Source organism: Streptomyces panaciradicis, assembly GCF_023516615.1.
Taxonomy (GTDB): domain Bacteria; phylum Actinomycetota; class Actinomycetes; order Streptomycetales; family Streptomycetaceae; genus Streptomyces; species Streptomyces panaciradicis.
The window spans coordinates 1-57,671 of sequence record NZ_JAMGBF010000096.1; the positions used below are offsets into that span (position 1 = coordinate 1).

Genomic DNA, 57,671 nt, shown 5'->3' on the forward strand with positions numbered 1-57,671 from the left:
CTGGCGGAGACGGCCCCGGCGGGCCTGGCCGCGGCGGGCATCGAACCAGCCTCGATGCCAGCAGCAGCCCAGTGGGAGGCCGTCAATGCAGATCCGGCCGCGGACACGAAATCGGGCAAAAGCGGTGTTTCCGTCAAGCCAGCGCCTGCTGCGGCCAAAGCCAACTTTCCCGGCAAGGAGCGCTCCACGCTGGTCAGCCACATCGCAGCACCACAACTTCTGCAGGCTTCTCGCCCCGGATTAAAGGTTGAGCCGCAGCTGGCGCCTCACCCTCAGGCGCGCGTTCGCGCTCAGGAGGCCGGTCAGTCCCCCGGCCGATACGTCCACGGCTCGCCTGTCACGAGCCAGCACACGACATCCCGCGAGCCCCTTAGCGCGAAGACGCCCGCAGAACATCACGACCTCACCCGGGTCCGGCTGACCGCGGGCAGCAGCGAACAACCCCCTTCTCCCACACCGCCAACGACCCCAGGGCCCGACGCAGTTGGCCCCGCGCGCGCAACGCACGCTCACGCATACCATTCTGGCCCTACCACCGGCACCCGCCATGCCGACCCCACCGACCGGAACGCCACCGACGCACCTGACTGCGATCCACTCCGTCCTGAGCAGCGATGCGACCAACCCAGCGCTTTACAGCGCCCCTATCCTTGCCCAGCTACAGCGGCCACCCGGGAACAGCTCGGCCATGCCGGCCCGGCGCGCGCTGCCCCAGGTTGGGCGGACGCCACACAGTCCCGGCAGACGCCACAAACCAGCGGCCTCGTCCACCGGACGCAAGACCGCTCAGCCGACGGAAGCCTGACCCTTCCCGACCGCTACTACCTCGCCTGAATGGACTACCAAAACCATCGCGGGACCGAACCCACCGGTCAGGAACTCTCCGCCCACCTCGCCACGCAAGGCCTGCTCGGCCGCAACCATCAACCCATTAGCCCCGCCAATCTACGACGGCACTTCCTACGCTGGCGCATCTACAACCTCTGGTCCAACCAACGCGTACATACCCGAGTGCCCTCCCCCCCGACATCGCCCGTGAATGCGCCCGCCAGGACATCACCGCGCAATACAACAAGCCCATCAGCACCGCCTGCATCGCGGCGCCAAACGCCGACTTCGAACGACGCTGGCAAGCCATCGAAGCGGTTCACAGACAGGAGAGCGGCCTGAGGCGGGCCACAAACCATCTGCCGCTCTCTTCAGCGCGCCCGCACCCACGGCCTCACTCATCTGCCCAGCAAGGCCAGGTAACGAGAAGCCGTGTTCACCCGCAGGGCAGACCGGTCGACTCGACAGAGCTCACCCAAACCTTCACTGCCGTCCTCCACATGGCCTGTCTGTGCCGCATGCGCTTGCACAACCTCCGCAACACCACCGCCATCCTGCGCCTGCGACAGGGCGTCGGACTCGTCGTCATCACGGAACTCCTTGGCCACGCCCACATAGGCCTCACCGCCAATACTTACAACCGGCTCCGCCTTCAACTCGACGCCACCACACCCTCAGTACGGCGCTCGGCAGTCCTGCTGGCCACGGGTCGGCCCCGCGAACGACGGCACAAGTCACCATGCGGAGTCAGTGTCCACTGACGTTGCCGTCAACTACTTCTCGTGCAAAAGCCCCCTCAGGCTGCACCTGACGGGGCTTCAACTTTGCAAGGACTCCGCATACTTACTGCTCACCCAGCCAGTTCCTGCAGCGACGTTCGGATGACACAAATACACCGAACAAAAACCCGTTGCAGATTGACCCGAATTCAAGATTCAGGGCGGCGAAAAAACTGGGCGGACCTCAATCACTTCACCCCTTCATCCGGATACTTTTCTGCTTGAACTTTGATGGATTCACCGCTATACACTTCACCTGGATCGATACGGCGCCCAGTTGACACGAGGACAGACTCAGGGAGCATGGTCGTTTCGTCTTCGATGAGGACGGCGTAGGTCTTTTCGTCGATCCCTTGACTCTTACCCAGAATCACCCCGTTGGCGCCGGCAACTCCAAGCTCCACGGTGTGGCTGGTTTCGAGAACGGTGACGATTTCATCGAAATCGAGCTCTCTCATTTGTGGGTCACCTCCCCAAAGGGATCTACATTTACGTGGCGATTATCGCGAGAGAGCCAACCGATCTTCTCGCGCCCTTGACGCGACAGCTGAACATCCCACTCGAAAGGGTGCCCCTCGGTGCGTGATGGGCCCACTGTCCACTCATTACCGAATCGGTCAATATATCCACCGTTGCGCCCTCGAGGCAATGGATTCGCGGGATTATAGTTCTTCGGGGGCACATATCGAATGCGACCCTGATTTGGCAGACCGAATTCATCTCCCGGACCCGCTGCACGCATTCTCGATTTAACGCTCCAACAGGTGCTGTTGTGAACGAGTACCGGAGTCTCACCGACCAGCACATAGTACGTGTGCAGTTCGTCGACCGTGAGGTTGTACGTCCGCGCGTGCTTCGTGAAGGACCGGTTGCCTGTGACGATGACGGTGCTTCCGTCGTCCGTGCGCAGGGCCATGCCCGGTTTGAGGTCGCCCGCTGGTGTCCAGTCATGCTCGGACGGGGACCAGAAGGGGTGTTCGTGGGTGGCTGTGAGCTTCTCGATGCCGTTCTTTGTGGCGATGGAGAGTTCGTTGAAGTACTTGTCGCCTTCGGTGCGGATGAGGCGGGTCACCTTGCGGGACTTCGTCTTCCCGGTTTTGGGGTCGGTCGCTTTGACCCGGTCGCCGAGTTTCACGTCCTCGATGTTCTTGGTCGAGCCGTCTGCCATAAGGACGTCGGTGCCCGCGAGGAAGCACTTACACCCGCCCGGCAACTTTAGGGCGCCACCCTCCAAGCCCCCGGGGCCTTCGGAGCCTCCGGTCATTGCGATCATGGCGACCGCGCCCAAGGGGGCGATTTTCCCTCCGCATCCGCTCTCGTGCCCAAGGCGCATGCAGGCGAGGAACTTGAGGTGAGTCAGGATATTTTGTGCGACTTCTTCGTTTTCGGCGGGTTCATTCAGGCAGCTGGGTCCTGCCTCCTGGCACCAGTTCGCGGCTTCCTGCCAGAACTTCTGTGCGTACTTTTCCTTGTACTTCCAGCCTCGGTCGACGAAGACGCCTGGGTAGATCTCGTAGTGCGTCTTGATGAAGGAGGGCGAGTAGACGTTTCCGGCGTTGACCGCCGCGATGTAGTTCGCCGTGTACCTCGGCGGCCCTGATGAGGGAGCCTGGGTGGGAGTCCTGTTCTCGTGGTTGGGAGTCGCGCGAGTAGGGCAGTCGATGTCCGCGCACAGCCCGGTGGGGTCGCTGTTGCTGACCGGACTGTTGCTGCTGTACGCGTATCCGTTCATCTGGAGCGGGTCCGCGAGGTCGACTACCGGATCTGCCGAGAGGAAGTGTCCGGAGTTCTGGTCGTACTCGCGGGCTCCGATGTGCGTCAGGCCGGTGCTGGCGTCGTCAATGCCCACGCCGAGGTAGCTGCGTTTGTTGGGCCATGCCGTCGGCTTTGTGCCCCGCACCTCTCCGTACGGCTTGAAGGCTCGGCGTGTGACGGTCTGGCCGGAGGCTACGTCCACCGAGGTGTTCGCCGTGCCGAGGTGGTCGGCGAGCAGCACGCTCAGCTTGTGACCGGTTGTCGCGCCGCTGGCCGTGGTGCGCACTACGGTCGGGGCGCCGGCCTGGGTGTACGTGCGGGACGCCGTCGTGATCGTGCCTGAGGCGTTGGTCGTCAGTTCGGTATCGCCCAGGTACAGCGTCGAGCCGGAAGAGGAGTTCTCCAACAGCCGGTTGCCGCCGGCGTCGTACACGTACGTGGTCTTCTTGCCGTCGTCCGTGATGGAGTCGAGCTTGTTCTCCGGTGTCCAGACCAGCCGCTGGGTGGTGCTGGCCAGGTCGCGGACCGTGGTGTTGCCCGTGGCGTCGTAGGTGTAGGCACTGCCCTTGCCGGACGGGGTGGAGCTGATGCCCGTCATCGTGTGGGGCTGCGTCGTGGTCGCCGGGGTGGTGCCGCTCGCGGCGACCGTCTTGCCGTAGCCATAGCGGAAAGTGACGTTCTTCGTGGCGTCGGCAGTGTCGTGCTCGGTCATCGTCGAGCGGTTGCCGAGCCAGTCGAAGGTGTACGACTGGCGGTAGGCCGACCCGCTGGTGGAGACGGTGGAGGTGTTCGGGGCCCCTGCGGCGAGGGCCGCGGTCAGTGAGGAGTCAGGGGTCGAGGTGTCCGTCGCCTCGTCCGGGGCGTCGGCGACCGGGCCGGAGGAGGGGGCGTAGGTGGTGGTGTGGCCCCACGTTGTGCCGTTTGCCGCCTTGCAGCCGGTGCCCTTGCCGTCCGGTGTGATGTTCGAGGTCCAGGCATGGACCAGCTCGCCCATCACGTCGTAGGTGAAGCACTGGGTGTCCCAGGTGTCGCCCGTTGCCGAGCTGAGCTGGCGGGCGTTGGACGTGATCGTGCCGGACGTGTCGTAGGAGTAGTAGCTGTCGGTGATGCGGTGCGGTCCGTCGGTCTCCCGGTCGGCCACCGTGCGCTGCACGCGGCCGGTGTGCGGGTCGACGAAGTTGGTCGTCCAGACGCGGTAGGGCTGGGCGGCGGAGACGGTGCGCAGGACCTCGCCGTAGGGCGAGTATGTCGCGTCGGCCGCGTACCAGGTCTTACCCGAGGTCGACTCCGGCAGGCCGTCGGCGGTGTAGCGGGTGACGACCTTTTCCTGCGCAAGGCCACCGACGGCCGGCAGCGTCACCGTCTGGGGCTTGCCCGTCGGTGTATAGGTGTAGGAGTAGGCGTACGTGCCGGACAGTCCCGTGGTCATGGAGTTGGCCGGGATGACCGTCTCGCTGCCGGTGACGTGGTACTCGGAGTCGTAGCCGGTGACCTTGTTGATGTAGTCGCCGTTGTCCGTATGCCGTTTGGAGCTGCTCTGTTGACCGATGCCGCCGGGGGCGTCGTCGTAGGCGAACTCCTTGACAGGCGTGGCCGTCGCTGAGCCCTGGCGTACCGCGGTGATCCGTCCGAGCAGGTCGTAGTCGGTGAAGGTCTCCTGTCCGAGTGCGTCCTTGACATGGTTGGGACGGTCGGCGGAGTCGTACCAGGTGTTGGTGGAGCCCGTGTCGGGGTCGGTGGTGGACGTCACCCGGCCGCGGGCGTCGTAGCTGTAGGTCCAGGCGTTGCCGGCGGGGTCGGTGACCTTGCTGCGGTTGCCGCGGGCGTCGTAGTCGTAGGTGGTGGTGCGGCCGGTGGTGGCGCCGTCCTTGGAGAAGTGCTTGATCGACGTGACACGGCCGAGGGCGTCGACGTACGTGCGCGTCCTGGGGGCCGTCGAGCCTGGCGGGTCGATGGTCGTGCTGACGTCGTCGTAGAAGGTGAACTGTGCGTACTGGTAGCCGCCGTCGTTGTAGACGGAGGCTCGGGCCTCGCGCTCCAGGCCGTCGTAGCGGTACTGGGTCCAACTCGGGATCAGCGACTTGGATCGGGGCTGGAAGAGCTCCGCGCTCGGCTCACCCTTGGCGAGGTAGCCGCTGGTCTTGCGCGCGATCACACCGTGGTCGTTGTAGTCGGTGTCCACGACGATCCGGCCGGGGCCGTGCGCCTCGGTCTGCTTCTGCACCTCGCGCATCAGACCGTCGTAGAGGGTGATCTCCCGGGCGTAGGTGCCGTCGTCCTCGAGCGAGTCGACGATCGCGGCCGCCGGGCGGTTCTCGTCGGCGGAGGCGATCGCCGGCTGGTAGCTGATGACGACGTTCGGCGACTTGCCGCCCGAGGAGCGGGAGGGCGACCAGCCCTTGACCAGTCGGCCGAGGGCGTCGTACTCGCTGCGGGTGACACGGCCGTTGGGGTCGGTCACGGACAGCGGGAGGCTGCGGCCCGGGTCGAAGGTGGTCGTGGTGGCCTGCCCCAGGGCGTTGATCACCTTGGTTGAGGTGACCGGGCCACCCGTCTCCGGGGTGTACTGCGTCTCGGTGGGGCCCTCACCGGGCTTCGTCACCGTGCGGACCCGGCCGAGACCGTCGTAGGTCATGCCGGTGACGACGGAGTACGAGGTGCCGGTGCCGTCGGTTTCGGCGACCGAGGTGGCCAGCCCCTTCGTCGGCGTCGCGCCGTAGGAGAGATTGTCGTAGGTGGTGCGGATCGCCGACTTGAGCTTGGTCGCCGGATCGGCGTTGGCGTAGGCGGCGCAGGACGTGCCGGTGGTCCGCTGCTCCTTGGGCAGGCCGATCAGCCAGGCCGTGGTGTTGTGGACGTAGGAGGTGACGGTGCACGTCTGGTCGGAAAGGGTCTCTGAGGAGCCGCTCGGGGTGACGACGGCCGTCTCCACCTGGATGGGCAGGCCGTAGGTGTCGTCGACGTCGGTGAGGGTGCGCACGGCCCGCCAGCTTGTGCCGATGGTCTGGATCTCGTCCGTGCGCTTGGTGCCCGTGCGGTGGGCGAGGATCGGGTCGTCGGCGGTGCCGTCCTCGTTCTCGCGGGGGCGGGAGGCGGTCTGCTTGGACCAGGGGTAGTTGAGGGTCCGCTTGAGGATCGCGCCGCCGGAGTCGACGTAGGTGATGCTCTCCGCGGTCATGCCGGCGTACTGCGGTGCATCGTCGGCAACCAGCGTGTATTCCTTTTTGGAGTCCTTGACCTCGCCGCCGATGCCCTGGAAGTAGCGCGTGAGGGACATGGACTGGGCCTGGGGGACGCCCGGATCAGAGCTGGTCTTGCTGCCCTTGGTGATGCGGACCTCTCGGTATCCGCGCCAGTCGCTATAGGTGCGCAGTGCGGGGCGCGTGAATTCGTCGTCGCTCTTGGTCCACGCCGCATCTGAGTAGGTGTACTTGCTGAGGATCGGCTGGCCGTGTGAAGTGACCTTGTCGGTCTCGGTGACGGAGTCGACGACGTATTTGTTGAACCACGCCTTTGCCGGGGTCTTCTCGTCGCCGTCCGGTGACCAACGCACCGGGTAGCAGGTGCCGTTGTTCTTGCCCTGGTCCTCGGCCGGCTCGCTCGTGCAGCCGCCCGTGTACTCGACCTCGATGTCGCCGCCGTACTCGGTGGAGACCACGCCAATGCGGGGGCGAGTGAAACCGGGCCGCTGGTCGTTCTTGCCGCGTGGCACGAGATTGGGCAGCTGGCGGTCTTTCAGGCGGTCTTTCAGCGGCGAGGTGGAGCCCACCGTGTAGCGGCCGAAGCTGATGCCGTCGTCGGACTGTGGCGTGCCCTTGGTGTCACCGGGGCCGTAGCCGGTGCGGGTGATGGAGTTGAGCCACAGGCCGGGGGCGGTGTCGTACCAGTCTTCCGGGAAGGACTGGTGGAGTGTGTACGTGTCGACCGGTCCGAGGCCGGTCTGCCCGGGGCGGGCGGCCTTGGTCGTCACCGTGTCCAGGCGCAGCTGGGTCCAGAAGGACGGGAAGGGCGGGCACAGCTTGGAGGTGGACTTGCAGTTGAGGTTTCCGGGGGTGTCCCACCAGGGCCGGTAGGCGCCCGGGTCGTCGGTCTTGGCGAAGTTCGCCGCGTCGCAGGCCGAGGCCGACTTCAGACAGCGCTGTTTGGCGCCGAACTCGATCGTCGCGGACGGCTTGGTGAGGCTGTCCGGGCGCATGCCGTACTCGATCGATGCCGGGTAGGCGGAACGGTCGTACTGCTCGGGCGACTTGAACTTCTTGCGGACGGCGTAGTAGTTCGTCTCCTGCTTCCAGTTGACGATCATGGTGTTGCCGTGGAGGTCGACGACCTTGTCCAGGCCCCAGCGCCAGGCCTGCTGCTTGCCAGAGCCGCAGCGCGAGTCGGCGAAGGCGTCGGCGTGGCACGGTTCGCCAGGGTGGTTGCCGAAAACGGGGGTGGTGGAGACCGAGTCCGTCTTCGCGTGACCGCCGCCCACATCGTTGAGGCCGTAGTAATACTGCGTGCCGTCGGTGGTCGTGACGACCCAATACTCGCCGTTGTTGTCGTCGTTGGTGGCTCCGATGCGGTGCTCGACCCTGGTGCCGTCGTCCTGCTGCGGGCGGTAGAGCTCGGTGTCCTTGTCCGGGTCGCTGCCGGAGGCGGCGTCCCGGATGAGTTCGGTGGTCTTGCCGCCGAGCGACATCACCGCGTTGTACGACACCCAGCACAGGTCGGACGTCTTGTCCTTCTTGGCGGTGTTGTTGGGGGCGCCGGCCTTGAGCGTCTTGCGGTCGTCCTGGCAGGAGCGGTAGCGGCGCTCGATGTGACCGGGGTCGTAGTCCCAGCCCTCGCCGATCCAGGAGGCCTGGGGTGAGGAGACGGCGGTACGGCCGTCCACGGTCTGCGAACTGTAGTTGAAGGAGATCTTGGGAGCGGGTCCGGCCGGCGCGGCCGGCACGGTCAGCGGGTACGACCAGGTGAAGGCGCCCGAGGATCCTCCCGCCTCCCACTTGCCGTCCGAGGCAAGCGGCGTCGCCTTGAAGGAGCCACCGCCACCGTTGCCGGAGTCGACCGCGCCGACAACTGCCGTACTACTGCCCGTCACTGCCGCGGGCGTGACCGAACCGGACGTGCGGTAGGCCGCCTGAACGATGCCGGAGCCGGTGGAGGGCGAGGAGGGCGCCGAGGCGGGGGTGACCGTGTCGCCGCCGGCCGGGTCGACGGTGGCGGTGAGGGAGGCGGACGTGGTGTCGTTCGTCGTCTCGAGGTCCTCGTAGGTCTGGCATGCCTCGTCGTCCGGCGTCGTCAGGTAGCAGTCGGGGAACTGCACCAAGTGCAGGCGGGAGGCCCAGTCCGCTCCGTAGAGACTCTCGAATTTGGTGTAGTCGAGCTTGACGGAGACCGGGACCGCGCCAGTGGCGGGTGCCTGCACGACCATGACGGCGCCGTCGACGCCCTGAGCCATGGAGGAGGTGCGTTCGGGGATCGTGACCTGCCACGTGCCCGTGGGGGGTGGCTGGTCGGTGGCCTGGCCCAGGCTGACCGGCAAGGTGCCGACCGGCTTCAGGGCGGTCTGCTCGGCCGTGGTCGTCGCTGCGGTGGTTCGCGCCGAGGCCGTTGTGGTCGTGCTCGAGTCGAAGGTAACCGAACCGGCCAGGTTGGAAGGAGGAGTCGTCGTGCCGGACGGCGCGGTGAGCAGGTCCTGGGGGACGTCGGCCTTCAGCGACTTGAGGTCCCGGCTGAACGTCTTGCCCGAGACGGGCAGTTCGGACTCGAGGTGCTCCAGCGTCAGTGTCTCGCGCCCGGTCTCCTCTTTCGAAGGGTCCGGAGGGATGGCGAATGCCTGCGCGGGCAGCAGCCCCACCAGCAGCGCCGCCGTTACGGCGGGTGCCGCGGTACGCCCGAGGCGGCGCGCGCGGGCACGCGAAAGTCGACCGAACACGACGAGGCCCCCCGGACCACTTGAAGCGGGACCGGTGACGGGCCACGCGTGAAGACATGTCAGACGACGAAGATTCTGTGATCGATCTGTGAGGGAACACCAGGCTCACATGTCCCAGTGTGATCATAATCACCGTACGTAGCGGCCCGTTACGCAATGAAGTCGCCCGAACGCGGCAGAAGCGTTTACCAGGGAACAACCACCCCTTTAGCTTCCATTGGGTCGAACATAAAGCTTTCCTGCCGAACTCCGTTTCTCCCAGGGGGGATTCACCCGGTTTCCACCTCCTCGCCAGGCAGGGATCAGCTCTCGCGACCCGCCTCACGCACGGCCGTGAGGGGCACACCGCCGACGTCGACATCGCCCCTGGCACCCCATAAGCCCAATCCTCACAGGGTGACGACAGCTTCCCCATAGGTCATCATCTCCCTCGCCCGGCCGCGTCCTGCTACGCGCCGGCTCCACGGGGGAAGGGGAACTCGTTCGATGACGCGCAACCGGTCCGGCTGGCCCGGCCGCCGAGTTGGCACCGCGCTGCTCGCCACTGCGGTCGCCACCACTGGCATCGTCTACGCCGGGTTCCGTCTGGACCACGACACCGCTCGGGACGGCAGCGACCAGGCCCACCGCGCCAAGACCGTCACCGAGGCATCCGCCCTCGGCAAGGCGGCCAGGACCGGCAAGAACGTCGAGGTGACGGCCGCACGCACTTCACACTCGACCACGTGGGCCCGGCCCGACGGGCTGATGATGAAACAGCTCTTCTCCTCCCCGGTCCGCGCCAAGGTCGGCGGCGCGTGGAAGAAGATCGACCCCAGTCTGCACCGCACCGCGCAGGGCTTTGAGCCGAAGGCCACCAATACGCGGATGGTGTTCTCCGCGGGCACGAAGGAACATGCCGGACAGCGGGCCGCCCGATCGACGGTGCGACGCGCGTCCCTGGTGAAGCAGGCCACCGCGGCCGACGCCGGAACCGAGACGCCTCTGGTCACGCTGTACGTCGGCGGCAGCGCCGAGTACGAGATACAGCTCACCTGGCCCGGTACCATCCCGACCCCGATCATCGACGGCAACCGGGCGCTGTATCCGGAGATCTTCCCCGGCGGGGATCTCGTGCTGACCGCCGACGACGACGGGTTCGGTCAGCTCGTCGTCCTGAAAAACCGTCAGGCGGCCGCCGACCCGCACGTGCGACAGCTGGTCTACGGCCTGCACTCCGCCCACCTCACCTTCCGCCTCGATCCCGCGTCCGGGATCGTCAGCGCGGAGAACGCCGATGACGAAGAGGTCGCGGTGTCGACGACGCCGTTGATGTGGGACAGCAGCGGAACACCGGCCGTCACGGACGGCCAGGTGGGAGCCACCGCCCAGCCGACCGCCGCCGAGTCGGCCAATCCCACCGACACCGTCTCCGATGCGCCGTCCGCCTCGCCCAGCGCCACCGAGGAAGAACCTCCGGACTCCGACGAGCAGGGAGACACCGACGTCGAAGTGCTGCCGTCGGCCAGCGACAGCTCGGCTCCGGCCACCTCGGAATCACCCCTGCCCTCGGTGCCGGCCGAACCGACTCCCGCCCCCTCCCAGACCGGATCCGCGGCGACGTTGAGCCTGGCGTCCCTCGACGGCCCCTCCCCCGACTCGCGCGGCGACATCGTCGACACCGACCTGTCGACCGGCAGTTGGACGCTCACACCCGACCAGGACTTCCTCGACGATCCGGCGACCACCTACCCGGTCTTCATCGACCCCTCGGTCAAGAAGCACATCCAGAACTGGACCACGGCCTACGACCGCTTCCCCCACGCGACGTTCTACAACGGCAAGGGCTTCAACAAGGGCGGCACCCACGAAGCCCGCGTCGGCTTCGAATCCGACACCTGGGGCACCTCACGCTCCTTCTTCAACATCACCTTCGACAAGGATCTGAAGGGCACGCAGATCACCAAGGCGAAGCTGCGCATGCTGGAGACGTACGCGTGGTCGTGCCAGGACCGTTCGATGAGCGTCCACCTCACCGGGGAGATCGACTCCCACACCAACTGGAAGAACGCCCCGAAGCTGCACGACGGCAACAAGCTGGCCACCAAGAGCTTCGCCCACGGCTACCGGTCCGGCTGCCACGACGACTTCGAGACCTTCGACGTCAAAAAGGGCGCTCAAAAAGCCGCCGACAAGGGTCAGGACACGATCACCTTCGGGATGCGTGCCCGGGATGAGGACGCCCAGTACGCGTGGAAGAAGTTCCAGGCCGACGGTGACTTCGCCCCGGTCCTCGAACTGGTCTACAACCGCAAGCCGTCGATCGTCTCCAACTCCCTCGACCTCGGCCCGGACGGCAAGTGCACCACCACCAAGCCGTATGTCCGTATGGGCTCAGGCGACCTCACCTTCACCGCCAAGGGCACCGACAAGGACAAGAACCTCGACTACTTCGACTTCGACCTGTGGGAGACGGGCAAATTCGACTCCACCGGTGACCTGCTGAAGACGACCGGCAAGGTCTCCGCCGGCGCTGACACCGATACCGCCCTCAGAACGACGAAGGCATTTGCCACCAGCTCCCTCAAGAGCGGTGCCACCTACTCCTGGCGGGTCAGGGCGGTAGACGACGCAGGATCGACCTCCGCCTGGTCTCCCAAGACACCCTGTCGCTTCGTGCTCGACACCACCGCACCCCGCCCGCCCAAGGTGAGCTCCACCGACTTCCCGAACGCGGACGGCAGCGAGAACGGCTTCGGCAGCGGCTCGGAGGACGCCATCTGGTCCACCAAGAAGTTCGGCACGCCGGGATCCTTCACGGTGCGCGCGGTCAACAGCGACGTGAAGCGCTACGAGTACGGGTTCAATTCCGCCACCTACACCGGCAGCGTCGCCCGCACGCCCGGCACCTCCACCAGCATCAGCGCCAGCATCTCCAACGCGAAGCCGCCGACGGCCGGACCCAACGTGCTCTACGTCCGCGCCGTCGACAGCGCGGACAACGTCTCCGAACCCACCAAGTACTTCTTCTACGTCAGCCCGCGCGATGAGGCCGACAAGCCCGGTGACTTCACCGGCGACCAGCTTCCCGACCTCATGGCCGTCACCGAGGCCGGCAACCTCGCCCTCTACCCGTCCCAGGCGGACAAGGACGACTTGTCCAAGGGCACCGGCGATCTGGACTACTCCATGGCCGGCGCCTACCGCGCCAACCCCGACAAGGACCCCAACGGCGACGACCTGCCGCCCTACGTGGCCGCCGCGAACGGCCACTTCAAGGGCGCACTGATCACCCACAACGGTGACATCTACGGCGGCGACGGCCTGCAGGACCTCGTCGTCCGCGTCGAGGGCAGGCTCTGGGTCTACCCCGGAGACGGCTACGGAGCCGTCAACGTCGACCGGCGCCGAGAGATCCTCCTGCCCGAGAACGCCCCCAGCCCGTCCTCGCTCACACAGATCGTGGCCGCCGGCGACATCACCGGCGACGGCCGCACCGACTTCCTCGCCACCGCCAAGAACGCAACCGGCACCGACGACGAACTGTGGGTCCTCAACGGCTACCACGGCGCGACCATCGACCAGGCCATCCGCCTGTCCGCCTCCGCCTGGAAGGACCGCGACATCGTCCTCGCCCAGGACGTATCCGGTGACGGAGTCGCCGACCTGGTCTATCGCACCGACGTCACCGGGCGCCTGCTGCTGCGCAAGGGCATAGCGGCCACTGCAGGCGGTGTCGACGTCAACTCGCTGGCGTCGGCCGCCAACTCCTCCGGCGGGGTGGACCTCACCTACGGCGCTTCGGGCTGGTACAGCAGCGACAAGCCGTTCCTGTACGGCACGCCCGACGTCAACAAGGACGGCATCCCCGACATCTGGTCCGTACGTGCGGACGGCTCCGTCCGCTTCCACACCGGCGGCAAAACCTCCGTCACCGACACCGGCACCGAAGCGGTCGCCCCCAACGACTACTGGCAAAAGCGGATCACCATCGGCTGACTGATCCGAAGCAGGGCTGATCTGCCTGCTGCCCCAAGACACCGGTCCTGGGGCAGCAGGCGTTCGTCTGAGCCGTCCTGGTCGCTTGACCAGCGTTTGCTCCACGTTGCTGTCAGCCGCTCTGGCACAGCAGCGTCAGGAGTCCGTCGCCCGCCCGGACGAGTTGCGCCGCAAGGCCGACGACGAACATGCCAACCTCGGTCAGGACCTTGGTACGTTCGTCGGGTCCGTAGACGGTGAACCACCCGGCTGGAGCATCGAAGGAGCGCACCTCGCTGTTGGGGCCAGTGCCGATCAGGCGGGATGGCTCTCCGTCGGGACGCTTGTCAGCCGCAGCCGAGGTGATTTAAGGCCCCGTTCAGGCGGTCATGAGTGCCTGACCGTGGTCTTTGCGGTGCCGGACGCACGCGGTGGTGTGCAGTGGGAGCGGCAGGTGGAGATGGCTGCATCGCTGGACAGGCCGAGCAACTGGTCTGCCGCCTCGACCGGGACGCCGCGTCCCACCAACTGCCGCCGAAACCGGTCGTCGGGTGCGGTGGTCCTTGTGATGGGGCGGCACCTCCGAGGGGTGAGACCCCTTCCCGCGAAGACCGGGCAGGGGCATGGGATGGGTACTGGCAGGGACGGGCACGGCACGGGGCACGGGCATGCGGGGTGTGATCCGTCCGGCCCGCTCGGACTGGGGCGCGGTCGGTGTGGGCCCGTCGGTGCGGGGGGGGCCACGAGTACCGGTCGCCGGGGGCGCCCCGCAGCCGCCAACGGTCATCGCGGAGCCGGCGCATGAAGGCTCCGGCGCGCCGAAGCGCCGGAGGCCATCAGCCCGACCGGAGTCCGCCAGCCCGGCAGCCAGGCGGCCCAGCGGGATCCCTCAGCCCGCCGCTCGGCTTGGCTGTCGGGGCCGAGGCAGGCCGCGGGGGATGCGCAGGGCGACCAGGAAGCCGACCACCGCCAGCGCGCCCATGCCGAGGGCCGCGAGGGTCAGCGCCTGGCCGCGGGCGCGTGCGTTGATGCGGACGAGTTCGTCGGCCGCGGCGCCCCTGACGCCCTGGGCCGCGACCTTCGCGCGCATGGCGTCGTCAGTCGCGGCGCTGATCTGGACCTGATGCTCGACGGTGCGCGTGACGAGGTGCTTCTGACCGGGAGTCAGGACATCGCTGTCGTCGGTCCCGGCCTCGAACGCGAGGAGCAGCGCGGTGGTCATGAACGCGCCGGCCAGGGCGACTCCGAACGAGCTTCCGAGGTACGTGGCGGTGCGGGAAAGGCCCGTCACGTCGCTCACCTCCTCCGCGGGGGCGGCCGACTGGACGAGGTCGGTCGCGGTCGTGGCCATGCCCCGGCCGAGCCCGACGAGGAGGAGACCCGGCGCGAGGGCCAGGCCCACCGCCGACACATCCTGCCGGTGCGGGTCGAACATGAAGGCGATGGCCACGCAGCCTGCAGTCATGAAGAGGAACGCCCCCGTCTGGGCCGTGCGGTGGGTCATCCGCCCGCTTCCGATGAGCCTGGCGGCCGTCGAGGCCGCCACCGTCAGCGCCACCGGCACCGCGATCAGCGTGATGCCGCTCCGCAGTGCGTCGAAGCCCGCGGTGGTCTGCAGGAAGACCGGAACCAGGAAGAGCAGACCGCTGGGCACCAGGATCTGCATGACCAGGGTCAGGGTGCCGACCCGGATCGTGCGGTCGTGCAGCACCGAGAGCCGTACCAGCGGGTCCCTGCCGCGCCTGATCAGCCGGTGTTCCCAGCCGGCGAACACGGCCAGCACCATCAGCCCCGCGCCGGCGAGCAGCGGGACGGGGGACACCTGGCCGCGGCTCAGCACCGTGGTACCGAGGACCTCGAAGTCCTGGCGGTCCTCGAACAGGCCGTACCGTCCCGCCATCAGGGTCGCGACCACGAGCAGCCCGAATCCGACGGCGGACAGGACCGCTCCGAGGATGTCGAAGCGCTGTTCGAGGTGCTGCCGGGGCTGCTCGGCTCCGGCCGTCCGCCGCATGAGCAGCACCACGGCCAGCGTGATGACGGTCGACAGCAGGAACGACACACGCCAGCTCAGGTAGTTGGTGAGCAGGCCGCCCACCACCGGGCCGGCCCCCGAGGCGATGCCCGCGGTCATGCCCAGCGACGACAGGACCTTCGTGCGGGTGGCTCCACTGAACGTCTCGGTCAGCAGCGCCACCAGCGCCGGCAGCATCAGCGCCACACCGACTCCCTGGAGCACGGACCAGCCGAGCAGCATGAACGGCAGGGTCGGGCCGACGGTGGTGATCAGCGCGCCGAGGGCGAAGATCTCGCCGCCGACGACGAAGGTCCGCCGGTACCCGTGGCGGGCGCCGAGCTTGCTTCCGGTGATCAGGCACGCGGCGACTACCAGGGCGTACAGGGAGATTACCGACTGCACGCCGGTCAGCGACGTGTCCAGGTCCCGGACGAGCTGCGACAACGCCACGTTCATGGCGGTCGAGGTGTAGTTGATCAGGAAGTTCTCGGCGGAGAGAAGGACGAACAGTGTTCTGGCCGCCGGTGGCGCTCCGTCCCCGGGCTGTCTCCCGCCGCGCCCCGCTCTGTTTCGCCGTTCCACGGTCCGGTGTCGCCCTCCGATCGTTGTGCTGAGCAGGCGCTGCCTTCGGGGCCGGATTCCACCGCCGTCCCGCGTCCGGTCCAGGGTGCACGCCCCACCCCCCTCAGCCCCGCGGGACGCGCCATCGGGGGCTGGCCGGGTCGCCCCGCGGTGCGCACCGAGCGCCTGGCCCGGTTCTCCCCGGTTGCCCGGACGCCTCACCCGAACGGCTTAACCACGGGCGTCACACCCACCGGCCGAAGGACATCATCGGAAGGGACGTCGAGGGCCCGGCGGCACGATCCCGGCGCCGCCGGAACACGGCCCCGGCACGGTGCCGTCTCACGGTGCCGCGAGATGGAACCGTCCGTGGCCGGGCCGAGGGGCGTCAGGGGGAAGACCACGGGCCCGGAGTCCCCGGCGGGCGAGACACGCGATGGGTACTCGCCCCGCCCGTTCCCGGTCCGCCTCGCCCGCACATGGCCGGAGAGGCCGGAGAGGACAAGGACGAGTGCGATACACCACGTTGGGCAGAACGGGCCCCGAGGTCGGCGTCATCGGCCTCGGGTGCATGGGCATGAGCTCGGGGATGAGCTTCGGCTACGACCGCAGGACCTCGCGGGACGACGCGACGTCGATCGCGGTGATCCACCGGGCACTCGCGTCGGGCGCGACCCTGATCGACACCGCGGACGTGTACGGCCCCTACACCAACGAGGAGATGGTGGGCAGGGCGCTGGCGGGCGACCGCCGCGGGCAGGCGGTGCTGGCGACGAAGGTCGGCCTGGCCCTCACCGCCCCCGAGGGCGGCTCCGGCACCTCCCCCGGCGCCGTCCCGGACGGCCGCCCCGAGCACGTGCGGGCGTCGATCGATGCCAGCCTGCGCCGGCTCGGCACCGATCACGTGGACCTGTACCAGCTCCACCGGGTGGACCCGCGGGTGCCGCTGGAGGAGACCTGGGGCGCGATGGCCGAGGTCGTCGCGGCGGGCAAGGCGCGCTGCGTCGGCCTCTGCGAGGTGAGCGTGGAACAGGTCGAGCGGGCGCGGAGGGTGCACCCGGTGGCCTCGGTGCAGTCCGAGCTGTCGCTGTGGACGCGGGACCCGCTGACCGCGATGGTGCCGTACTGCGAGGAGCAGGGCATCGCGTTCCTGCCCTTCGCGCCACTCGGGCGGGGCTTCCTCGCAGGGCGGTTCTCGTCCTTCGACGACCTGCCGGAGGACGATCTGCGGCGCCGGCTGCCGCGTTTCCAGCGCGAGGCGTTGCGCGCCAACCTGGCCATCGTCGGCCGGGTGCGGGAGATCGCCGAGCGCGCGGGGGCGACCCTGGCGCAGGTGGCGCTGGCCTGGCTGCTGGAGCAGGGCCGGCACGTGGTGCCCATTCCCGGCACCAGGGCCCCGGAGCACCTGGCCGACAACGCCGGGGCGGCGGACATCAAGCTCAGCGCGGCCGACCTCGCCGACCTCGACGCGCTGCCGGCCCCGGAGGGCGGCCGCTACTGAGCCGTCACTCCGCCCGCTTCCCGGAAGGGCGTCGCCCATGCTGAGAGTAGGAACCTTCCTGCCACCCGCCGCCCGTGACCGGAGGGCGGTGCCGCACCCGGAGGTCGGCAGGATCCCGCCTGACGACCACGCGCTGTTCATGAAGCTGCTGCGGGACCTCACCGACGTCGAGTTCGTCCACGACCTTGACATCCGCCGGTCCTTCGTCCGCGACGGCACGGTGTACTGCGGCGAGGTCCGCCTCAACGACCTCGACCTCTACCTCTGGCACGCCGAGGTGGACCGCGACCCCGGCGGCTACGCCCTGGAGGCCCTGCGCACCCTCGCCCTGGACGTACCGGTCGTCCCCGACCCGGCGCGTTTCGCGACCGGCCTCGACAAGTACCGGGCCCACCTGCGGCTGTCCCGGGCCGGCCTGCCCGTGCCGGACACGGTCCTGCTCGACCGGCGCGACCCGGCCGCCGCCGCGCCCGTCGTCGCGCAGTGGGGGCGTGCCCTGCTGAAACCCCGGCGCGGATCCTTCGGGCAGGGAGTCCTGCTGATCGAGGACTTCGCCACCCTGCGCGACCTGGCGGACTACCTGCAGCACACGCTCGCGGCGGCCACGGAGAGCACCTTCCTCCTGGAGCGCTTCTACCCCAACGACCCCGCGGACTGGGTCGGGACGACCTTCGTCAACGGCACGCTGATGTACGGCTACCGCAAGCGCGGCCACCGCTTCACCCGCCTGTCCGCCGACGCCTCGAAGGTGTACGACCCCGAGGGGATCGGCGGCGACGTCGACGCCTGCGAGGTCCCGCCCGAGCACGCCCGGCTCGCCCTGCGTGCTCAGCGGGCGCTGGATCTTCCGCTGGTCGGCTTCGACCTGATCCTGTCCGGGGGGCGGCCCGTCATCGTGGACGAGAACACCTACCCCGGCCTCTACCCGGAGCTCTTCGCCGCGGCCGGGCGCTCCCTGAGCCAGGAACTCCTCGCGCTGGTCCGCGACGCGATCAGCGATCGTTGCGGCGGGCGCGGCGGGCCCACGGACGCCGAAACGGGCCGTTAGCGGCGGCCCGAACGGGCGCGCCGTACACGGCACTAGCAGGGCGCGGGACCGGCTCGGTGGCGGTCCCGCGCCGCCACGAGTTGCTTGTCGGGCCGGGCCACGATGACGGAGGAGTGAGGGGCCCGCGCGGCGAGCCGGTGGACCTCGCTTTCCAGGCGGCCGGTGGGCGCATGCGCGCCATAGCCGTTGGCGCGGACGTAGCGGGCGAAGATCTCCAGGCCGTCGAGGAAGGCGGCACCAGGCGGGGCGGTGTCGGCCATGGAGTGGGTCGCGGCTCGGCGAGGCCGGCGACCTCGACGACTTCGCCCGCAAGGCGCAGTTCGTCAACTACGAGAACGCCCGCGCCATGTTCGAGGCGTGGAACGCGCACCTGTGGGACAACGCGAGCGGGCTGATGCTGTGGATGTCCCACCCGGCCTGGCACAGCACGGTCTGGCAGACCTACGACTGCGATACCGCGAGGCCGCCGCCCTGCGCGCCCTGAACGCGGCGAAGCAGGTCGGGCTGACCGGCTCGGTCACCCCGGTGTCGCGCGCCGGTGACCGCCGGGAGCTGACGGCGTTGATCCGCAACCAGGGGTCGGCGGTGGCCGCCATGGTCAGGCTGTCACTGCTTCGGGAGCCGGGCTGCCGCCGGGTGCTGCCGACGCTGTACGGCGACAACTATCCGTGGCTGCTGGCGGGCGAGTCCCGGACCGTCCGGGTGTCGTGGCCGGCCACGGCCGACTCGGGCCGCCCGGTGCTGACGGCACAGGCGTACAACGGCCCGGTCACCGTGCTGCGCTCCTGAACCCCGGCTCCCAGGTTCCGGCCTCCCGCGCCGGGACCTGGGAGCGGCTCAGGGTGCGTCCGGCGTCCGTGGCGCCGGACGGGCTACCAGCCGACGGCGACCAGGAGCCACTGCGGGTCGGCGTGCGAGACGAACGAGGACTGGCCGGCCACGTCGTCGTAGGGGAAGCCGTAGGCGAGGTGGTTGATGGCGTTGTCGTGCCAGAACTCGGCGTAGTAGTTGGCCGGTGCCGCCTTGTAGAACTGGGCCGGGTCGGACTGCTGGGAGGCCGGCAGCGTGGCGACGTGACGGTTGAGTGCGGCGCACATGTCCGGGTTGCCCGCCAGGGAGGCGGCGCAGCCGAAGATGTCGGAGGTGGCCGCGTTCACGCCCACCGACTGGGCGTAGGAGGTGAAGTAGTTGGCGTTGGCGCCGCCCGCGCGGAAGCTCGGGTCGCTGCCGGGCGCGATGATCCGGTAGGGGGCCTGGGTCTGGGCGAGCACCTTGAACTCGTTCGGCACGGCGTCGGTGAAGCGCTGGAAGGTGGTGGCGCGGTCCTCGGCGAAGGTCTGCCGGTTCTCGCCTACCTCCACGTCGTAACCGTCCTTGCTGTGCAGGCGCATGGCCAGCTTCAGGCCGAAGGCGTCGACACGGGTGGTGTTGCCGTTGAAGACGTTGTTGCCGACCGTGAACTCGATGAAGTCGTAGTAGGGGCTGGTGGGCGAGCCGAGGTGGAAGTACATGCGGCCCGCGGAGTTGGCGGGCATGTCGAGGTAGGGCTGCTCGGCGATGGAGTGGGTCTGGCCGTTGAAGCTCCAGTACACCTGGCTGTCGGGGTACTTGCCGTTGGTGCGGTTGAGGATCTTCACCTCGACGGCGTTGCTCGCCGGGGGATGTCGCCGGTGCTGCCCCAGAAGTCGTCCGGCGGGGTGGTGCCGCCGGGGCCGTAGACCTGGAACTCCCACAGGGAGTAGCCGTACGGGGTGCCGCGCGCGGTGCCGTACATGCGGACGTAGCGGCCGCTGCCGGAGACGGTGATGTTCTGGGTGCCGCCGGTTGCGGTCGTGGTGGAGTAGACGGTGGTCCAGGTGGTGGCGTCGGTGGAGGTCTGGATCTGGAAGGCGGTCGCGTACGCGGCCTCCCAGGTGAGGGCGACGCGGCTGAGCTGCTGGACGGATCCGAGGTCGACCCGTATCCATTGCGGGTCGGAGAACGCCGAGGACCAGCGGGTGCCGGTGTTGCCGTCGACGGCGGCGCTCGCGGGGAAGGTGCCGTTCTCGGTCGAGGAGGCGGTGGCGGGCCTGCCCTGGGACAGCAGCTGGTCGGCGGCGTGGGCGGGTGCGGGGGCCAGGACCGCGCAGAGGGCGGCGATCAGGGCGATGACCGGACCGAGGGCCGCGCGGGAGCGTGCGGTGACGATCGGGGATCTGTGGGTGGGTGCGCTGACGGAACTCTGCATGCGAGATCTCCTCAGGCCGGTGCGGCGTGCGTGGGGGTGGAGCAACAGCAGATGTGAGAGCGCTCTCTCCGGGTTGTAGTCCCAGCCGTGCCCGCCGTCAACAACTGAAGCCGAAATCCCATGGATCGGGCCCTGCCCCTACACCCCTTGACGCATCCGGTACGGACCTATCCGTGCCCTCACGCCGACTCGCGCACCACGAGTTCGGGCTCGAAGACGACCGAGGTCGCCTCGGTGCGGGCGCCGAGGATGTGCTCGTCGAGCAGCCGCGCCATCTCCGCCGCCATCTCCTCCACCGGCTGGCGCACGGTGGTCAGTCGGGGTCGGCTGGTGACGGCGACGGTGGAGTCGTCGAAGCCGACGACCGCCACGTCCTCCGGAACCCGGCGGCCGCGCTCGCGCAGCACCTGGCACGCGCCCTGGGCCATCAGGTCGTTGGCCGCGAACACGCCGTCCGTGTCGGGATGGCGCTCAAGGAGCTCGGACATGGCCGCGACGCCGCTGTCGAGGGTGAACCCGCCCTCGGTGACCGGGACGTACGGGTGACCGTGCCGCGCGAGCGCGTCACGGAAACCGGCCAGGCGTTCCTGACTCGCGGGCACGTCGAGGGGGCCGCAGATCGTGGCGAGCCGGCGGCAGCCGCGCCCGAGCAGGTGCTCGGCGGCGAGGCGGCCTCCGTCCCGGTGCGCGAGGTCGACGTAACTGAGCGGCACCGGACGCGAGGGCCGGGCGAAGAGCACCGCGGGCAACCGGGCTTCGGCGAGCAGGGCGGGCAACGGGTCCTCGGCGTGGGTCGAGACCACCAGGGCGCCGTCGGCGCGCCCCTGCCGCAGATACGTCAGCACCTCGTCACGGGCGTCGTCGGACTCGGCGAACATCAGCACCGGGTGCAGGGAACGGGGGCGCAGGAAACCGACGACGCCCCCGACCACCCGGCCGAAGAAGGGGTCGGCGAACACCCGCGCGGCGAAGGCGTTCTGGCCGGCGTCCGTGGTGTCCCCCGCGCCGGACACCACCAGGGCGACGGTCTCGGCCCGCCGGGTCACGAGGGAGCGGGCTGCCCGGTTGGGCGCGTACCCCGTCCGTTCGATGGCCCGGCGGACCAGGTCCCGTATCTCCGGATCGACGTTGCGGATGCCGTTGACCACCCGCGACACGGTCGCCCGGGAGACTCCGGCCTCCCGGGCGACGTCCTCCAGCGTCGGGGCCCGTCTGCGCATGCAGGCACCCTAACGGACTCGCCGATCACGCTGTAGAGCGCTCTCCGAGGGTGGGGTCGGCCCGGCCGGCAATCAGCCGTAGACGCCGAACTCGTACAGCGAGTAGCCCCAACCGGTGCCCCGCGCGGTGCCGTTGACGCGGACAATAGCGGCCCGTCCCGGTGACGTCGACGTCGTCGATGCCGCCGTTGCCGTCGGACACGGTACGCACCGTCTGCCAGTTCTGTCCGTCGTCGGAGGTCTGGATGGTGTACGCCTTCGCGTAGGACGCCTCCCAGTACAGCTGGACGTGCCGGAAGGTGGTGCGGGTGCCCAGGTCGACCTGGAGCCACTGGGGGTCGCTCCAGTCACTGGCCCAGCGGGTGGCGGGATTTCCGTCGACCGCGTTGGCCGCGGTGCAGGGACAGTCGCCGTAACTCGCCTGGAAGGAGGAGGCGGTGGCCGGTCTTCCGCGCGCCAGGTTCGTACCGGACGGCACGGGTGGGACGACGCGGACCGAGCGGGTCTCGACGCCGACGTTGCCCCGGCCGTCGGTGGCCTTGACGTACATCTTCCAGACGCCGGGGCGGTCGGGTGCGGTCACCCTGAGCCGGCCGCCGCCGAGGTCGGTGAAGGGCAGCGAGGCCAGGTTCTTGCTCTGGTCGATGTACATGCTGTTGTCGAGAACCTCGTAGGAGACCGGGTCTCCGTCGGGGTCGGTGGCCCTGACGTCCAGGACGAGGTCGTGCCCGGCCTGCACCTTGCCCGCGTCGCCCTCCACGCTCAGGTCGGAGATGACCGGCGGGGTGTTGTCGTGCGTGGTGTCGCCGCCGTAGGCCCTCTTCACGGCGTAGTACGACAGGCGTTTCTGGCCCGCCGGCAGCAGGTTGAACCAGATGCCGCCGAAGTCGTACTCGGTGCCGTAGTGGAACATCGTGGCGCCGAGCGCGACGCCCTTGTGTCCGGTGACGCAACTCCAGGCGCGGGTGTAGCCGTCGGCCTTGGCCCGGTCGGTGGGTTCGAGCGGGACGCCGTCGGCGTCGTCGGGGACCTCCCACTCGCCTGCCGGACCGGTCTCGGTGACGATGTAGGGCTTGGTGTAACCCCCTTGCTCCCAGGCGGACTTGATGTCGCAGACCGCGTTGTAGGAGTTCACGGCGTACAGGTCGAGGTCCGGCGCGTTCCTCTTGTAGTACGGCCATGCCCCCACCCAGGCGTCGGTGGACGTGACAGGGTGGTCGGGGTCGACGGCGTGGATCTTCTTGGCGATGTCGTTGACGAGCGCGGTGTAGGCGTCGCGCTGTCTCTCCAACTCGTCGCCGCTGTAGCAGTTCTGCAGTCCGAGGACGGACTCGTTGCCGACGTCCCACATGAGCACGCCGGGGTTGTCCTTGTAGGTCCGGACCCACTGGGGGAACTCGTCGAGCATATGGTTCTTGTACGCGGTGTCGGTCACGTAGTTCACGCAGCCGCCGCTGCCGGGGCCGCCGCCGGGCTGCAGCCAGAAGCCGGCGACGACCTTGATGCCGTGGGCGGCGGCGGAGTCGAACAGCGGCTTGCTGGTGGCGTCGGTGCCCCAGGTGCGGATGGTGTTGACGCCCATGGACTGCAGATCCGGCATGTACCTCTCGGCGTCGGCGACACTCGGGCCCCAGGTCAGGCCCTTGATCTGGTACGGCCGTCCGTCCACCGTCAGCTGCCAGGCACCCTGGCCGCCGGTGACCTTGACGACGCTGCCGGCGGCCTGCGCCTGGGCGGCGGGCAGCGCGACCAGGAAGCCGGCGGCCAGGGCTCCGGCGGTGAGGGGTGCCGCGGCGCGGCGGGTTCTGGAGCGTGTGCGGGTTCGTGGGGTCATCGCTGCTGCTCCTCAGGGCAGTTCGTAGTGCTCGTCGAGGGTCGCGCCCGCCTCCGGGTGGGTCTCGTCGTAGCCGCGCGCGTCGCACTGCAGCCCGCCGACGACGCAGTGGTCGACCAGCGCCTTGAGCGTGGGGGCGTCCCAGGCGTTGAAGAAGTCGTAGTGGAAGGTGTGGCCCGCGCCGCTGGCCAGGCGCACCTTGGACATGTCGCCGTTGACGGGGAAGGCCATCTTGAACTCGATCATCGGAAGGGCGACCGGGTGGTCGGCCGGGCAGATGTTGTCGTTCGTGCCGGGCTTGACCACGGGGTAGGCCATGTGGCTCTTGTGGTCGGGGGTGTCGAGGTACCTGCCGTCCCAGCAACTGGGCGCCTGGAAGCGGATGTTGAGCTGCACGTCGGCCCGGTTCGGGCAGGTCGCGGGGAACTCGGTGTTGAAGTAGCTGTCACCGCACTCCCAGCCCTCGACGAAGCCGGGGTGGTGGCGGAACTCGTCGGCGCTCTGCATCGGGCTGCCGACGACGAACCGCAGGCCCTTGGGGAAGGGCCGGACGCTGGTGTAGTCGGTGACGCCCGCCTTGTAGTAGATGACCTGCGGCCCCACCGGGAGGATCCGCTGGTCGCCGTTGTAGAGGGTGGGCATCCAGTAGCCGGAGCGGTCGCCGGGAGCCTTGCAGGTGGTGCCGCCGGCCTCCAGTGAGGCCGTCGTGCTGTAGGCGTCGGTCGTGGTGTTGCCCAGGAAGGTGTGGTCGTGGGACGTGCCGGGCTGCTGCGGGTAGACGATCGGGTCGTCGGGCCGGGTGTGCGTGACCGAGCAGTTGGCCTGGAACTCGTGGAAGTAGCGGTGCGGCGGGTCCTGCGTGGACGGCGTCACACCGGTGACCGGCGGGTTCGCGGGGATGTAGCCGTCGCCGTCCGGGTCCTCCGGCGAGGTGGCGGCGGACGCCGCCATCGCGTGCCCGGAGTGGGTGGCAGCGAACGCCCTGGAGGCGGAGCTGTGCGGCGCGGGCGGGCCGGCGCTGACGGCCACGCCTCCCAAGCCGAGCGAGGTCAGCAGGAGCGCGCCGGTGATCAGGGTGACGGACAGGCCTTTCGATCTCCGTGACATGGAGACCTCCTCCTGTGCTGTGGGGGTCGGGGAGCGCCGGATCGGATATGGGAGAGCGCTCTCCCGCCGAGGAGTGTTGAGGGCATGTCATCAAGATGTCAAGGGACTCGACCGAAGTGAATCCGGAAAGATTTCAACTTCCGAAGGCTTGCCGAGGGTTGTGACTCATCAGTTAAATCAAGACGTGAACTAAGCGTCGGGGCGCAGCCCTTGACGCCTCGATCCGCCTGCCGTCGGCGGCCTCACCTGTTCCTTTCCCACCACACCCGCAGGGACCTCCATGAGACTCAGATCCCTGGGCGTCGTGCTCGCCGCCATGGCGGCGCTGCTCGCCCTACCCGTGCCCCACCCGGCCGCAGCGGCCGAACTCCCCCTGTCCCAGGGCAGAACGGCGACCTCCTCCTCCGACGAGAACGCCGGCACACCGGCCGCCTACGCCGTCGACGGCGACACCGGCACCCGCTGGTCGTCGGCCGCGACCGACACCCAGTGGCTGCAGGTCGACCTGGGCGCCACGGCCACGATCTCGAAGGTCGTCCTCAACTGGGAGGCGGCCTACGGCAAGGACTACAAGATCCAGGCGTCCGCCGACGGCAGCACCTGGACCGACCTGACCTCCGTCACCGGCGGCGACGGAGGCAGCGACAGCCTCGACGTCTCCGGACAGGGACGCTACGTCCGGATGTACGGCATCCACCGGGCCACCCAATGGGGCTACTCCCTGTGGGAGTTCCAGGTCTTCGGCACCTCCGGCACCGGCACGTCCTCCTGCGACACCGCCAACGCCGCGAAGGGCCGGCCCGCTTCGGCCTCGTCCACGGAGAACGCCGGTACGCCGGCCTCCGCCGCCTTCGACGGCGACAACGGCACCCGCTGGTCCAGCCAGGCCTCCGACCCGCAGTGGGTGCAGGTCGACCTGGGCTCCGTCAAGTCCCTGTGCAAGGTCGACCTGACCTGGGAGGCCGCCTACGCCAAGGAGTTCCAGATCCAGGCCTCCACGGACGGCCAGAGCTGGACCACGCTCAAGAGCGTCACCGGCGCGAGCGGAGGCACGGCCTCTTACGACGTCAGCGGCTCCGGACGGTACGTACGCGTCAACGGCACCGTCCGCGCCACGGGTTACGGCTACTCCCTGTGGGAGGTGGCCGTCCACACCGGAACCGGCGGCACCACTCCCCCGGTCCAGGGCGGCGGCGACCTCGGACCGAACGTCATCGTCGTCGACCCCAACACCCCCAATCTGCAGCAGAAGTTCGACGACGTCTTCGCCAAGCAGGAGTCGGCCCAGTTCGGCAGCGGCCGCTACCAGTTCCTGCTCAAGCCCGGCACCTACAACGGCATCAACGCCCAACTCGGCTTCTACACCTCCATCTCGGGGCTCGGCCTCAACCCCGACGACACCCAGATCAACGGTGACATCACCGTCGACGCCGGCTGGTTCAACGGCAACGCCACGCAGAACTTCTGGCGTTCGGCGGAGAACCTCGCCATCACCCCGTCCAACGGCACCGACCGCTGGGCCGTCGCGCAGGCGGTCCCCTTCCGCCGCATCCACGTCAAGGGCGGCCTCAACCTGGCCCCGAACGGCTACGGTTGGGCCTCCGGCGGCTACATCGCCGACTCCAAGATCGACGGCACCGTCGGGCCGTACTCCCAGCAGCAGTGGTACACCCGCGACAGCTCCGTCGGCGGCTGGACCAACGGCGTGTGGAACATGACGTTCACCGGCGTCCAGGGCGCCCCGGCGACCAACTTCGACTCGGGCCCGTACACCACCCTGGACACGACACCCGTCTCCCGCGAGAAGCCGTTCCTCTACCTCGACGGCAGCACCTACAAGGTGTTCGTGCCCGCCAAGCGCACCAACGCGCGCGGAGTGTCCTGGCCGGCGAACGCGGGCACCTCCCTCCCGCTGGACCAGTTCTACGTCGTCAAGCCGGGCGCCACCGCCGCCACCATCAACCAGGCGCTCGCTCAAGGCCTCAACCTGCTGTTCACGCCGGGTGTCTACCACCTCGACCAGACCATCGACGTCACCCGCGCCGACACCGTGGTCCTCGGACTGGGCCTGGCGACGCTCGTGCCGGACAACGGCATCGACGCCCTGCACGTGGCCGACGTCGACGGCGTGCGCCTCGCCGGCTTCCTCATCGACGCCGGCTCCGTCAACTCCGACACGCTGCTGCGGATCGGGCAGCCCGGTGCGAGCGCCGACCACTCGGCCGACCCGACCACCATGCAGGACGTGTTCGTCCGCATCGGCGGCGCCGGCCCCGGTCTCGCCACCAACTCCGTCGTCGTCAACAGCGACGACGTCGTCATCGACCACACCTGGCTGTGGCGCGCCGACCACGGCAGCGGCGTCGGCTGGGACACCAACCGCGCCGACTACGGCCTGCGCGTCAACGGCGACGACGTCCTCGCCACCGGGCTGTTCGTGGAGCACTTCAACAAGTACGACGTCCTGTGGAGCGGCGAACGCGGCCGCACCATCTTCTTCCAGAACGAGAAGGCCTACGACGCCCCGAACGCCGCCGCCATCACCCACGACGGCATCGTCGGCTACGCGGCCTACAAGGTCGCCGACACCGTGACCCAGCACGAGGCGTGGGGCCTGGGCAGCTACTGCAACTACACCGCCGATCCGTCGATCGTCCAGGCACACGGCTTCCAGGTCCCGGTCACCGCCGGGGTGAAGCTGCACGACGTGCTGGTGATCTCCCTCGGCGGCAAGGGCCAGTACGCGCACGTCGTCAACAACACCGGCTCCCCGACCTCGGGGACGGACACCGTGCCGTCCAAGCTGACGTCGTTCCCGTGACCGGCGGCCCGAACGGCACCTCGCACCGCTGACCGACTCCCGGCCCCCGACTTGCCGTCGGGGGCCGGGAGTTGCCACGGGCGCGGGTGCAGGGCAGAGTCACCACCCGTGGCCATCTGTTTCGAGCTCGTGGTGAACTTCGGCGACGACGCCGAGGCGGCGCAGGCCGCCGCCCGCATCGACCCCCATCCCTGGGCGCTGCGCGCGGGCACCCACCGCATCCCCCTCCACCGGCCGCTGCTGACGAAGGCGGGCTCCTACTTCGAACTCTCGATCCTGCCCGTGGCCGTCAGCTTGGGGTGCGGTCTGGACGGCAGCCTGCCCAGATTCCAGCTCACCGCGGCGGAGCTGACCGAACTGGGGCACCAACTCTACGAACTCCTCGCGCAGTTCCGCGGGTATGTCGCCGCCAAGGTCGGCTGGGACCCGGAACCACTCGTGGACACCGCCGAGCTCAGAAGCGAGTGGTCGGACGAACTGAACGACGGCAGCCTCCACGGGCTCGTGCTCTGCGAGAAGCTGCACGCCGAACTCGCCCCGAGCGCCGCCTACGAGACGTTCCGGCCCGGATACCGGTGGATTCCGTACCGCGGGGAGGAACCGAGCGACCTCACGGCCGACTGACTGCCCGCTGTCAACGTGCCGCCGACGGGCCCGTGCATCCGATCAGTCGGTGCTGCGCGGACCGGCGGCCGGCGTCGAAAGCGGGCATCCCGTCGGTCACCGGCGTCTCGACGGCACCGACTCAGCCCCGGCTGCCCTGCGCTTTCGGCTGAGCACCACGAAGAGCACAAGACCCGCGGCGGCCAGAACGAGTCCGGCGGCCAGGAAAGGGACAGGGGCGTACTCGTCCGTGCAGGACTGCCCGCCGGCCACGGCACGGCAGACGTTCCCCGGACCGTCCCGGTTGAGACAGGCGAGGAGGAAGAGCGGCACGGCCAAACCGGCCAACAGGCCGGCCACCGCGTTCCTCGGCCCCTTCCACAGCAGGAATCCCGCTGCCACCACGGCCAGCAGCACCAGCGGCACCCCCACCGTCAGAAGGGCGGCCAGCCCGACACCCGCGCACGCGCCCGACACCAGCCAGCCCGCGAACCAGCCCCAGCCGACCGGACCTCCCCGGTCCCCCGCGACGGCTTCCTGACGCACCATGCTGCCCATCCCCCCTGAGGCCGCGACATCCGACACCGAGCGGTCCACATCGTCTCCCAGCATCGCAGGTACCCGGCCACGGCGTCCGGCTGCGGCAACGGTCGCGGAGGTGGCGGTGATCGACTCACCGACCGGCGCCTGTCCGGCCACGGCGGACGAGGCGGGACCGTGCTGACCCAGGACGCTCACTGTGCGATGCTCGACACGTGACGTCACGGGAACAGCCGCCCAGGCGGGGGGCGTCGTCCGACTCCTCGGCCTTGGCGAAGGTGGTCGCGCGGCAGCGGGCCGAGATCGTCGATCTGCAGCGGGTCGCCGCGCTGATGCCGGTGCTGGAACGCGCCAAGGGCGCGGTGATGGTGCAGGAGGGCTGTTCCGCGCAGGAGGCGTACGAAACGCTCCTCGAGCGCAGTGCCGCGGAAGGCCGGACTCTCGTCGAGGAATGCTGGCTGACGCTCGGGGCCATCCGCCCGGCCCGCCGACGTCGCCGGCGCCGCCGCGAGACCGGCCGCGGCGGCTCGGTGTTCTCGTCCGATCAGTACCTGGTGCCGGCGGAGCCGCACCCGCCGGCTGCCGCCCCGGGCACCGACCGCGAGGCGACGGTGCTGCTGGGCAGGCTGGGACTGGGCCTGGCGAGCGTGCAGGACCGCCATGATCTCGCCCGCTGCCTGCTGGAGCACCTCTCCCACGGCGTCGAGGTCGGCGCCGTACTGATCTACGTCGGAACCGACGACGGCGTACGGCTGACGGGGCACGCGGGCATCGACGGCGTGGAGGCCGTCCGATGGCACCGGCTCACCGTCGGCGGCCGGCCCCCCGCCCGCGACCCGCTGCGCAGCCACCGGCCGCTGTGGTCGGAGGGCCCCGAGGCGCCCGAGGCGTACGCGGTGCCCGAGGAGACCCTCTCCCGATGGCCTTCCCGCGCCTGGCTGCCCGTGGACACGGGCGGCGAGGTCGACGAGGTCGTCACCGTGCTGCGCAGCACCGACCGGGCCTTCACACCCGCCGAGCGGGAGCTGCTGGTGAGCGCGGTGCAGCTGTGCGCCGGGCGGATGGCGACCCTCGATGCGGGCGTGCCCCGGCGCAAGCCGTCCGTGGAGAGCGTGCAGCAGATCTTCGACACCCTGCCGGGATCGGTGATCCTGCTCGCCCCGCTGTCCGCGCCCGACGGCACCGTGGAGGACTTCCGCATCGAGGCCGCGGCGCCCGACTCGGTGGACGTCGCCGGTCGCGCCGGCCGCCAGTTGATCGGACTGCGGGTGCTGGAGTGCTACCCGACGTTCGCCGGCACGCAGATGTGGAAGGGCTACCTGGACGTTCTGGCCACGGGCCGGCCGTTCGCCGGCGAGCCGTTCACCTACGAGGAGGTGGTGGCCGGCATCCCGCAGCACTCCGTCTTCTCCCTGCGGGTGGCCCGGCTCGGAGAGCACCTCGTCGTCTCCTGGATCCGGCACGACGTCGCGGCCCGGCAGGAGCAGCGCCTCGCCTCCCTGCAGCGCCTGGGCAACCTCGGCTGGGCCGACTGGAACCTCGTCACCGACACCATCAGCTGGTCACCGCATGTGTTCACGATCTTCGACCGGGACCAGAGCCTCGGCCCCATGCGGCTGGAGCAACTGCCCGAGTGCGTCCTGCCGGAGGACCTGCCCGAACTCACCGCGGCCGCCCAGCGGCTGCTGAGTGACGGCACCGCCATCGACCAGCCCTTCCGCATCACGACCCGCGCCGGAGTACGGCACCTGCGCATCGTCGCCGAAGCGATCGTCGACGCCGACGGCACACCGCTGGAGGTCCACGGCTTCTTCCAGGACCTCTCCGGCCAGCGCGACGCCGAACTCGCCCTGCTCAGCAGCGAGCGCGCCGTGTCCACCCAGCGCGGCCTGCTCCAGGCCGAGCGCAAGGTGGCCGCCCGCCTGCAGCAGGCCCTGCTGCCCCTGCCCACCGGTCCCGTCACGCTCGCCGGGCTGTGGACCAACGCCTTCTACCACCCCGCGGAACGGGGCATCAGCGTCGGCGGCGACTGGTACAGCGCCATCGAACTCCCTGACGGCGACGCGCTCTTCGTGATCGGCGACGTCATGGGGCACGGCATCAACGCCGTGGCGACCATGGCGCAACTGCGCTTCACGGCCAAGGGCATGATCATCACCGGGTCCAGTCTGACGGACGCGCTCACGCGGCTGAACGCCCTGCTGATGCACATCCACTCACCCGGCGAGCGCCACACCACCGCGACCATGATCGTGGCGCGCTACCACCCCGCCGACCGCACACTCACCTGGGCCCAGGCGGGACATCTGCCTCCCGTCCTGGTCCGCGACGGCAAGGCCCATGCCGTCGAACGCCCCACCGGCATCCTGCTGGGCGCCACCGCGGCCCCGCGGTTCACCGAAGCCACCCTCCGGCTGCGGGAGGGCGATCATCTGCTGCTGTTCACCGACGGACTGATCGAGCACCCCGGCCAGGACCTGTTGGCGGGCCTGGACGCCCTGGCCACCGCATCGGCGACCGCACTGACCACCCGCCCCGACAGCCTGAGCCGCCTGCACGCCGCCCTGGCCCGCCCCGACCACCGAGACGACGTCTGCGCCCTCCACATCAGCCTGCCGCCGGCCTCACCGGAGGGTTGATCACCGGCGCCGGTTCCGGTCCCAGCGACCTCAGGCGGACTGGCGCTGGGCTCGCCGCCGGACCAGTTCCTCCACCGCTGTGGGCAGCGTCGTCTCGAAGTCGATCAGCTTCGCCCAGGTCGGTGTGATGACGATGCGGACCATGCCGTCGTAGAGCGAGCGCACCTCCGCCTCCCACTCCACCCGCTGCTCGGGGGTCATCCGGTAGCTGCCGTTCATCTGCAGGTACTCCTCCGGGATGCCGTCGACGACGTCCAGTTCGGCACGGCCGCGCAGGAGCAGGATCTTGGGCGGGTGCTCCTCGGTGTCGATCGTCAGCGCGACCTGCGGGTTGCGGCGCAACGAGGGCAGCTTCGGCGCGTTCTTCGTGGTGCACAGAACGATCTGCGCGCCGTTCCAGGTGAACGCGATCGGGATGTTGCGGGGCGTGCCGTCCTTGGCGACGTACGCCAGCCGGGTCACGTCGCGAGCCAGCAGTTCCTGACCGGCCGGACGGCTCAGGATCTCGGTGATCTCCCGCTGCTCCATGGTCCACACTCCCGTGGTCGGTGCCTGCGAGCCGCCGTCCGGCCGCTCGCACCCCTGGGACGGAGCAGGCGGGACGTTCTCGACATCCACGGCGCCCATATAAGGGGGACTGTGCGCAGATTCGGTGTGGTGCACATGCATCGGTCAGGAGTTGAGAGACTGGCCGGCATGGACATCGCTCGCAGGAACAACGTCACCGTCACGGGCAACCCGCACGGGCGGACGGTCGTACTGGCCCACGGGTTCGGGTGCGACCAGAACATGTGGCGGTCGACGGTTCCCGCGCTGGCCCCGGAGTACCGGGTCGTGCTGTTCGACTACGTCGGATCGGGCCGTTCGGAGCTGTCCGCCTTCTCCCCGGACCGGTACGCCTCCTTGCAGGGCTACGCCCAGGACGTCATGGAGGTGTGTGACGCGCTCGACCTGCGTGATGCCGTGTTCGTCGGGCACTCGGTCAGTGCGATGATCGGCGTACTGGCCGCCGACATGGCTCCCGAGCGGATCGGCGCACTCGTGATGGTCGCCCCGTCCCCGCGCTACATCGACGACGACGGCTACCGAGGCGGGTTCAGTGCGCAGGACATCGAGGAATTGCTGGGATCGCTGGAGTCGAACTATCTCGGCTGGTCGGCGGCGATGGCTCCGGTGATCATGGGCAATCCGGAGCGCCCCGAGCTCGGCGCGGAGCTGGAGAACAGCTTCTGCGCCACGGACCCGGACATCGCGCGTGTCTTCGCCCGCACCACGTTCCTGTCCGACTCCCGGGACGATCTGAAGACGGTGCGGGTGCCCACACTGGTGCTGGAGAGCGCCCAGGACGCCATCGCCCCCCGTGAGGTCGGCGCCTTCGTCCACGCGGCGATCCCCGGCTCGACGCTGGTCACGCTCGACGCCATCGGGCACTGCCCGCACCTCTCGGCGCCCGAGGCCACCAACCAAGCGCTCCTGGAGTTTCTGGCGGCCCTGCGATGATGTGCCGCTCCGGACAGCAGCCGGACCAGCCCGATTCCTGCGACCACCAGCACTCCGGCGGCGAAGCGACGGCGACCGCGGCCTTCGCGGCACTGCTGGAGGACAGCGCCGAGGAACTGTACGAGTCCGCGCCCTGCGGCTATCTGTCCACGCTGATGGACGGCACCGTCGCGAAGATCAACGCGACGCTGCTGGACTGGCTCGGCCTGGCGCGCGAGGCGGTGGTGGGCCGGATGCGGTTCAGCGACCTGCTGACCGTGGGCGGCAGGCTCTACCACGAGACGCACTTCGCGCCGCTGCTGCAGATGCAGGGCTCGATCAACGGCATCGCCCTGGACCTCCGGCACGCCGACGGCGACCGGATACCGGTCCTCGCGTCCTCGGTGGTCAAGTACGGCAGCATGGGCAAGCCCCTGCTGATCCGCACCACCCTCTTCGACGCCAGGGACCGCCGCGCCTACGAGGAGGAGTTGCTGCGCCGCCGTGCGGTGGCCGAGGAGGCCCGCAGGCAGGCGGAGGCCGACCGCGCCCGGCTGCAGGACGCCCTCGCCGTGCTCCAGCGGTCGCTGCTGCCCGACACCCTCCCGGTCGTCCCGGGACTGGACACGGCCGCCTACTACCACACCGCCTCGCCCGACGAACTCGGCGGCGACTTCTACGACATCTTCCCCGTGGACGGCAAACGCTTCGCCTTCTTCCTGGGCGACGTGTGCGGCAAGGGCCCGCAGGCCGCCGCGCTCACCTCGCTGACCCGCTACACCCTGCGGGCCGCCGCCCTGCACGAGCCCGACCCCCGGTCCACCCTGACCACGCTCAACAAGGTGCTGCACGAGCGCTACGCCGCCGGCGGCGACCCGCGCTACTGCACCGCGATCTTCGGCATCCTCGAGATCGACGAGACCACGGACCAGGTCTTCGTGCAGCTGGCCTCCGGCGGCCATCCCCCCGTGCTGATCCTGCGCGCCGACGGCACCGCCGAGTACCTTCCGACCCCGGGCGGTCTCCTCATCGGCGTCCTTCCCGAGGCCCGCTTCACCGCGGCCACCACCACGCTCTCCCCCGGCGACACCCTCCTGCTCTACACCGACGGCCTGACCGAAGCCCGTACCGGCACGGACCGCTCCAGCCTCTACGGCGAGGACGCCCTGCTCGACTTCGGCACCCGGCACGCCGGAGCCCCCGCACACGACCTCGTCCAGGCCCTGACCGCGTTGCTCGACGGTTTCGGCGACGGACTGGACGACGACACCGCCCTGCTCGCCCTCGGCGTACCCGCGCGCCCCGCCGCCCGCCCGACGACAAGAAGCCGCCCATGACCCCGCTGAAGATCACCGTCCGAGACGCCTCCACCGGTCCCGTCTGGGAGATCAACGGGGCTCTCGACTACACCACCGCCCCGGAGCTGCGCGAACAGCTCACCACTCTCACGATCCGGCCGGGCCAGCGTCTCGTCCTGGACCTGGCCGGCATGGACTTCTGCGACTCCAGCGGCATCACGGCCCTCATCACCGCGCACAACCACGCCCAGGCCGCGCAGGCCGACCTCGCACTCGCCGCGGTCCCGGCGAACACGGTCCGCGTCCTGCGGATGGTCGGCCTCGACCAGGTCATCCCCCTCTATCCCGACACCGACGCCGCCACCCGCCCATGACCGGCGGATGACCGCCGATGCCCTGTGCCGCCGCGGGTTTCCGCGGCGGCACGGCGCTTTGATGGCGGCCCCTGAGCCCCGGGCTCCCGGTCGCCGCGCTGTCCGGTATTCGCCGTCCTCCGCGCCTTGATCGCATCGGGCACCTTTTCGCATGCCTTGAGTTCCGCGTCATGGGTACGCAGTCGTGGCGCAGCCTCATCGGGCGCGAGGAGAAGGGAGCGACATCGTGCCGGACCGCGTTCGACCTGTGCCGTCCGGGCGGTTCACTCCGCTGACACGCGCCCGGTGTGCGAGTCAGCGAGCCGTGAGACGTTGACAGCCCTAGGCCCGATGTCGGCGGATTCGGGCATGTTTCGCCCGTCGAGGCGCACCCGCCAGTCCTGAGTGATCCCCCCACGTGGTCGGCCACGGTGACCGTGGCCGGTGAAGAGCAGAGGAATCGGTACATCGATGAATCAGCCCAACCCCCTCAAGCGGGCAGCAGAGAAAGTCACCGAAGCCGTCCAGGGCGGTGACTCCGGACCGGAGGACGGCATCCCGGGGAAGCCGGGTGCCGAGTCCCCGTCGGTCGCCGAGCCGGCCGAGCCCCGCGAGCCGCTGCCGCCGAAGCCGGACCAGAGCGGCCCGGAGACCATGTCCCCGACGGGGCAGCCGACCGGTGACGCCCAGGCGCGCATGGCCCAGTCCGGGGCCTATCTGACCGACGCCCAGGGCACCCGGCTGTACGACACCGACCACTCCCTCAAGGCCGGGCCGCGCGGGCCGGTCCTGCTGCAGGACCACCACCTGCGCGAGAAGGTCATGCACTTCGACCACGAGCGCATCCCGGAGCGCGTGGTCCACGCCCGCGGCGCGGCCGCGCACGGCATCTTCCGCGGCTACGGCACTGCGGCCTCGGTGACGAAGGCGGCGTTCCTCGCCAAGGACGTGGAGACACCGGTCTTCGTACGGTTCTCCACGGTCCTGGGCTCGCGGGGCTCGGCCGACACCGTGCGGGACACGCGGGGTTTCGCGACCAAGTTCTACACCGACGAGGGCGTCTTCGACCTGGTCGGCAACAACATGCCCGTCTTCTTCATCCAGGACGCGATCAAGTTCCCGGACGTCATCCACGCGGGCAAGCCGCATCCGGACCGGGAGATCCCGCAGGCCCAGAGCGCGCACGACACCTTCTGGGACTTCGTCACCCTGCACACCGAGGCCACCCATCACACGCTGTGGAACATGTCCGACCGGGGCATCCCGCGGTCGTACCGGATGATGGAGGGCTTCGGCGTCCACACCTTCCGGCTGGTCGCGGCCGACGGCTCGACGACGCTGGTGAAGTTCCACTGGAAGCCGAAGCTGGGCGTGCACTCCCTGGTCTGGGAGGAGGCGCAGATCGCGGGCGGCGTCGATCCGGACTTCCACCGCCGCGACCTCGCCGACGCCATCGAGGCGGGCGCCTACCCGGAGTGGGAACTGGGCATCCAGACCTTCCCCGACACCCCGGAGCAGACCTTCGAGGGCATCGACCTGCTGGACCCGACGAACCTCGTACCGGAGGAGCTCGCCCCCGTGCAGCCGATCGGGCTGCTGACGCTCAACCGGAACCCGTCGAACTACTTCGCCGAGACCGAGCAGGTCGCCTTCCACGTCGGCCATCTCGTCCCGGGCATCGACATCACCGACGACCCGCTGCTCGCCGGGCGCCTGTTCTCCTACCTGGACACGCAGATCACCCGGCTGGGCGGCCCCAACTTCCCGCAGCTGCCCATCAACCGCCCGCACTCCCCCGTCAACGACATGCTGCGCGACGGCATGCACCAGACGGCGGTGCACCGGGGCGTGGCGCCGTACCGGCCCAACTCCCTCGACGGGGGCTGCCCGTTCACGGCGGGAGCGGACGCGGGCGCGTACATCGAGGCCCCGGTGCGCGTGCCGGAGGCGACGAAGGTGCGCGAGGCCCCCGAGTCGTTCGCCGACCACTTCAGCCAGCCCCGCCGGTTCTGGCTGAGCATGAGCCCGGTGGAGCGCGAGCACATCATCGCCGCGTACACCTTCGAACTCGGCAAGTGCTACGAGCAGGCCGTCAAGGAGCGTGCGCTCCAGGTCCTGGCCAACATCGACCCCGAGCTGTGCGAGGGCGTCGCGGAGGGCCTCGGCCTGCCGGCGCCGAAGGCGAGCCTGCCGCTGGTGGAGGTCGAGCCGAGCCCGGCGCTCTCCCAGGTGGGTCACACCTGGCCGGGGGACGGCCGCATCGTCGGCATCGTGACCGGTCCGGACGGGGATCTGGACGCCGTACAGGCCCTGCGCGAGGCGATCCTGGAGGCCGGCATGGTCCCGCTGGTCGTCGCGCCCAAGGGCGGCGTCCTGGGCTCGGGCGACGCGGCGGTGACGGTGCAGCGGACGTACGCCACCGCGCGGTCCGTCGAGTTCGACGCCCTGCTGGTGGCCGGACCGCCCGGAGTCGGCGGCGACGCGTTCGGCGCTCGCGACGTGAAGGCCCGGCCTTCGGGCGCGGCGGTCGCCGCGGCCGATCCCCGGGTCGGTGTGCTGCTGTCGGAGGCGTTCCGGCACGGCAAGGCGATCGGTGCCTGGGCCGGCGGCGAGAACGCCCTCGACGCGGCCGGCGTTCCCGGTGACGCGCCGGGTGTCGTGGTCGCCGGCAGCGGGAGGGCCGCGCTGGAGCAGGTGCGGGAGCTCATGGGCGCCCACCGGGTGTGGGAACGCTTCGTGGCCGCCTGACCGGTGTCCACCGGGGCCGGGCGGGATCGTGTTCCCGCGGCCGCCTCGCCCCGGTGGCCGCCGTGGCGGTGGGCCGGTTCAGGCCGTGTGCTGGTACGACGGGTAGGTGAGGTATCCCGCGTCGCCTCCCTGGTAGTAGGTGCTCTCGTCGACCGGTGCGACGGGGACGCCGGTGCGCAGGCGCTCCACCAGGTCGGGGTTGGCGATGAACGCGCGGCCGAAGCTGATGAGTTCGGCCCCCAGCTCCAGCCAGCGGTCGGCGTCGGTGCGCCCGGTCTGCTTCGGGCCCATGGGAAGCACCGGGTTGACGACGAGGGTGCCCGGCCAGACGCGGCGCAGGGCGAGCAGCACGTCGTCGTCCGCGGTGGCCTCCAAGTGGGCGTAGGCCAGGTCCAGTCGGGCGAGTTCGGTCAGCAGCGCGGTGTAGAGCGCGGGCACGTCGCTCTCCTCGACGCCCCAGAACGTGCCGCCCGGCGAGAGGCGGATGCCGGTCCGGGCCCCGCCGATGGCGTCGACGGTGGCGGACACGGCCTCGACGGCGAACCGGATCCGGTTGGTGACCGAACCTCCGTAGCGGTCCGTGCGCAGGTTGGCGTTGGAGGAGAGGAACTGCGAGATCAAGTAGCCGTTGGCGCCGTGCAGTTCCACGCCGTCGAAGCCCGCGTCGACGGCGCGCAGGGCCGCCTCGGCGTACGACCGGGCCTGCTCGGGCACCTCGGCGCTCTCCAGCGCGCGGGGTACCGGTGCGGGCTGGGGGCCGGTCGGGGTGAACACCTCACCGACGGCGGCGACGGCCGACGGTGCGACGGGCCGCGATCCGGTGGTGTCCCGGTGGGAGACGCGGCCGCTGTGCATGAGCTGGGCGAAGATCCGCCCGCCGTTGGTGTGCACGGCGGCGGTCACCGGGCGCCAGGCGGCGACCTGTTCATCGGTGTGCAGTCCCGGGGTGCCCGGACTCGACTGCCCGAGGAGGCTGGGCTGCACGCCCTCGGACACGATCAGCCCGGCCGTCGCCCGCTGGGCGTAGTAGGTCGCCATCGACGCCGTGGCCAGCCCGCCGGCGGCGGCACGGACGCGTGTCATCGGGGCCATCACCACGCGGTTGGGCAGCGTCAGGTCCCCGAGCCGGTAACTGTCGAAAAGGGTCGTCACTTCATGACTCCATCTGGTCCGCCGTGCCCGGATCTCGGGCACGACGGTTACGCTAAAACCTCACATGGATGTCAGGGGCAAGGCCGTGTGGCTCAGGTCACAGCCGGGGAGGTCGACAGTGCGCATCGGCGAACTCGCGTCACGGACGGGAGTCAGCATCCGCTCCCTTCGCTACTACGAGGAACAGGGCCTGCTCAGCAGCTCGCGCAGTGCCAGCGGTCAACGGCACTACACCGAGGAGGAGGTCGACAGGGTCGCGTTCATCCAGCGGCTGTACGCGGCCGGCCTGTCCAGCCGCACCATCGCCGAACTGCTGCCGTGCGTCGACACACCGAGCGAGGAGCACTCCGACGCCGCCCTGGAGCGGATGGCCGAGGAACGCGACCGGCTCTGCGCGCACATCACCGACCTCATCCGCACCCGCGACGCGCTCGACGAGTTGATGACCAGGGCCCGCCGGCACCGCGAGACGCTGCACACGGTCATGGCCGAGTGACCGCCCCCTCCCGCCGCTAGGCCGCCGGACGGGGTACCCAGACGGCGGCGTGGAACGGGCCGTTGGCCGTGACCGGGTCGGCGGGCGGGAGTGCCGCGCTGCCCGCCACGACGCCGCGGCCGTTGATCTGCGCCGCCGAGGAGTTGAGGCCGCCGAGGGAGTCCAGGTAGGTGAAGTCGCCGTTGTCGACGCGGGCGACGAAGGCGAACGAGTTGGGCGCGAAGTTGTCGCCGACGACGACGTTCCGGGCGATCTGCCGGACCTCGGTGACACCGCGCCCGGACCCGATCGTCGTGATCTCGTGCGTCGCGAGGTCGTAGGCGCCGGCGAGCAGGCCGTCACCGCCGACGACCGTGGTTCCGCTGACCAGCTGGGCGGTGAGGAGCCGCGGTCCCAGGTCCGTGCGGATGCCGGTGCGGAGGTCGTAGGCGTACCCGGCCAGGGAGCCGGCGGCCGTTCGGGACTGGCCCACCACGATCGAGCCGCTGATGTCGTTGGCGGTGCTGGTACTTCCGCCGAGGGTGCCGAGATCGGTCGTCGTCCGGGTGCGCAGGTCGTAGGCGAAGCCGTGCGTCGTGGACGCGGGCGTGTCCGGCAGGGTGGAAGTGCCCACGACGAGCGGGCCGTCGACGGCCGCCGCGCTGCTGCGGCCCGACGGCCCGGCGAGGCTGCCGAGGTCGGTCATGGTCCGGGTGCGCACGCTGTACGCGAACGCGTGGCCGACCGTGTCGCCGGGCAGCGACGACGTCCCCACCACGGTGTCGCCGTCGAGTCCGGTGATGTCGGTGCGGCTTCCGCCGAGGGTTCCGACGTCCACCATGCGGCGGGTGCGGAGGTCGTAGACGAATCCGTGAGCGGGTCCGTTCGGTGAGAGGTCCGACCGGCCGACGACGAGATTCCCCTCCACGCCGGTGGCCCGGCTGGAGCCCCCCAAGGTGCCCAGGGCGGTCATGGCGTGCCTGCGCAGGTCGTACGCGAAGGCGTGTTCGGCGGCATCGCCGCTGGTCAGTGAGGCCCCGACGACTGTTCTGCCGTCGATCGCGGTCGCCTGGCTGCGGGTGCCGCCCAGCGTGCCCAGATCGTGCACGGCGTACCGCACGGACCCCGCCGCGGGCCCGGCCGGCGACGAGCCGGCCCCGTACGCCGGGCCGGCCCCGACCGCGAGCAGCCCCGCAGCCGCCAGAGCCCCCACACGTACACGTCTGCGCATGATTCCCCCCTGGGACGATCCGTCGCCGTGCACGGCCTTCACTTCTACAGCAGTTCCGAACACCCAAACAGCGCCCGATCGGCCACGGTGGGGCACCGCCTTGCCCCCTCGGGAAGGCGGGCTCAACAATCCCTGAAATCGGTCGGGTTAAGACCGCCGATGCGGGGCAACAGCGTGATGAGTGAACCGGTCACCGCCCCCGCAAGGGCCGACGGAGCCGGATCACCACCTGCGAGGTCGCGGCACCCCCCCCCGCCGCAGAACCTCGCCGCGGCGGTCCTTGCGGCATACGGCACGAGAGGCTCCCCCACCTCGACTCCTCCGCAAGGGCCGCCGCTCTCACGACAGCCGGACCCCGACGCCTCCGCTCGGCGCGTCGCGCGTTCTTCCCCGGTGACTGTCGGTCATGCGTGATCGCGCATTCGAGAGACAAACCGCACATCCCCCACAGAAATCCGCCGCCGCGGGGTAACCGATAGCGAAGAGAGGCAACAGGGCCGACTGTTGCCGTTTGACAATAATGGCGGTGAGGCAACAAAGTGACGGTGGCGGAAGTACGCGGGGAAGGACCTGGAATGCTCCGGTGGACGGAGACCACTCCGTGTGCTGGTCACCCTCGTCGCACGGTGGCGAAGACACCTGGAGCGCGAGGAGTGGCTCAGGCGATCGCTCAGGCGGTCTGGCTGCGCGGCTCGGACGTGCCCTCGTGTATCTGTGCCGCCGCGGCATCGCAGAAGGCCTCCAGCCCCTCCAGCAGGGCGATCCGCTTCGCGACGGGCATATCCGCGAGGACCGACCGCAGCTCCCGCTCCCTGCGGGTACGCAGGTCGGCGAGGTACGCGCGCCCCCGGCCGCTCAGGTGCAACCGCACCTCCCGCCGGTCCTCCGCGCTCACCACACGCTCGACGAGCCCGGCGGCCACGAGCCGGTCGCACAGCCGGCTGGTGGACGGCGGGGTCGAGGCCAGGGACTCGGCGAGCGAGCGCAGGTTGATGCCGTCATGGTGCTCAAGGATGTGCAGCACGCGCAGCTGGGACGCGGAGGTGGGCGCGGTCGAGGCCCGGCCCCACACCACTTCCAGCAGCTCGGCGGCCGTGGTGGTCACGCGGGCCACCTCGTCGGGCTCGGTGCGGCGGCGGAAGGCAGTCACGATCACACTCTCGCAGGCACTGGGGTGCCTGCCAGCGTACTAGGCCCGACCGCGGGCCACAGCTCACCAGGGCGATCGACGCGGCTCCACGGGGAGTCCGGCGCAGCGACGCCCGGGGAAAGACAGGTGCATTTTCCATCATGAAGAGATTCGTGGCCGTTGAGCGCGCCCTGCGCACAGCGGCTCCCCACGCGCTCCTGGACGCCGTCCGCTCCGTACTGGTCGAGCAGTACGGCGCCCACGACGTCGAGTTGTTCATGGCCGACTACAGCCTGACCGTGCTGCAGCCGGTGTCGGTGCTGCCTCACACCCTGGAACCGGTGTCCGTGCACAGCAGCCCGGCCGGCCGGGCCTTCGGCTCGCAGACGCCCTACCGCAAGCAGCTGCGCGACGGGCTGGTGCGTCTGCACCTGCCGGTCAGCGTCCGCGGCGACCGCCTCGGCGTGCTGTCGGTCACCTTGCCCGAAGGCGATGCCACGCCCGAGTGGGAGGCCGAGCTGGCCGAGGTCGCCAACGTGCTGGGCTACCAGGTGATCGTCGCCGAGCGCGACACCGACGTGTACCTCCAGGCCCGGCGCAAGGACCGGCTCACCCTGGCCGCCGAGATGCAGTGGCAGCTCCTGCCCGGCCGCTCCTGCTCGCGGCCCGAGTACGACCTCGGCGCCCAGCTGGAGCCCGCCTACGCGATCTTCGGTGACAACTTCGACTGGTCCAGCACCGTCGACCACCTGATGCTGTACGTCACCAACGGGATGGGCGAGGGCATAGAGGCGTCCCTGCTGACGAACCTGGCCATCAACGCCCTGCGCAACGCGCGGCGGGCCGGTCTGTCCCTCGCCGACCAGGCGGCCCTGGCCGACCAGGCGGTCTACGCCCACTACCAGGGGCGCTGCTACCTGTCCGTCCTGATGTTCGACTTCGATCTGGTCAGCGGCCGCGCACGCGTCGTGGACGCGGGCTCTCCCCAGCTGCTGAGGCTGCGCGCCGGCACGGTGGAGCCTGTGAACTTCGACGCGCAGCTGCCGCTGGGCATGTTCGAGGAGACCGACTACGTGGCCCAGGACTTCGACGTCGAGCCCGGCGACCGCCTGGTGTTCGTCAGCGACGGGGTCCACGCCGTCGCCGATCCCAAGGGCGAGCCCTATGGAGAGGCCGCCCTGGCGCGGGCCATCCAGGCCACCCGGCTGCTGCCCGCCGCCGAGGTGCCGCGCGCCATCCTGCGCGAGCTGACCGGCCACCGCGGGGAGGCGATGGCGAAGGACGACGCACTGGTCGTGTGCCTGGACTGGCGCGGCCGGGCGCCGGAGCGGTGAGCGCGGAGCCTGTCGACGGGCGGCGGGCGGTTGTTGGTCCGCGGCACCCCCTCGCGCTAATGTTTGCCATGCGGCAATAATTGCCAGATGGCCTGCCGACCGGCGGACCGCGGCGCCCGGCAGCAGGGAGACGATGCAGGTGGCGGAGCACGACACGGCCTCCGAGGCGGCCAAGGAACTGGGCGCCTTCCTGGAACGGCGCCGTGAACAGATCGCCCAGCGCTGGGCCGACGCCACCCTGTTCCGCACGGTCTTCACCATCTCCCGGGACGAGGCGGTCGAAGCGTGCAAGGCCGTGGTGGACGCCCTCGCCGACGTGGCCCGCTCCGGACGGCTGGAGGACGTCGCGGCCCCCGGCTTCGACACCGTACGGGACCAGCTCGGCCGGATGGCCGGCTCCCGCGCCCAGGCCGGCTTCGACCCGGCACACATCGACGGCGAGGTCGTCGGCCTGCGCGAGCCGGTGGCCGCCCTGCTGCGCGCCGAGTTCGCGGAGGCGGCGGACCCGGACGCTCATGGCCCCACGCTCGCCCTGGCGGTCCTCATGGGAACGCTCCGCCTGGTGGTGATGAACACGACCGTGCACGCGGGCCAGGAGCTGATCTCCCGCCAGCGCCGGCAGATGCTGGAGGTGGCGACACCCGTCATCAGCCTGTGGCAGGGCATCGTCGCCGTTCCGCTGATCGGCACCCTGGACAGCGCCCGCAGCCAGGTCGTGATGGAGACCCTGCTGGACGCGATCGTCGACCAGCGGGCCGCCCACGTGATCCTCGACATCACGGGCGTGCCGACGGTCGACTCGCTCGTGGCCCAGCACCTGATGAAGACGGCCGCCGCGGCACGGCTGATGGGCGCGGAGTGCATCATCTCCGGAATCCGCCCCGCCATCGCGCAGACCATCGTCCAGCTCGGCATCGACCTCGGGTCGATCCTCACGCGGGCCACGCTCGCCGACGCTCTGGCGCACGCCCTCGGCCGGCAGGACATCGCCGTCCCGCCCCGACCGGTCGCCGTGGGAGCGAGCCCGCGGTGACCGGCTTCTCCGCCGCCCGGCCCGCGCCGGTGCCCGTACTGACGCTGGGGGACATCCTGCTGGTCACCCTGCAGGGGGACCTGCACGACGGGGCGGCCGAGCAGCTCCAGCACGACATCACGCACCGCATCGCCGCCGGCCCCGGGCCGGTGGGCGGCGTCGTGATCGACGTCTCCGGAGTGGACATCGTCGACTCCTTCCTCGGCCGCGTCCTGGCCGAGATCGCCGCGAACGCACGCCTGCTGGCCGCACGGACCGTCCTGGCCGGACTGCGCCCCGCCGTGGCCATCACCCTGGTCGAGCTGGGCCTGACCCTTCCCGGTCTGGTCACCGCCCTGAACGTCGACGACGCCCTGGCCCGGCTGGGCCGCACGCCCAGCGCCGCCCCGCCCTCTCACCCGGAAGAGGGTGCGTGATGCATGCCCGAACCGCTTCGACCTCCCGCCTGCCCATCACCTCGGACTCCGACCTGGCCTGGGTGCGCCAGCACGTGCGCCAGGCCGCAGCCGAGGTCGGCTTCAACCTCGTCCAGCAGACGAAGCTGGTGACCGCCACCAGCGAACTCGCCCGCAACACCCTCGTCCACGGGGGCGGCGGCCACATGGAGGCCACCGTGCTCAGGGAAGGGGTGACGCGCGGAATCCGCCTGTCGTTCATCGACGGCGGCCCCGGCATCGCCGACCCCGAACTCGCCATGACCGACGGATACAGCACAGGCGGCGGGCTGGGCATGGGCCTCAGCGGCGCCAAGCGGCTGGTGGCCGAGTTCACCCTCGAAAGCCGTCCCGGGCAGGGCACCACCGTCACCGTCACCGACTGGGTCTCCGGCGTGCCCTCCCCCCGGACGGGTGCGCCATGAGCAGGGTGTGGGACATCCCGGTCGAGGACAGCACCAGGATCCGGGACGTACGCGTCGCCGCCGAAGCCGCCTGCGCCCACGCGGCACTGGACCCGCACGCCACCGCGGTGACCGCGCTGGTGGCCACCGAGCTGGCCAGCAATCTGGTCAAACACGCCGCCGGCGGCCGCATCGTCGTCAACCTCACCGATCCCTCGGACACCCTCGCACCCGACGGCACCGGTGTGCAGATCACCTCGCTCGATCACGGGCCGGGCATCGAGAACGTCGAGGCCGCGCTGCGTGACGGCCACACCACCACCTCCTCGCTCGGCGCGGGTCTGGGCACCTGTCTGCGCATCGCCCACGCCTTCGACCTGCACAGCCGCCCGGGGCAGGGCACCGTCGCGGTGGCGCGGATCGGCCGGGCGCCGGCGCCGCGCAGCGCTCACGCCGAGCCGCTCCCACCTCGTACGGGCGTCCGCGCCGGCGGGATCACCACCGCCCTGGCCCATGCCGAGCACTCCGGCGACGCCTTCAGCCGGGTGCGCTCCGGCCCGCGCGTCACCCTGCTGCTCTGCGACGGACTCGGCCACGGGCCCAAGGCCGCCGAGGCGTCCACCGCCGCCGTCGAGGCCCTGCGCCGGTGCGCGGACCGGCCGCCCGCCGACATCCTGCGGCATCTGCACACCGCGCTGCGTGCCACCCGGGGCGCGGCGGTCGGCGTCGCCCAACTGGACGAGGAAACCTGCCGGTTGTCGTTCGCGGGCGTCGGCAACATCGGCGCCCGGCTGCGCACCGAGGACACCTGGCAGTCCTTGCTCTCCCACCCCGGCATCGTCGGCGCGCACTTCCCCGCCACCGTGCCCGTGCACGAGAGCGACTGGCGGCCGGACAGCCTGCTCGTCCTGCACAGCGACGGACTGCCCAGCCGCTGGGTGCCCCCGGCAGACCCCCGCCTGGGCGACCACGACCCGGCCGTGGTGGCCGCGGTCGTCCTCCGGGACGCGGGGAGCGCCGCCCGCCCCCTGCGCGACGACACCTGCGTGGCCGTACTGGCTCCACGACCGCGCGAGAGACGCCCATGACCGACACCACGCACGTCCGGGAGATCGCGTCGGCCGCCGACGCGGCCCGGGCCCGCGCGGAGGCCGACCGGATCGCCACCGACGGCGGAGCACCGCCGCTGGAGCGCGCCCGCTTCCTCACCGCGCTGACGGCACGGCTCAGCCACAGCCTCGGCCCGGGCGGGCAGTGGCGACTGCTGCTCCGCGTCGAGCGGGAACCCGGTGGGGAAGGCGCGCTCCTGTGCGCGTCGCTGACCTCGGCCGGCTCGTGCGCACCGGACCCCGCCGAGACGCACACCCTCACCTGCCCGCTTCCCCGTCCACCTGCCCGTGCCGGCCGGCGCGCCGCCCTGCCGCTGCCGGAGGCGCTGCTGCGCGCGGACGAGGACACCGCGGCCGTACTGAGCCTGCTGGACGCCCAGCAGACCCTCGTTCAGCTGCACGGCGAGGAACTGCACCAGACCAACCAGGGCGTTCTGGCACTGCACTCCGACCTGGAGGCCGCAGCCCGCACCCAGCGCGAACTGCTCGAAGCCGAGCAGCGCGCACGCGCCGAGGCGGAGCGGGCCCGGCGTCTGCTGACCTTCCTCGGTGACGCCAGCGCCGCCATCGCCTCCTCCCTCAGCCACACGGCCATCCTGCGCCGCCTGTCCGACCTCCTCGTGCCGGACTACGCCGACCATCTGGACGTCTGGCTCTTCGACGAGGAGAAGGACGCGTACGAGGGGTACGACGAGCACGCGCGCCCGGTGCGGGAGCACTCCGCGGCCGCGGTGGCCGCCGCCCGCACCGGCCGTCCCCAGCACGCCGCGGACCGCCCCGCGGCACTGCCCGGCGTGGACGACCTCCCGCCGTCCGCCCTGTCACCTCGGCGCCCGCTGCTGGCCGTCCCCCTCACGGCACACCGCCTGCTGGGGGTCCTCACCCTCACCGCGCCGGCATCCGGATTCGACGCGGACACCTGCGTGATGCTGCTCGAACTCGCCCGCCGCGTCGGCGTCGCCCTCGACCACGCCCACCACTACGAGCGCTACCGCGACACCGCCGAGGCACTCCAGCGCGCCCAGCTCACCGACCTGCCCGCCCATCCCGGGCTGGTGGCGGCCGCCCGCTACCTGCCGGCCACCTGGGGCATGAACATCGGCGGCGACTGGTACGACGCCTTCCTCCAGCCCGACGGCAGTCTGCTGGCCGTCATAGGGGACGTGACCGGCCACGGCCTGCGCGCCGCCGTCGTCATGGGCCAACTGCGCACCGCCCTGCGCGCCTACGCCGTCGAGAACGCCACTCCCGGCGAGATCCTCACGCGTCTGCACCACATGCTCCGCCACCTGCAGCCGGAGCTGTACGCCACCGCGATGATCGCCCGCTTCCGGCCGGGCGATCCGCGGGTGCTCTGGGCGTCGGCCGGCCACCCGCCCGCCGTCGTGCGCGACGTCGACGGCGCCGTGCGCGTCCTGGACCACAAACCCGGCGTGATGCTCGGCATCCCCCTGCCCGGCGTGTACCCGGACCACCGGGCCGAACTGCCCGCCGGTTCCTCCCTGGTGCTGTACACCGACGGCCTGGTCGAACGGCGGGGCGAGGGCATCGACGCCGGTATCGGCCGACTGTGCCGCGCCCTGGAGGCGGTGAGCACCTCCGAGCTTGAGCAGGACCCGGACGCCGCGGCAGACGCCCTGCTCAAGCCGCTCCTGCACGACTCCGAACGCGCCGACGACGTCTGCCTGCTGCTGTGCCACACCGTGCGGCCCACCGTGCCGACCCGGCACGCCGAGGCGGACAGGTCCCCCGTCCATCACGAACCCCCTGGGAACCGGTCCTGTCGCGGTAGCGTGGAGGACACCAGGCGAGAGGGTGAATGCCGTGACCGCATCTGACCAGCTGCCCTCGGCAGAGGCCCTGCTGCGGGCCGCTCCGCCTCACGCGCTGGTCGCCACCGCCCGCCGGCTGCTCGCCGAGCGGGTGGGCGCCCAGGAGGTGACGCTGCTGCTGGCCGACTACGGACTGACCGTCCTGCAGCCGGTCACCCACCTGCCGCACACCGACGCGCCCGTCCCGGCCGACGAGGGGCCCGCGGGCAGCGCCTTCGTCAACCAGAAGCCGGTCGTCGAAGTGCTGGACGAGCCGTCCGGCCAGGTGGTGCATCTGCCCATCACCGTGCGCGGCGACCGCATGGGCGTGCTCTCCGTACGGCTGCCCGCGCGCACCGTCGCCCCGGAAACCGTGCTCCAGCTCGGCGACTTCGCCACGGCACTGGGCCACGAGGTCACCACCGCCGGCCGCGACACCGACCTCTACCTCCAGGCCCGTCGCACCCGGCGCCTCACCCTCGCCGCCGAGATGCAGTGGCAGCTCCTGCCCGGCCGGGGCTGTTCCCGCCCGGAGTACGTCATCGGCGCGCACCTCGAACCCGCCTACGCGATCGGCGGCGACAACTTCGACTGGTCGACCAGCGCCGACCACCTCACCCTCACCGTCACCGACGGCATGGGTCAGGGCATAGACGCCTCCTTGCTCACCAGTCTCACCGTCAGCGCCCTGCGCAACGCCCGGCGCGCCGGCATCGGCCTCGCCGACCAGGCGGCCCTGGCCGACCAGGCCGTCTTCGCCCAGTACGGCGGCAAGGCCTACGCCTCCACGCTGTTGCTGCACTTCGACCTGGACACCGGCACCGTGCACGCCGTGGACGCCGGCTCGCCGCAGCTGTTCCGCCAGCGCGGCGGGCACACCGAGCGCGTCGAACTCGACGCCCAGCTGCCGCTCGGCATGTTCGAGGAGACCCTCTACGAGGAGCAGACCTTCCACGTCGAGCCCGGCGACCGTCTCATCGCCGTCAGCAGCGGCGTGCACGACACCCGCTCCGCGGCCGGCGACCTCTTCGGCGAACGGGTGCTGCGCCAGGTCCTGGGCGCCACCCGCAGCGCGGAGCCGCACGAGGCGTCACGCGCGGTCGTCGCCGGACTGATCGAGCACTACGGCAGCCGGGAACTGCTCTCCGACGCCGCCGTGGTCTGCCTCGACTGGAACGGCCGCCGCTGAGCCCCGCCCGTCACAGGCCGGGGCCGCCGGCCTCCTTGTCGACACTCTTCTGAGCAATCCGAAACGCGCGCAGCCCCGCGCTCAACGCGGTCCGCTCGCCGGGCGTCATGGCCGCGAGGGCCGCGGTGAGCGCCTGCGCCCTGCGCTCGGCCACCTCGCTCAGCACCTGCCGGCCACGCGCCGTGAGGACCAGCTGCACCTCGCGCCGCTTGAGCGGGTGCAGCAGGCGCTCCAGCAGACCGGCGGCCTCCAGCCGGTCGCACAGCCGGCTGGCGGTCGGCAGTCCTATGTCCATGCCCTCGGCCAACGCCGTGAGATTGAGCCCCGGCTCCGCCTCCAGGATCCGCAGGGCCCGCAACTGGTGCGGGGAGAGCCTGAGGCTGGCTCCCTGAGCGGCCACCGACCACAGATGCGCCAGACCGTCCACGGCATCGGCGATCTCCAGAGCAACCGACAGGGGTTCGGTCCCCCGTCCGCTCGTCTGGTCGTCCCCCGAGCCACTGAGACGAGTCACTCGCACATCACTTTCAGTAATTTCCTGGTTATACGGATACCATCCTCATTCAAACGCGGTACCCGAAGAACCGTCGAACAAGCACATCCCGGGCGGTGCCACTCCACCGGACCATCCCATTCGCACACGGCCTCCATACCGCCTCCCTCACCGCCCGGTGTCGAGCCGCGTGAACCGCTCCGGATTCAACCGGAGCGAATGCGTCCGCACGCAGTGCGAGCGCCGGGCGCCGCCCGCACGCGACGGGTGGCGAGCGCGCTTGCCGGGCGCGCCCGGCAGCCTTCGGGCGGCGCCCTCGAATCGATTCTTCGAACGTCCACCCACCTCGGCACACAGGGGCACGGCGCGCCGCGATGCGAGGGAGCGCACAACCCCGGGCGGCCGGAGTTTGCACATTATCCGACCTTTGCTCGGGCTCTTGCCGGACCCCGGTCCGCCCCAGCCAACTGGTGCCACGGCCGCTTCCCGGCCGGGCTCCCGACGGGCCTGGCCGCAGGAAAGGGATGTGGTCGGGACATCCGCATCTGAGGAGTAGTCATGAAGAAGGCCTACGAGGCTCCGACGCTCGTCCGGCTCGGCACCTTCCGCAAGGAGACCGGGCTCCTCGGGGGATCCGGCAACGACCGGCTGATCCTGAGCAAGAACTGACGGCCGACGGTCCTTGACCCGACGTCATGACTGAACTGCACGAAAGTGCGGGGATGGGCCCCGGCGACGCGCACTTCACGGTCCTTCCGGACCGTGCGGACGCGGCCGCCGTGGCCCGCTCCCTCGCCCGCCACGAAAGCCGTACGCTGGCGCACGCCTCGGGCCGGCCCTGGCTCGTCGGTCACTGGCACGACGACGAGATCCTCACGGCCCAGACCGGCGGCGCCTGCGTCGCCGTGATCGGCTGCTGCCCGATCGAGGCGGGCGAACTGAGGCGCCGTACCGCACGGTTGCGTGATCTCGCCGAACTCGGACCACTGGCCCGTTCCCTGCCGGGCAGCTTCCATCTCGTGGCCGCCCTCGACGGCCGGACCTGGGTGCAGGGCACGGCCTCCGGACTGCGGCTGGTCTTCCACGCGGAGATCGACGGGGTACGGGTGGCCGCGAGCCGGGCCGACACGCTCGCCGACGCCCTGGGACTCGCCCCCGACGTGGAGGAACTGGCCGTCAGGCTGCTGTGGCCGGCGCCCTACCCGCTGTTCGAGAGGTCGATGTGGCGTGGGATCACCGCCGTACCCCCGGAGGACGCGCTGGTCGTCGGCACGGACGGACGCACCGTGCGGAACACCAGGTGGTGGACACCGCCGGAACCGGTCCGGCCGCTCGAAGAGGCCGCGCCACTGATCCGCGAGGCACTGGAGGAGGCCGTCGCGGCACGGACCCGCCAGGGCGGAGTGGTCAGCAGCGACCTGTCCGGCGGCCTGGACTCGACCTCCGTCTGCTTCCTGGCCGACCGCTCCCCCGCCCGTGTGGTGGCGGGCACCTGGCCGGGACGCGATCCCGCGGACACCGACCTGGAGTGGGCCCAGCGGGCGATCAAACACCTCCCGGACGTCGAGCACGTTGTGTGGGACGCCGATGCCTCCCCACTGGTCTACGACGACCTGCTGGGCATCGACGACCTGCTCGACGAACCCACGATCGGCGTCATGGACCGCTCCCGCGTCCTGCACCACCTGCCCGACCTGGCCGCACGCGGCAGCCGGCTGCACCTGACCGGCATCGGCGGCGACCACGTGGCATGGTGCTCCGAGGCCTACTACCACCGGCTGCTGCGCACCAGCCCGCTGTTCGCCCTGCGCCAGCTGCGGGGGTTCCGCGCGCTGTGGCAGTGGCCGCTCGGCGGCACGGTCCGCGCTCTCGCCGACTCACGACCGTACGGCGCATGGCTCGCCGACGCCGCCCACCGGCTGCGCGAACCCTCGCCCCCATCCGTCGCGACGGCTCTCGGCTGGGGCATGGCGCCTCGCCTGTTCGACTGGGTGACTCCGCAGGCCGAACGCATGGCCCGCCGGGCATTGCTCGATGCCGCGAGCACCGCAGCGCCGCTGCACCCGGACCGCGGACTGCACACGGACCTCGAACAGATCCGCTCGTGCACCCGCGTCATCCGCCAGTGGGACCGGATGGCCGCGCGCGCCGGCCTGCCGATGGCCTCCCCCTTCCTCGACGACCGCGTCATCGAGGCATGTCTCGCCGTGCGTCCGGCCGAACGCGTCTCGCCCTGGCGCTACAAGCCTGTTCTGGGCGCGGCCATGCGCGGGATCGTTCCCGAGGAGTGCCTGCGGCGCAGCAACAAGGCGACGGCCTCCATGGACGCCGCCAACGGGCTGCGCGACCACCGGGCCGATCTGCTGGCCCTGTGGGAGGGCTCGCGGCTTGAGGAGCTGGGTCTGGTGGACGGCGCCGCGCTGCGGCGGCTCGCCCTGCGGCCCGCCTCCCGCGGGCTTTCCCAGGCCTTCCTGTACTCCACCATCGCCGCCGAGGTGTGGCTGCGGGGACTCGCCCGCGACCCCCTCCCCCGACCCTGAGCCCGTCGACCGCCAGTCATGTCGGACACGTCAGAAAGGCCTTCGTATGCCCCTGCGGTTCAGCGACACCGTCTCCACTGCCGAGACCGACTACGGAACCGTACTGCTGGACGAACGGGCCGGTGCCTACTGGGAGTTGAACCCCACCGCCACCCTGGTGGTACGGACGCTGCTGGACGGGGGCGAGGACACGGACGCGGCCGCGGCCCTGACCAGGGAGTTCGACATCGACCGGGCGCAGGCCCTGCGGGACGTCGAAGCACTCGTACAGGACCTGCGCAACTCGGGGCTGGCGTCATGACGACGCCCAGCGCGCTCGAACGACCCGGTGCCGTCCCGCTCTCCCGGCGCGTGGCCGCTCGCCTCGTCCTGCTGCCCGCGGTCGTCCTCGCCCTGCTGCCGCCCCGCCGGATCCGCGCCGTCCTCGGCATCCTGCGTCGCGGTGCTGCGCCCGCCACCACCGCCCGCGCCCAGGAGGCGCGCGACGCCATGTGCGCCGCCAGCCTGCGCTGCGCGGGCCCGAAGGGGTGCCTGCCGCGCTCCCTGGGGGCCGCCCTGCTGTGCCGGCTCGGCGGCACGTGGCCGACGTGGTGCACCGGCGTGCGCGTCGTCCCGCCCTTCACCGCGCACGCCTGGATCGAGGCGGAAGGACATCCCGTGGGAGAGGGGGTGCCGGAGGGGTACTTCGCCCGGCTGGTGACCGTGGGCCCGGTGGCCCGCTCGACGGACCGATGACCGGCGCGCCGCCCCGGGCCGCCGGCGACGCGAACGGCGTCGACAGGTCCACCCGGGCGGCGGTGGCCACGATGTACCGGCTGACCGCCGGACACCGCGGCGCCGTCGCCGTTGCCACCGTGCTCACACTCGTGGGCTCCGGACTGGGCCTGGCCCAACCCCTCGTCGCCAGGCAGGTCGTGGACGCGACGGGCCGGGGCCAGGTGATCTGGCCGTCGCTGGTGCTCCTCGGCGCGCTGTTCCTCGTCGAGGCGGCGGCCGGGGCCGGAGGGCGCTTCCTGCTGGAGCGGATGGGCGAGGGAGTCGTACGGCAGGTGCGCCACGATCTGGTCGGGCGGCTGCTGCGGCTGGAGATGAGTATCCACGACCGGCACCGCGACGGGGATCTCGTCTCCCGGGTCACGGCCGACACCACCCTGCTCCGCGAGGTCGTCTCCCAGGCCCTGGTGGACCTGGTGACGGGAAGCCTCGTCGCGGCCGGGGCGATCGTCCTCATGGCGTGGCTCGACCTCCTGCTGCTGCTTCTGGTCGCCGCCACGGTGGCCGCGGCCGCCGTGATCGTCGCCTCGCTGCTCGCGGGGATCAGAAGCGCGTCCGAGCACATGCAGAACTCGGTCGGCGCAGTCGCCGCCGATCTGGAACGCGCCCTCGGCTGCCTGCCGATGGTCCGCGTGCACCGCGCCGAGGAACGCGAGGCGGCCGGCATCGGCGCCCGCGTCGACGCCGCGTACGGCGCCGGGGTCCGCACGGCGAAACTCGCCTCCGTCATGAGTTCCGCCGTCGAACTCGCCGTCCAGGGCTCCTTCCTCGTCGTCCTGGTCGTCGGCGGCCTGCGGGTGAGCGGCCACTCCGGTTCCCTCGGCGACCTCGTCGCCTTCCTGCTGTACGCCTCCTACCTCGTCCTGCCGCTGTCCTCCGTCTTCCACGCCGTCGGCCTCGTGCAGCGCGGGATGGGCGCCTACCAGCGCATCGACGAGGTGCTCCGGCTGCCGGTCGAGCCGACCGGCCTCCCCGCACCCGGCCGCCGGCCGGCCGGGCCGCCCGTCGCGGGCGAGCAACCCGCCCTCGCCCTGCACGACGTCCGCTTCGCCTACGACCCCCGGCGGCCGGTCCTGCGGGGCGTCACCTTCACCGTCCCGCACCGGCGGTTCGTGGCACTGGTCGGCCCGTCCGGCGCCGGCAAGAGCACCGTGTTCGCCCTGGTCGCGAGGTTCTACGAACCGAACGCGGGCGCCGTGCTGTTCGACGGGCGGCCCGCCGCCGAACTGACGCGAGCGGCATGCCGCGGGCGCATCGCCGTCGTCGACCAGAACTCCCACGTCGTCCACGGCACCCTGCGGGACAACATCGCCTACGCCGTGCCCGACGCCCCGGAGGCGGAGATTCGGCGCGTGGTCGAACTGGCCCGGCTGGAGGAGGTCGTCGACCGGCTTCCCGGCGGCCTTTCCGCCGTCGTCGGCGAGCGCGGCAGCACGCTCTCCGGTGGTGAACGCCAGCGCGTCGCCCTCGCCCGTGCCCTGCTGGTCCGGCCGTCGCTGCTCCTGCTGGACGAGCCGACCTCCCACCTCGACTCGATCAACGAATCGGCGCTCACGACGGTCATGAAGGACGTCGCCCAGGAGTGCGCTCTGCTGGTCGTCGCCCACCGCCTGTCCACCGTGCAGCACGCGGACCGGATCGTGGTGATGCGGGAGGGCCGGACCGTCGCCGCCGGGCGCCACGAGGAGTTGCTCACCCGCAGCGCCCTCTACGGCGAACTGGCGGCGAGCCAGATGCTGCGGCCGGGCGGTCGTTGAGAGGCGGAGGGCCGCGGCACGGTGTCGGCGTAGCGCTCCTTGCGCGGGGTGATGCGCCGAGGTCCGGGTGTGGGGGCGACCCACACCCGGACCGATGCGCCTCCTGTGCCGGGAGGCGCGGAGGGAACGGGCCCGTCAGTGGCTCGGCACCGTCGCCTGGCGGGTGGACGGGGCAGCCTCGGGCCGGCCGTCGGTGCCGAGCGCCTGCAGGATCTCCTCGACGCTGTGCTTGGCATCGCCGAAGAGCATGCTGCTGTTCTCGCGGAAGAACAGCGGGTTCTGCACGCCCGCGTAGCCGGACGCCATGGACCGCTTGAAGACGACGACCTGCTCCGCCTCCCAGACCCGCAGCACCGGCATGCCCGCGATCGGGCTGCTCGGGTCGTCGGTCGCGGCCGGGTTGACGGTGTCGTTGGCACCGATCACCAGGACGACCGAGGTGTCGGCGAAGTCGTCGTTGATCTCGTCCATCTCCAGCACGATGTCGTAGGGCACCTTCGCCTCGGCGAGCAGCACGTTCATGTGTCCGGGCAGCCGCCCGGCGACCGGATGGACGCCGAAGCGGACCTCGACGCCCCGCTCGCGCAGACGCCGCGTCAGCTCGGCGACAGGGTGCTGGGCCTGGGCGACGGCCATGCCGTAGCCGGGCGTGATGATCACCGAGCGGGCCTGGGCCAGCATCTCGGCCGCCTCCGCGGCCCGCACCTCGCGGTGCTCGCCGTGCTCCTCCTCGCCGCCGGACGGGGCCTCGATGCCGAAGCCGCCCGCGATGACGGAGAGGAAGGACCGGTTCATCGCCTTGCACATGATGTAGGACAGGTAGGCGCCGGAGGAGCCCACCAGCGCGCCGGTGACGATCAGCAGGTTGTTGTCGAGCAGGAAGCCGGCCGCGGCCGCCGCCCAGCCGGAGTAGCTGTTCAGCATGGAGACGACGACCGGCATGTCGCCGCCGCCGATCGAGGCGACCAGGTGCCAGCCGAGGGCCAGCGCCAGCGCGGTCACCGCGATCATCAGGGGCAGGTTCGGGCTGACGGTGAACCAGGCGGTCAGCGCGACGAACGCCACGAGCGCGCCGATGTTGAGCGCGTTCTTGCCCGGCAGCGTCAGGGGACGGGACTTGATGCGCGCCGAGAGCTTCAGGAAGGCGACGATCGAGCCGGTGAAGGTGACCGCGCCGATGAAGATGCCGATGAACACCTCGGCGTGGTGGATGCCCAGCAGGTCGGCGCCGATCTCGGTCTGCGCCGATCCGTGGGACTCCACCTCCAGGTAGCTGTTCCAGCCCACCAGCACCGCGGCGAGGCCGACGAAGCTGTGCAGGACGGCGATCAGTTCGGGCATCTGCGTCATCTCGACGCGGCGGGCCCGCCACAGACCCATGGCCGCGCCGAGCGCCATCGCCAGCACGATCAGTGCGACCGCTCCGGCGGTGATGCTCTGCGCCGCGACGACCACGGTGGCGACCAGGACGAGGGCCATGCCGGCGATGCCGTAGACGACGCCGGCGCGGGAGGTGCGGTGCTGGGAGAGGCCGGCCAGGCTCAGGATGAAGAGCAGGGCGGCGACCAGGTCGGCCGCGTGGGAGGCCGTCAGGGAGGTCATCTCGGCTCAGCCTTTCGAGAACATGGACAGCATGCGGCGGGTGACGGCGAAGCCTCCGAAGATGTTGACGCTCGTCAGCAGGATCGCCACGAAGGACAGCGTGGTGACGATCCGGCTCTCGTGGCCGATCTGCAGCAGGGCGCCGATCACGACGATTCCCGAGATCGCGTTGGTCACCGACATCAGCGGGGTGTGCAGCGCGTGGTGCACCTTGCCGATGACGTAGTAGCCGATCACCACAGCCAGCGCGAACACCGTGAAGTTCCCGGCGAGTTGAGCGGGCGCGAAGGCCACCAGCAGGAACATCGCGAGCATGCCGAGCCCGATCAGGCCGAAGCGCCAGGCGGGCGTCATCCTGGACTGCTTGGGTTCCGGCGCCGCGGGGGCGGGTGCGGGCTGCGCGGCGGGCGCGGCCGAGACCGCGACGGGCGGCGGCGGCCAGGTGACGTCACCGTCGCGTACGACGGTCACGGCCCGCTGCACGACGTCGTCGAAGTCGATCGTCAGCTGCCCGTCCTTGTCGGGGGTGAGCAGCTTCAGCAGGTTCACCAGGTTGGTGCCGAACAACTGGGAGGCCTGGGCGGGGAGTCGGGAGGCGAGGTCGGTGTAGCCGATGATGGTGACGCCGTTGTCGGTGACCACCGTCCGCCCGGCCACGGTGCCTTCGACGTTTCCGCCCATCGCGGCGGCCATGTCGACGATGACGCTGCCCGGCTTCATCACGGCCACGTCCTCGGCCGTCAGCAGGCGGGGCGCCGGCCGGCCCGGGATCAGGGCCGTGGTGATGACGATGTCCACGTCCCCGGCCTGCTCGTGGTAGAGCGCGGCGGCGGCGCGGTCGTAGTCGGCGGTGGTCGCCTTGGCGTAGCCGTCGGTGCTCGCCTCCTGGGCGACCTCCACCGGCAGGTATTCGCCGCCCAGCGACTTCACCTGGTCGGCGACCTCCGGGCGCGGGTCGGTGGCGCGGACGACGGCGCCGAGGCTGGACGCGGCGCCGATCGCCGCGAGCCCGGCCACGCCCGCGCCGGCCACCAGCACCTTGGCGGGCGGCACTTTGCCCGCCGCGGTGACCTGGCCGGTGAAGAACCGTCCGAATACGTGCGCCGCCTCGATGACCGCGCGGTACCCGGCGATGTTCGCCATCGACGACAGCACGTCCATCGACTGGGCCCGCGAGATGCGCGGCACCGCGTCCAGCGCCAGGGCCGTCACGCCGGCCTCCGCGAGTGCCTGGAGGAGTTCGGGCCGCTGCGCAGGGCTCAGCAGGGCGACCACGGTCGCGCCCCTGCGCAACCGGTGGGTCTCCGCGTCCGAGGGGGCGTTCACCTTCAGGACGACGTCCGCGTCCCAGGCCTCGCCGATGCCCGCGCCGGCGTCGGCGTAGGCCTGGTCGTCGAAGCCGGAGGCCTCGCCGGCTCCGGACTCGACGACGACCTCGTAGCCGAGGCCCAGCAGCAGTCGTACCGTCGCCGGGGTCGCCGCGACCCGCGTCTCCCCGGAGACGGACTCGGCCACGACGCCGACGCGGCGCGGGGGATGGTGTGAGCGTTCTTGAGCAGACATGTCCTGTATCTCTCGTCAAAGGAGGGTGCGAAAGGGAGATCTGCGCTCGGGGGGTTACGTCGTCCTGCCCCGTGATCGCTGGAACCTAACCCGTCCGGCGAGCACCGGCCAACGTCAACAGACGGTGACTTGCTTCACCTTGCGCTCTCGGGAGAAAGAGATAGGACAACCGCAGAGCCGTCGTCCGACACCCCTGTGACCACTGACACACCCCCCTCATACCTACTGGTCGGTATGCTGCCCCGAGCCGCACACGACAGGAGGCGCGATGTCCGCGACCAACCGCCAGATCCGCTTGGCCGCCCGCCCGACGGGTGATGTGAAAGCCGAGGACTGGGAGCACCGTTCCGCGCCCGTCGAAGAGCCCGGCCCCGGCCGCTTCGCGGGCCGCACGCGCTTCATCTCC

At 70.6% G+C, this 57,671-nt stretch carries 41 protein-coding genes and 3 pseudogenes (1 of these 44 running past the window's edge); 25 read left to right on the top strand and 19 right to left on the bottom strand.

The window, feature by feature from the left end; genetic code table 11:
• The 4 genes from M8J74_RS28180 to M8J74_RS28195 all read right to left on the bottom strand — a co-directional run.
• Positions 1–203, bottom strand: a 203-nt coding sequence (locus M8J74_RS28180) for a hypothetical protein (protein ID WP_249839138.1), incomplete at its 3' end; no start/stop codon positions are given.
• Between the two features lie 1,023 nt (positions 204–1,226).
• Positions 1,227–1,436: a hypothetical protein gene (locus M8J74_RS28185; protein WP_249839139.1), complete on the bottom strand. Its 210-nt coding sequence runs from the start codon at positions 1,434–1,436 to the stop codon at positions 1,227–1,229.
• 359 nt (positions 1,437–1,795) lie between these two features.
• Positions 1,796–2,065, bottom strand: a complete 270-nt coding sequence (locus tag M8J74_RS28190) for a hypothetical protein (protein WP_249839140.1) — start codon at positions 2,063–2,065, stop codon at positions 1,796–1,798.
• The gene (locus M8J74_RS28195) at positions 2,062–9,282 is read right to left on the bottom strand and encodes a polymorphic toxin type 17 domain-containing protein (RefSeq protein WP_249839141.1); all 7,221 of its coding nucleotides are present in this window, start codon (positions 9,280–9,282) and stop codon (positions 2,062–2,064) included. Before M8J74_RS28195 ends, M8J74_RS28190 begins: the two co-directional genes overlap by 4 nt.
• A gap of 486 nt (positions 9,283–9,768) precedes the next feature.
• Between M8J74_RS28195 and M8J74_RS28200 the strand changes: the two genes are divergently transcribed.
• Complete coding sequence (locus M8J74_RS28200) at positions 9,769–13,260, top strand: DNRLRE domain-containing protein (protein ID WP_249839142.1); 3,492 nt, start codon at positions 9,769–9,771, stop codon at positions 13,258–13,260.
• Between the two features lie 112 nt (positions 13,261–13,372).
• Here the strand turns inward: M8J74_RS28200 and M8J74_RS28205 are convergent, their stop codons facing one another.
• Both M8J74_RS28205 and M8J74_RS28210 read right to left on the bottom strand, forming a co-directional pair.
• Positions 13,373–13,531, bottom strand: coding sequence for a hypothetical protein (locus M8J74_RS28205; protein WP_249839143.1), 159 nt, complete (start codon positions 13,529–13,531; stop codon positions 13,373–13,375).
• Positions 13,532–14,128: 597 nt separating this feature from the next.
• On the bottom strand, positions 14,129–16,039 hold the full coding sequence (locus M8J74_RS28210; RefSeq protein WP_308406112.1) for an MFS transporter: 1,911 nt from the start codon (positions 16,037–16,039) through the stop codon (positions 14,129–14,131).
• 289 nt (positions 16,040–16,328) lie between these two features.
• On the opposite strand from M8J74_RS28210, the gene M8J74_RS28215 reads away from it, so the two are divergent.
• Positions 16,329–17,318, top strand: coding sequence for an aldo/keto reductase (locus tag M8J74_RS28215; RefSeq protein ID WP_308406113.1), 990 nt, complete (start codon positions 16,329–16,331; stop codon positions 17,316–17,318).
• Positions 17,319–17,355: 37 nt separating this feature from the next.
• Positions 17,356–18,366 carry an ATP-grasp domain-containing protein gene (locus tag M8J74_RS28220; RefSeq protein WP_249839145.1) on the top strand — a complete coding sequence of 337 codons (1,011 nt, stop codon included), beginning with the start codon at positions 17,356–17,358 and terminating at the stop codon, positions 18,364–18,366.
• Between the two features lie 32 nt (positions 18,367–18,398).
• Here the strand turns inward: M8J74_RS28220 and M8J74_RS28225 are convergent, their stop codons facing one another.
• Positions 18,399–18,626 (bottom strand): hypothetical protein, encoded by a 228-nt coding sequence (locus tag M8J74_RS28225; RefSeq protein ID WP_249839146.1) that lies wholly within the window; start codon positions 18,624–18,626, stop codon positions 18,399–18,401.
• Positions 18,627–18,634: 8 nt separating this feature from the next.
• Here M8J74_RS28225 and M8J74_RS28230 point away from each other — a divergent pair.
• A pseudogene (locus M8J74_RS28230) lies at positions 18,635–19,155 on the top strand (discoidin domain-containing protein); the annotation flags it as partial.
• Between the two features lie 83 nt (positions 19,156–19,238).
• On the opposite strand, the pseudogene M8J74_RS28235 reads toward M8J74_RS28230, so the two are convergent.
• The 4 genes and pseudogenes from M8J74_RS28235 to M8J74_RS28250 form a co-directional block, all read right to left on the bottom strand.
• Positions 19,239–20,593, bottom strand: a pseudogene (locus M8J74_RS28235) (beta-1,3-glucanase family protein).
• A 179-nt stretch (positions 20,594–20,772) separates the two neighbouring features.
• Entirely contained in the window at positions 20,773–21,813 is a 1,041-nt protein-coding gene (locus tag M8J74_RS28240) for a LacI family DNA-binding transcriptional regulator (protein WP_249839147.1), read from the bottom strand.
• Between the two features lie 72 nt (positions 21,814–21,885).
• Positions 21,886–23,647: pseudogene (locus M8J74_RS28245) on the bottom strand (discoidin domain-containing protein).
• Positions 23,648–23,659: 12 nt separating this feature from the next.
• The gene (locus M8J74_RS28250) at positions 23,660–24,754 is read right to left on the bottom strand and encodes a DUF1996 domain-containing protein (protein ID WP_249839148.1); all 1,095 of its coding nucleotides are present in this window, start codon (positions 24,752–24,754) and stop codon (positions 23,660–23,662) included.
• Positions 24,755–25,034: 280 nt separating this feature from the next.
• On the opposite strand from M8J74_RS28250, the gene M8J74_RS28255 reads away from it, so the two are divergent.
• Positions 25,035–27,575 (top strand): discoidin domain-containing protein, encoded by a 2,541-nt coding sequence (locus M8J74_RS28255; RefSeq protein WP_249839149.1) that lies wholly within the window; start codon positions 25,035–25,037, stop codon positions 27,573–27,575.
• A gap of 108 nt (positions 27,576–27,683) precedes the next feature.
• Complete coding sequence (locus M8J74_RS28260) at positions 27,684–28,199, top strand: hypothetical protein (protein WP_249839150.1); 516 nt, start codon at positions 27,684–27,686, stop codon at positions 28,197–28,199.
• Positions 28,200–28,295: 96 nt separating this feature from the next.
• Here M8J74_RS28260 and M8J74_RS28265 read toward each other — a convergent pair whose 3' ends face one another.
• Positions 28,296–28,727 (bottom strand): hypothetical protein, encoded by a 432-nt coding sequence (locus M8J74_RS28265; protein ID WP_249839151.1) that lies wholly within the window; start codon positions 28,725–28,727, stop codon positions 28,296–28,298.
• A 206-nt stretch (positions 28,728–28,933) separates the two neighbouring features.
• Here M8J74_RS28265 and M8J74_RS28270 point away from each other — a divergent pair, with 206 nt between their 5' ends.
• Positions 28,934–31,357 (top strand): SpoIIE family protein phosphatase, encoded by a 2,424-nt coding sequence (locus M8J74_RS28270; RefSeq protein WP_308406114.1) that lies wholly within the window; start codon positions 28,934–28,936, stop codon positions 31,355–31,357.
• 30 nt (positions 31,358–31,387) lie between these two features.
• On the opposite strand, the gene M8J74_RS28275 is transcribed toward M8J74_RS28270, so the two are convergent.
• On the bottom strand, positions 31,388–31,885 hold the full coding sequence (locus tag M8J74_RS28275) for a pyridoxamine 5'-phosphate oxidase family protein (RefSeq protein ID WP_249839186.1): 498 nt from the start codon (positions 31,883–31,885) through the stop codon (positions 31,388–31,390).
• A gap of 168 nt (positions 31,886–32,053) precedes the next feature.
• On the opposite strand from M8J74_RS28275, the gene M8J74_RS28280 reads away from it, so the two are divergent.
• The 4 genes from M8J74_RS28280 (at position 32,054) to M8J74_RS28295 (ending at position 37,235) form a co-directional block, all read left to right on the top strand.
• The gene (locus M8J74_RS28280; RefSeq protein WP_249839152.1) at positions 32,054–32,857 is read left to right on the top strand and encodes an alpha/beta fold hydrolase; all 804 of its coding nucleotides are present in this window, start codon (positions 32,054–32,056) and stop codon (positions 32,855–32,857) included.
• On the top strand, positions 32,857–34,173 hold the full coding sequence (locus M8J74_RS28285; protein WP_249839187.1) for a PP2C family protein-serine/threonine phosphatase: 1,317 nt from the start codon (positions 32,857–32,859) through the stop codon (positions 34,171–34,173). Before M8J74_RS28280 ends, M8J74_RS28285 begins: the two co-directional genes overlap by 1 nt.
• Entirely contained in the window at positions 34,170–34,508 is a 339-nt protein-coding gene (locus M8J74_RS28290) for an STAS domain-containing protein (RefSeq protein WP_249839153.1), read from the top strand. Before M8J74_RS28285 ends, M8J74_RS28290 begins: the two co-directional genes overlap by 4 nt.
• A gap of 450 nt (positions 34,509–34,958) precedes the next feature.
• The gene (locus M8J74_RS28295) at positions 34,959–37,235 is read left to right on the top strand and encodes a catalase (RefSeq protein ID WP_249839154.1); all 2,277 of its coding nucleotides are present in this window, start codon (positions 34,959–34,961) and stop codon (positions 37,233–37,235) included.
• A gap of 78 nt (positions 37,236–37,313) precedes the next feature.
• Here M8J74_RS28295 and M8J74_RS28300 read toward each other — a convergent pair whose 3' ends face one another.
• Positions 37,314–38,387 (bottom strand): alkene reductase, encoded by a 1,074-nt coding sequence (locus tag M8J74_RS28300; RefSeq protein ID WP_249839155.1) that lies wholly within the window; start codon positions 38,385–38,387, stop codon positions 37,314–37,316.
• Positions 38,388–38,505: 118 nt separating this feature from the next.
• Between M8J74_RS28300 and M8J74_RS28305 the strand changes: the two genes are divergently transcribed.
• Entirely contained in the window at positions 38,506–38,883 is a 378-nt protein-coding gene (locus tag M8J74_RS28305) for a MerR family transcriptional regulator (protein ID WP_249839156.1), read from the top strand.
• Positions 38,884–38,899: 16 nt separating this feature from the next.
• On the opposite strand, the gene M8J74_RS28310 is transcribed toward M8J74_RS28305, so the two are convergent.
• Both M8J74_RS28310 and M8J74_RS28315 read right to left on the bottom strand, forming a co-directional pair.
• The gene (locus M8J74_RS28310) at positions 38,900–40,093 is read right to left on the bottom strand and encodes a hypothetical protein (protein WP_249839157.1); all 1,194 of its coding nucleotides are present in this window, start codon (positions 40,091–40,093) and stop codon (positions 38,900–38,902) included.
• A gap of 670 nt (positions 40,094–40,763) precedes the next feature.
• Complete coding sequence (locus tag M8J74_RS28315; protein WP_249839158.1) at positions 40,764–41,249, bottom strand: MarR family winged helix-turn-helix transcriptional regulator; 486 nt, start codon at positions 41,247–41,249, stop codon at positions 40,764–40,766.
• Between the two features lie 134 nt (positions 41,250–41,383).
• On the opposite strand from M8J74_RS28315, the gene M8J74_RS28320 reads away from it, so the two are divergent.
• The 7 genes from M8J74_RS28320 to M8J74_RS28350 all read left to right on the top strand — a co-directional run bounded on the left by M8J74_RS28320 (position 41,384) and on the right by M8J74_RS28350 (position 48,536).
• Entirely contained in the window at positions 41,384–42,556 is a 1,173-nt protein-coding gene (locus tag M8J74_RS28320) for a PP2C family protein-serine/threonine phosphatase (protein ID WP_249839159.1), read from the top strand.
• Positions 42,557–42,689: 133 nt separating this feature from the next.
• Entirely contained in the window at positions 42,690–43,589 is a 900-nt protein-coding gene (locus M8J74_RS28325; RefSeq protein ID WP_249839160.1) for an STAS domain-containing protein, read from the top strand.
• The gene (locus M8J74_RS28330; protein ID WP_058921107.1) at positions 43,586–44,005 is read left to right on the top strand and encodes an STAS domain-containing protein; all 420 of its coding nucleotides are present in this window, start codon (positions 43,586–43,588) and stop codon (positions 44,003–44,005) included. Before M8J74_RS28325 ends, M8J74_RS28330 begins: the two co-directional genes overlap by 4 nt.
• Positions 44,005–44,448 carry an anti-sigma regulatory factor gene (locus M8J74_RS28335; RefSeq protein ID WP_249839188.1) on the top strand — a complete coding sequence of 148 codons (444 nt, stop codon included), beginning with the start codon at positions 44,005–44,007 and terminating at the stop codon, positions 44,446–44,448. The genes M8J74_RS28330 and M8J74_RS28335 overlap by 1 nt, the downstream gene beginning before the upstream one ends.
• Positions 44,445–45,515: a SpoIIE family protein phosphatase gene (locus tag M8J74_RS28340; protein WP_249839161.1), complete on the top strand. Its 1,071-nt coding sequence runs from the start codon at positions 44,445–44,447 to the stop codon at positions 45,513–45,515. The genes M8J74_RS28335 and M8J74_RS28340 overlap by 4 nt, the downstream gene beginning before the upstream one ends.
• Positions 45,512–47,374 (top strand): PP2C family protein-serine/threonine phosphatase, encoded by a 1,863-nt coding sequence (locus M8J74_RS28345; protein WP_249839162.1) that lies wholly within the window; start codon positions 45,512–45,514, stop codon positions 47,372–47,374. The genes M8J74_RS28340 and M8J74_RS28345 overlap by 4 nt, the downstream gene beginning before the upstream one ends.
• Positions 47,352–48,536: a PP2C family protein-serine/threonine phosphatase gene (locus M8J74_RS28350; protein ID WP_249839163.1), complete on the top strand. Its 1,185-nt coding sequence runs from the start codon at positions 47,352–47,354 to the stop codon at positions 48,534–48,536. The genes M8J74_RS28345 and M8J74_RS28350 overlap by 23 nt, the downstream gene beginning before the upstream one ends.
• 10 nt (positions 48,537–48,546) lie before the next feature.
• Here the strand turns inward: M8J74_RS28350 and M8J74_RS28355 are convergent, their stop codons facing one another.
• On the bottom strand, positions 48,547–49,050 hold the full coding sequence (locus M8J74_RS28355; RefSeq protein WP_249839164.1) for a MarR family winged helix-turn-helix transcriptional regulator: 504 nt from the start codon (positions 49,048–49,050) through the stop codon (positions 48,547–48,549).
• A 537-nt stretch (positions 49,051–49,587) separates the two neighbouring features.
• Here M8J74_RS28355 and M8J74_RS28360 point away from each other — a divergent pair.
• The 5 genes from M8J74_RS28360 to M8J74_RS28380 are packed head-to-tail and all read left to right on the top strand — an operon-like array spanning position 49,588 to position 54,100.
• Positions 49,588–49,698 carry a keywimysin-related RiPP gene (locus M8J74_RS28360; RefSeq protein WP_249839165.1) on the top strand — a complete coding sequence of 37 codons (111 nt, stop codon included), beginning with the start codon at positions 49,588–49,590 and terminating at the stop codon, positions 49,696–49,698.
• Between the two features lie 26 nt (positions 49,699–49,724).
• Entirely contained in the window at positions 49,725–51,569 is a 1,845-nt protein-coding gene (locus M8J74_RS28365; RefSeq protein ID WP_249839166.1) for a lasso peptide isopeptide bond-forming cyclase, read from the top strand.
• A gap of 46 nt (positions 51,570–51,615) precedes the next feature.
• Positions 51,616–51,870, top strand: coding sequence for a lasso peptide biosynthesis PqqD family chaperone (locus tag M8J74_RS28370; RefSeq protein WP_249839167.1), 255 nt, complete (start codon positions 51,616–51,618; stop codon positions 51,868–51,870).
• Complete coding sequence (locus M8J74_RS28375; protein WP_249839168.1) at positions 51,867–52,304, top strand: lasso peptide biosynthesis B2 protein; 438 nt, start codon at positions 51,867–51,869, stop codon at positions 52,302–52,304. The genes M8J74_RS28370 and M8J74_RS28375 overlap by 4 nt, the downstream gene beginning before the upstream one ends.
• Complete coding sequence (locus M8J74_RS28380) at positions 52,301–54,100, top strand: ABC transporter ATP-binding protein (RefSeq protein ID WP_249839169.1); 1,800 nt, start codon at positions 52,301–52,303, stop codon at positions 54,098–54,100. The genes M8J74_RS28375 and M8J74_RS28380 overlap by 4 nt, the downstream gene beginning before the upstream one ends.
• A 135-nt stretch (positions 54,101–54,235) precedes the next feature.
• On the opposite strand, the gene pntB is transcribed toward M8J74_RS28380, so the two are convergent.
• Both pntB and M8J74_RS28390 read right to left on the bottom strand, forming a co-directional pair.
• On the bottom strand, positions 54,236–55,702 hold the full coding sequence (pntB, locus tag M8J74_RS28385) for a Re/Si-specific NAD(P)(+) transhydrogenase subunit beta (protein WP_249839170.1): 1,467 nt from the start codon (positions 55,700–55,702) through the stop codon (positions 54,236–54,238).
• A gap of 6 nt (positions 55,703–55,708) precedes the next feature.
• Complete coding sequence (locus tag M8J74_RS28390; RefSeq protein ID WP_249839171.1) at positions 55,709–57,265, bottom strand: Re/Si-specific NAD(P)(+) transhydrogenase subunit alpha; 1,557 nt, start codon at positions 57,263–57,265, stop codon at positions 55,709–55,711.
• A gap of 268 nt (positions 57,266–57,533) precedes the next feature.
• On the opposite strand from M8J74_RS28390, the gene M8J74_RS28395 reads away from it, so the two are divergent.
• Positions 57,534–57,671: the 5' portion of an NADP-dependent oxidoreductase gene (locus M8J74_RS28395; protein ID WP_249839172.1), read on the top strand. 870 nt of this gene lie beyond the right edge of the window; the window shows 138 of its 1,008 coding nt (coding positions 1–138); the start codon lies at positions 57,534–57,536; its stop codon lies off the right edge, out of view.

Coding starts and splice junctions, on each gene's coding strand:
- M8J74_RS28190 (WP_249839140.1), bottom strand. CDS start 2,065: ATGAGAGAGCTCGATTTCGATGAAATCGTCACCGTTCTCGAAACCAGC.
- M8J74_RS28200 (WP_249839142.1), top strand. CDS start 9,769: ATGACGCGCAACCGGTCCGGCTGGCCCGGCCGCCGAGTTGGCACCGCG.
- M8J74_RS28220 (WP_249839145.1), top strand. CDS start 17,356: ATGCTGAGAGTAGGAACCTTCCTGCCACCCGCCGCCCGTGACCGGAGG.
- M8J74_RS28225 (WP_249839146.1), bottom strand. CDS start 18,626: ATGGCCGACACCGCCCCGCCTGGTGCCGCCTTCCTCGACGGCCTGGAG.
- M8J74_RS28240 (WP_249839147.1), bottom strand. CDS start 21,813: ATGCGCAGACGGGCCCCGACGCTGGAGGACGTCGCCCGGGAGGCCGGA.
- M8J74_RS28250 (WP_249839148.1), bottom strand. CDS start 24,754: ATGTCACGGAGATCGAAAGGCCTGTCCGTCACCCTGATCACCGGCGCG.
- M8J74_RS28255 (WP_249839149.1), top strand. CDS start 25,035: ATGAGACTCAGATCCCTGGGCGTCGTGCTCGCCGCCATGGCGGCGCTG.
- M8J74_RS28265 (WP_249839151.1), bottom strand. CDS start 28,727: ATGGTGCGTCAGGAAGCCGTCGCGGGGGACCGGGGAGGTCCGGTCGGC.
- M8J74_RS28275 (WP_249839186.1), bottom strand. CDS start 31,885: ATGGAGCAGCGGGAGATCACCGAGATCCTGAGCCGTCCGGCCGGTCAG.
- M8J74_RS28280 (WP_249839152.1), top strand. CDS start 32,054: ATGGACATCGCTCGCAGGAACAACGTCACCGTCACGGGCAACCCGCAC.
- M8J74_RS28285 (WP_249839187.1), top strand. CDS start 32,857: ATGTGCCGCTCCGGACAGCAGCCGGACCAGCCCGATTCCTGCGACCAC.
- M8J74_RS28290 (WP_249839153.1), top strand. CDS start 34,170: ATGACCCCGCTGAAGATCACCGTCCGAGACGCCTCCACCGGTCCCGTC.
- M8J74_RS28295 (WP_249839154.1), top strand. CDS start 34,959: ATGAATCAGCCCAACCCCCTCAAGCGGGCAGCAGAGAAAGTCACCGAA.
- M8J74_RS28310 (WP_249839157.1), bottom strand. CDS start 40,093: ATGCGCAGACGTGTACGTGTGGGGGCTCTGGCGGCTGCGGGGCTGCTC.
- M8J74_RS28320 (WP_249839159.1), top strand. CDS start 41,384: ATGAAGAGATTCGTGGCCGTTGAGCGCGCCCTGCGCACAGCGGCTCCC.
- M8J74_RS28325 (WP_249839160.1), top strand. CDS start 42,690: ATGCAGGTGGCGGAGCACGACACGGCCTCCGAGGCGGCCAAGGAACTG.
- M8J74_RS28335 (WP_249839188.1), top strand. CDS start 44,005: ATGCATGCCCGAACCGCTTCGACCTCCCGCCTGCCCATCACCTCGGAC.
- M8J74_RS28340 (WP_249839161.1), top strand. CDS start 44,445: ATGAGCAGGGTGTGGGACATCCCGGTCGAGGACAGCACCAGGATCCGG.
- M8J74_RS28345 (WP_249839162.1), top strand. CDS start 45,512: ATGACCGACACCACGCACGTCCGGGAGATCGCGTCGGCCGCCGACGCG.
- M8J74_RS28360 (WP_249839165.1), top strand. CDS start 49,588: ATGAAGAAGGCCTACGAGGCTCCGACGCTCGTCCGGCTCGGCACCTTC.
- M8J74_RS28365 (WP_249839166.1), top strand. CDS start 49,725: ATGACTGAACTGCACGAAAGTGCGGGGATGGGCCCCGGCGACGCGCAC.
- M8J74_RS28370 (WP_249839167.1), top strand. CDS start 51,616: ATGCCCCTGCGGTTCAGCGACACCGTCTCCACTGCCGAGACCGACTAC.
- M8J74_RS28375 (WP_249839168.1), top strand. CDS start 51,867: ATGACGACGCCCAGCGCGCTCGAACGACCCGGTGCCGTCCCGCTCTCC.
- M8J74_RS28380 (WP_249839169.1), top strand. CDS start 52,301: ATGACCGGCGCGCCGCCCCGGGCCGCCGGCGACGCGAACGGCGTCGAC.
- pntB (WP_249839170.1), bottom strand. CDS start 55,702: ATGACCTCCCTGACGGCCTCCCACGCGGCCGACCTGGTCGCCGCCCTG.
- M8J74_RS28390 (WP_249839171.1), bottom strand. CDS start 57,265: ATGTCTGCTCAAGAACGCTCACACCATCCCCCGCGCCGCGTCGGCGTC.